General features: G+C 38.3%; 54 protein-coding genes (1 of these 54 running past the window's edge). 14 read left to right on the forward strand and 40 right to left on the reverse strand.

The genetic code is table 11. The features are described 5' to 3' along the window. Window positions 1-221: 221 nt before the first annotated feature. The 7 genes from AC3E9F_RS05075 to rexB all read right to left on the reverse strand — a co-directional run bounded on the left by AC3E9F_RS05075 (window position 222) and on the right by rexB (window position 12,748). Window positions 222-2,483, reverse strand: a complete 2,262-nt coding sequence (locus AC3E9F_RS05075) for a glucosaminidase domain-containing protein (protein WP_490672876.1) — start codon at window positions 2,481-2,483, stop codon at window positions 222-224. A 215-nt stretch (window positions 2,484-2,698) separates the two neighbouring features. Next, window positions 2,699-3,124: a hypothetical protein gene (locus AC3E9F_RS05080; protein WP_263393562.1), complete on the reverse strand. Its 426-nt coding sequence runs from the start codon at window positions 3,122-3,124 to the stop codon at window positions 2,699-2,701. Then, complete coding sequence (locus tag AC3E9F_RS05085; protein WP_263393561.1) at window positions 3,099-4,010, reverse strand: phosphodiester glycosidase family protein; 912 nt, start codon at window positions 4,008-4,010, stop codon at window positions 3,099-3,101. The genes AC3E9F_RS05080 and AC3E9F_RS05085 overlap by 26 nt, the downstream gene beginning before the upstream one ends. Beyond that, window positions 4,007-5,056 (reverse strand): bifunctional glycosyltransferase family 2/GtrA family protein, encoded by a 1,050-nt coding sequence (locus AC3E9F_RS05090; RefSeq protein ID WP_263394529.1) that lies wholly within the window; start codon window positions 5,054-5,056, stop codon window positions 4,007-4,009. The genes AC3E9F_RS05085 and AC3E9F_RS05090 overlap by 4 nt, the downstream gene beginning before the upstream one ends. Before the next feature lie 205 nt (window positions 5,057-5,261). After that, window positions 5,262-5,759, reverse strand: coding sequence for a YkgJ family cysteine cluster protein (locus AC3E9F_RS05095; protein ID WP_263393560.1), 498 nt, complete (start codon window positions 5,757-5,759; stop codon window positions 5,262-5,264). 90 nt (window positions 5,760-5,849) lie between these two features. Beyond that, entirely contained in the window at window positions 5,850-9,500 is a 3,651-nt protein-coding gene (gene addA, locus AC3E9F_RS05100; RefSeq protein WP_490672877.1) for a helicase-exonuclease AddAB subunit AddA, read from the reverse strand. Continuing rightward, the gene (gene rexB, locus AC3E9F_RS05105) at window positions 9,497-12,748 is read right to left on the reverse strand and encodes an ATP-dependent nuclease subunit B (protein WP_263393558.1); all 3,252 of its coding nucleotides are present in this window, start codon (window positions 12,746-12,748) and stop codon (window positions 9,497-9,499) included. The genes addA and rexB overlap by 4 nt, the downstream gene beginning before the upstream one ends. A gap of 116 nt (window positions 12,749-12,864) precedes the next feature. Between rexB and AC3E9F_RS05110 the strand changes: the two genes are divergently transcribed. Beyond that, a complete protein-coding gene (locus AC3E9F_RS05110) occupies window positions 12,865-13,674 on the forward strand; it encodes a Cof-type HAD-IIB family hydrolase (RefSeq protein WP_263393557.1) in 810 nt (269 codons plus the stop codon). Window positions 13,675-13,721: 47 nt separating this feature from the next. On the opposite strand, the gene AC3E9F_RS05115 is transcribed toward AC3E9F_RS05110, so the two are convergent. The 6 genes from AC3E9F_RS05115 to glmU form a co-directional block, all read right to left on the reverse strand. After that, window positions 13,722-13,982 (reverse strand): SWEET family sugar transporter, encoded by a 261-nt coding sequence (locus AC3E9F_RS05115; RefSeq protein WP_263393556.1) that lies wholly within the window; start codon window positions 13,980-13,982, stop codon window positions 13,722-13,724. 163 nt (window positions 13,983-14,145) lie between these two features. Further along, a complete protein-coding gene (pcrA, locus tag AC3E9F_RS05120) occupies window positions 14,146-16,434 on the reverse strand; it encodes a DNA helicase PcrA (protein ID WP_263393555.1) in 2,289 nt (762 codons plus the stop codon). Window positions 16,435-16,556: 122 nt separating this feature from the next. Further along, window positions 16,557-17,252: a 5'-methylthioadenosine/adenosylhomocysteine nucleosidase gene (locus tag AC3E9F_RS05125; RefSeq protein ID WP_263393554.1), complete on the reverse strand. Its 696-nt coding sequence runs from the start codon at window positions 17,250-17,252 to the stop codon at window positions 16,557-16,559. A 10-nt stretch (window positions 17,253-17,262) separates the two neighbouring features. Continuing rightward, complete coding sequence (gene macP / locus AC3E9F_RS05130) at window positions 17,263-17,574, reverse strand: cell wall synthase accessory phosphoprotein MacP (RefSeq protein ID WP_263393553.1); 312 nt, start codon at window positions 17,572-17,574, stop codon at window positions 17,263-17,265. 11 nt (window positions 17,575-17,585) lie between these two features. Beyond that, window positions 17,586-18,131, reverse strand: a complete 546-nt coding sequence (locus tag AC3E9F_RS05135; protein WP_490672878.1) for an NUDIX hydrolase — start codon at window positions 18,129-18,131, stop codon at window positions 17,586-17,588. A 9-nt stretch (window positions 18,132-18,140) separates the two neighbouring features. After that, window positions 18,141-19,520: a bifunctional UDP-N-acetylglucosamine diphosphorylase/glucosamine-1-phosphate N-acetyltransferase GlmU gene (gene glmU, locus AC3E9F_RS05140; RefSeq protein ID WP_490672879.1), complete on the reverse strand. Its 1,380-nt coding sequence runs from the start codon at window positions 19,518-19,520 to the stop codon at window positions 18,141-18,143. A 156-nt stretch (window positions 19,521-19,676) separates the two neighbouring features. Between glmU and AC3E9F_RS05145 the strand changes: the two genes are divergently transcribed. The 5 genes from AC3E9F_RS05145 (at window position 19,677) to lysS (ending at window position 24,157) form a co-directional block, all read left to right on the forward strand. Further along, entirely contained in the window at window positions 19,677-20,477 is an 801-nt protein-coding gene (locus AC3E9F_RS05145) for a glycoside hydrolase family 25 protein (RefSeq protein WP_490672880.1), read from the forward strand. Between the two features lie 106 nt (window positions 20,478-20,583). Beyond that, on the forward strand, window positions 20,584-21,426 hold the full coding sequence (locus AC3E9F_RS05150; RefSeq protein ID WP_214261884.1) for a DUF368 domain-containing protein: 843 nt from the start codon (window positions 20,584-20,586) through the stop codon (window positions 21,424-21,426). Then, window positions 21,426-21,911, forward strand: a complete 486-nt coding sequence (locus tag AC3E9F_RS05155) for an aminoacyl-tRNA deacylase (protein ID WP_263393549.1) — start codon at window positions 21,426-21,428, stop codon at window positions 21,909-21,911. Before AC3E9F_RS05150 ends, AC3E9F_RS05155 begins: the two co-directional genes overlap by 1 nt. Next, entirely contained in the window at window positions 21,908-22,534 is a 627-nt protein-coding gene (locus tag AC3E9F_RS05160; RefSeq protein ID WP_263393548.1) for a histidine phosphatase family protein, read from the forward strand. The genes AC3E9F_RS05155 and AC3E9F_RS05160 overlap by 4 nt, the downstream gene beginning before the upstream one ends. Window positions 22,535-22,666: 132 nt before the next feature. Beyond that, window positions 22,667-24,157, forward strand: coding sequence for a lysine--tRNA ligase (lysS, locus tag AC3E9F_RS05165; RefSeq protein ID WP_263393547.1), 1,491 nt, complete (start codon window positions 22,667-22,669; stop codon window positions 24,155-24,157). A gap of 83 nt (window positions 24,158-24,240) precedes the next feature. Here lysS and AC3E9F_RS05170 read toward each other — a convergent pair whose 3' ends face one another. Beyond that, window positions 24,241-25,911, reverse strand: coding sequence for a formate--tetrahydrofolate ligase (locus tag AC3E9F_RS05170; protein ID WP_263393546.1), 1,671 nt, complete (start codon window positions 25,909-25,911; stop codon window positions 24,241-24,243). Between the two features lie 231 nt (window positions 25,912-26,142). On the opposite strand from AC3E9F_RS05170, the gene coaB reads away from it, so the two are divergent. From coaB to AC3E9F_RS05185, 3 genes are read left to right on the forward strand one after another with little or no spacing between them, the layout of a single operon-like run. Continuing rightward, the gene (gene coaB, locus AC3E9F_RS05175; protein ID WP_263393545.1) at window positions 26,143-26,832 is read left to right on the forward strand and encodes a phosphopantothenate--cysteine ligase; all 690 of its coding nucleotides are present in this window, start codon (window positions 26,143-26,145) and stop codon (window positions 26,830-26,832) included. 11 nt (window positions 26,833-26,843) lie between these two features. Next, window positions 26,844-27,395, forward strand: coding sequence for a phosphopantothenoylcysteine decarboxylase (gene coaC, locus AC3E9F_RS05180; RefSeq protein ID WP_263393544.1), 552 nt, complete (start codon window positions 26,844-26,846; stop codon window positions 27,393-27,395). Continuing rightward, window positions 27,379-27,942, forward strand: a complete 564-nt coding sequence (locus tag AC3E9F_RS05185) for an ECF transporter S component (protein ID WP_263393543.1) — start codon at window positions 27,379-27,381, stop codon at window positions 27,940-27,942. Before coaC ends, AC3E9F_RS05185 begins: the two co-directional genes overlap by 17 nt. A 32-nt stretch (window positions 27,943-27,974) precedes the next feature. Here AC3E9F_RS05185 and udk read toward each other — a convergent pair whose 3' ends face one another. The 3 genes from udk to AC3E9F_RS05200 all read right to left on the reverse strand — a co-directional run bounded on the left by udk (window position 27,975) and on the right by AC3E9F_RS05200 (window position 30,735). After that, window positions 27,975-28,613, reverse strand: a complete 639-nt coding sequence (gene udk, locus AC3E9F_RS05190) for a uridine kinase (protein ID WP_007555045.1) — start codon at window positions 28,611-28,613, stop codon at window positions 27,975-27,977. Window positions 28,614-28,733: 120 nt separating this feature from the next. Continuing rightward, window positions 28,734-30,467: a phosphoenolpyruvate--protein phosphotransferase gene (ptsP, locus tag AC3E9F_RS05195; RefSeq protein WP_263393542.1), complete on the reverse strand. Its 1,734-nt coding sequence runs from the start codon at window positions 30,465-30,467 to the stop codon at window positions 28,734-28,736. 4 nt (window positions 30,468-30,471) lie between these two features. Continuing rightward, entirely contained in the window at window positions 30,472-30,735 is a 264-nt protein-coding gene (locus tag AC3E9F_RS05200) for a phosphocarrier protein HPr (RefSeq protein WP_214261872.1), read from the reverse strand. Between the two features lie 360 nt (window positions 30,736-31,095). Here AC3E9F_RS05200 and nrdH point away from each other — a divergent pair, with 360 nt between their 5' ends. The 4 genes from nrdH to AC3E9F_RS05220 all read left to right on the forward strand — a co-directional run bounded on the left by nrdH (window position 31,096) and on the right by AC3E9F_RS05220 (window position 35,548). Next, on the forward strand, window positions 31,096-31,314 hold the full coding sequence (nrdH, locus tag AC3E9F_RS05205; protein ID WP_006145603.1) for a glutaredoxin-like protein NrdH: 219 nt from the start codon (window positions 31,096-31,098) through the stop codon (window positions 31,312-31,314). A 69-nt stretch (window positions 31,315-31,383) separates the two neighbouring features. Next, window positions 31,384-33,543 carry a class 1b ribonucleoside-diphosphate reductase subunit alpha gene (gene nrdE / locus AC3E9F_RS05210; RefSeq protein WP_263393540.1) on the forward strand — a complete coding sequence of 720 codons (2,160 nt, stop codon included), beginning with the start codon at window positions 31,384-31,386 and terminating at the stop codon, window positions 33,541-33,543. A 141-nt stretch (window positions 33,544-33,684) separates the two neighbouring features. Continuing rightward, window positions 33,685-34,647 (forward strand): class 1b ribonucleoside-diphosphate reductase subunit beta, encoded by a 963-nt coding sequence (gene nrdF, locus AC3E9F_RS05215; RefSeq protein ID WP_263393539.1) that lies wholly within the window; start codon window positions 33,685-33,687, stop codon window positions 34,645-34,647. Window positions 34,648-34,780: 133 nt separating this feature from the next. Continuing rightward, the gene (locus tag AC3E9F_RS05220; protein ID WP_263393538.1) at window positions 34,781-35,548 is read left to right on the forward strand and encodes a DeoR/GlpR family DNA-binding transcription regulator; all 768 of its coding nucleotides are present in this window, start codon (window positions 34,781-34,783) and stop codon (window positions 35,546-35,548) included. Window positions 35,549-35,604: 56 nt separating this feature from the next. Here the strand turns inward: AC3E9F_RS05220 and lacD are convergent, their stop codons facing one another. From lacD to eno, 18 genes are all read right to left on the reverse strand, one after another. Beyond that, complete coding sequence (gene lacD / locus AC3E9F_RS05225) at window positions 35,605-36,585, reverse strand: tagatose-bisphosphate aldolase (protein WP_490230687.1); 981 nt, start codon at window positions 36,583-36,585, stop codon at window positions 35,605-35,607. Window position 36,586: 1 nt separating this feature from the next. Next, the gene (locus AC3E9F_RS05230; RefSeq protein WP_490672881.1) at window positions 36,587-37,516 is read right to left on the reverse strand and encodes a tagatose-6-phosphate kinase; all 930 of its coding nucleotides are present in this window, start codon (window positions 37,514-37,516) and stop codon (window positions 36,587-36,589) included. A gap of 10 nt (window positions 37,517-37,526) precedes the next feature. Further along, complete coding sequence (gene lacB / locus AC3E9F_RS05235; RefSeq protein WP_001216925.1) at window positions 37,527-38,042, reverse strand: galactose-6-phosphate isomerase subunit LacB; 516 nt, start codon at window positions 38,040-38,042, stop codon at window positions 37,527-37,529. A 20-nt stretch (window positions 38,043-38,062) separates the two neighbouring features. Then, entirely contained in the window at window positions 38,063-38,488 is a 426-nt protein-coding gene (lacA, locus tag AC3E9F_RS05240; protein ID WP_490672882.1) for a galactose-6-phosphate isomerase subunit LacA, read from the reverse strand. Between the two features lie 261 nt (window positions 38,489-38,749). After that, window positions 38,750-39,643 (reverse strand): aldose 1-epimerase family protein, encoded by an 894-nt coding sequence (locus AC3E9F_RS05245; RefSeq protein WP_490672883.1) that lies wholly within the window; start codon window positions 39,641-39,643, stop codon window positions 38,750-38,752. Window positions 39,644-39,737: 94 nt separating this feature from the next. Beyond that, window positions 39,738-41,213: a PTS galactitol transporter subunit IIC gene (locus tag AC3E9F_RS05250; protein ID WP_214261864.1), complete on the reverse strand. Its 1,476-nt coding sequence runs from the start codon at window positions 41,211-41,213 to the stop codon at window positions 39,738-39,740. 49 nt (window positions 41,214-41,262) lie between these two features. Further along, the gene (locus AC3E9F_RS05255) at window positions 41,263-41,568 is read right to left on the reverse strand and encodes a PTS sugar transporter subunit IIB (protein WP_006151856.1); all 306 of its coding nucleotides are present in this window, start codon (window positions 41,566-41,568) and stop codon (window positions 41,263-41,265) included. A 41-nt stretch (window positions 41,569-41,609) separates the two neighbouring features. Next, a complete protein-coding gene (locus AC3E9F_RS05260; RefSeq protein WP_490672884.1) occupies window positions 41,610-42,086 on the reverse strand; it encodes a PTS sugar transporter subunit IIA in 477 nt (158 codons plus the stop codon). A gap of 185 nt (window positions 42,087-42,271) precedes the next feature. Further along, window positions 42,272-42,883 (reverse strand): hypothetical protein, encoded by a 612-nt coding sequence (locus AC3E9F_RS05265; protein ID WP_490672885.1) that lies wholly within the window; start codon window positions 42,881-42,883, stop codon window positions 42,272-42,274. A 90-nt stretch (window positions 42,884-42,973) separates the two neighbouring features. After that, window positions 42,974-44,797, reverse strand: coding sequence for a translation elongation factor 4 (lepA, locus tag AC3E9F_RS05270; protein ID WP_490672886.1), 1,824 nt, complete (start codon window positions 44,795-44,797; stop codon window positions 42,974-42,976). A gap of 78 nt (window positions 44,798-44,875) precedes the next feature. Continuing rightward, a complete protein-coding gene (locus AC3E9F_RS05275) occupies window positions 44,876-45,604 on the reverse strand; it encodes a metallophosphoesterase family protein (protein WP_490672887.1) in 729 nt (242 codons plus the stop codon). Next, window positions 45,605-47,272: a DNA repair protein RecN gene (gene recN, locus AC3E9F_RS05280; RefSeq protein ID WP_490672888.1), complete on the reverse strand. Its 1,668-nt coding sequence runs from the start codon at window positions 47,270-47,272 to the stop codon at window positions 45,605-45,607. It lies immediately after the preceding gene. 6 nt (window positions 47,273-47,278) lie between these two features. Beyond that, window positions 47,279-47,710, reverse strand: a complete 432-nt coding sequence (locus AC3E9F_RS05285; protein WP_006148593.1) for an arginine repressor — start codon at window positions 47,708-47,710, stop codon at window positions 47,279-47,281. Then, entirely contained in the window at window positions 47,703-48,518 is an 816-nt protein-coding gene (locus tag AC3E9F_RS05290; RefSeq protein WP_490672889.1) for a TlyA family RNA methyltransferase, read from the reverse strand. The genes AC3E9F_RS05285 and AC3E9F_RS05290 overlap by 8 nt, the downstream gene beginning before the upstream one ends. Continuing rightward, window positions 48,511-49,386 carry a polyprenyl synthetase family protein gene (locus tag AC3E9F_RS05295; RefSeq protein ID WP_490672890.1) on the reverse strand — a complete coding sequence of 292 codons (876 nt, stop codon included), beginning with the start codon at window positions 49,384-49,386 and terminating at the stop codon, window positions 48,511-48,513. Before AC3E9F_RS05295 ends, AC3E9F_RS05290 begins: the two co-directional genes overlap by 8 nt. Continuing rightward, on the reverse strand, window positions 49,383-49,595 hold the full coding sequence (locus AC3E9F_RS05300; protein WP_414259035.1) for an exodeoxyribonuclease VII small subunit: 213 nt from the start codon (window positions 49,593-49,595) through the stop codon (window positions 49,383-49,385). Before AC3E9F_RS05300 ends, AC3E9F_RS05295 begins: the two co-directional genes overlap by 4 nt. Next, window positions 49,573-50,913 (reverse strand): exodeoxyribonuclease VII large subunit, encoded by a 1,341-nt coding sequence (gene xseA, locus AC3E9F_RS05305; RefSeq protein ID WP_414259034.1) that lies wholly within the window; start codon window positions 50,911-50,913, stop codon window positions 49,573-49,575. Before xseA ends, AC3E9F_RS05300 begins: the two co-directional genes overlap by 23 nt. Window positions 50,914-51,089: 176 nt before the next feature. Continuing rightward, complete coding sequence (eno, locus tag AC3E9F_RS05310; protein ID WP_490672891.1) at window positions 51,090-52,394, reverse strand: surface-displayed alpha-enolase; 1,305 nt, start codon at window positions 52,392-52,394, stop codon at window positions 51,090-51,092. A 162-nt stretch (window positions 52,395-52,556) separates the two neighbouring features. On the opposite strand from eno, the gene AC3E9F_RS05315 reads away from it, so the two are divergent. Then, the gene (locus AC3E9F_RS05315; protein ID WP_490672892.1) at window positions 52,557-53,000 is read left to right on the forward strand and encodes a DUF1694 domain-containing protein; all 444 of its coding nucleotides are present in this window, start codon (window positions 52,557-52,559) and stop codon (window positions 52,998-53,000) included. Here AC3E9F_RS05315 and AC3E9F_RS05320 read toward each other — a convergent pair. The 5 genes from AC3E9F_RS05320 to AC3E9F_RS05340 form a co-directional block, all read right to left on the reverse strand. After that, complete coding sequence (locus tag AC3E9F_RS05320; protein ID WP_490672893.1) at window positions 52,997-54,112, reverse strand: glycerate kinase; 1,116 nt, start codon at window positions 54,110-54,112, stop codon at window positions 52,997-52,999. The genes AC3E9F_RS05315 and AC3E9F_RS05320 overlap by 4 nt on opposite strands. A gap of 18 nt (window positions 54,113-54,130) precedes the next feature. Beyond that, window positions 54,131-54,772 (reverse strand): phosphoserine phosphatase SerB, encoded by a 642-nt coding sequence (gene serB, locus AC3E9F_RS05325; RefSeq protein ID WP_263393523.1) that lies wholly within the window; start codon window positions 54,770-54,772, stop codon window positions 54,131-54,133. A gap of 61 nt (window positions 54,773-54,833) precedes the next feature. Then, window positions 54,834-56,267: a glycogen synthase GlgA gene (gene glgA / locus AC3E9F_RS05330; protein WP_263393522.1), complete on the reverse strand. Its 1,434-nt coding sequence runs from the start codon at window positions 56,265-56,267 to the stop codon at window positions 54,834-54,836. After that, window positions 56,264-57,403 carry a glucose-1-phosphate adenylyltransferase subunit GlgD gene (gene glgD, locus AC3E9F_RS05335; protein WP_049496439.1) on the reverse strand — a complete coding sequence of 380 codons (1,140 nt, stop codon included), beginning with the start codon at window positions 57,401-57,403 and terminating at the stop codon, window positions 56,264-56,266. Before glgD ends, glgA begins: the two co-directional genes overlap by 4 nt. Beyond that, a protein-coding gene (locus AC3E9F_RS05340; protein WP_049496442.1) for a glucose-1-phosphate adenylyltransferase crosses the window boundary here: on the reverse strand, window positions 57,393-57,671 show its end. Its footprint extends 864 nt past the window's final position; 279 of the gene's 1,143 nt are visible here — the last part of the coding sequence; its start codon lies beyond the right edge, outside the window; it ends in the stop codon at window positions 57,393-57,395. The genes glgD and AC3E9F_RS05340 overlap by 11 nt, the downstream gene beginning before the upstream one ends.

Consider the following 57,671-nt stretch of genomic DNA (forward strand, 5'->3'; position numbering starts at 1 on the left):
ACTCTTATCCTTGTTTCATCAATTCTAGTTGTTAGAAATTCACTTAAATCTAAAAGCAACTAATTTTAATTAACATAATTTAATTGGTCTATTTTTAGATAATTTAAGTTTATAATCAAAAAAAGGGTTTACTAAAAATGTAAATCCTTTTTGTTTCATCAACATTATAGATATATAAAAATCGATAACCATTTTATAGTCATCGATTTTTAAAAAATAATTTAGTCCTTCTCACCAAGTTTGCTATTGATGGTCATCATGATACTTGCTATTTTCTCACCCCAGTATGGATCAGAAGCGTATAAAACGTTCATCCCTGATGATTTATTACCAAGATAAGTTCTACCTTCATCAATATAATTCTCTCGGATCCATTTTGCTGCCCCTAAGATTCCTTTGTCGACATTGTCGAAACTCTTTGCAGAATCATATGGAGTAGTATCATAGGCAGCAATACCAAAGAAGTTATTCTTATCTTTTGCAATCTGACTACGTCCCCATGCACTTTCTAGAGCACTGTGCGCCATTAGATAAAGTGCATTCACCTGATAACGTTTTTCCGCTTCCTTAAAGACAGCTCCTTTACCCGCAAGACGACTTCCCTTAATATTCATGAGAGAATAAACTTTATCAAGTTCAGCCGCTGTATAATTGGTTGGCTTTCTTAAGTCTCTATAGAGGAATGGATTCTCCACTTTAAAGTTATTAAAGTTAACTCCATCTGCTGAATAGTATTTTGTACCAATAGCCATCGATGAACTATGAGGTGCTACACGAATACTTGTATAAGGTGATAACTCATGATAAACGTAACGACCATCGCTTGTGTAATGAGGGATAAACTCATTATTAGTGTTAACAGCTACAAGGTCACCCTTATTCATAAAGCCTGAAAGTCCAGAAATTTGGACTGGGAGTCTGTCACCTTGAGACTCTGTGTCAGAAACAGCAACTATAGTACCTTGAGAAATATAGCTAAGTCTATCTCCAGAAGCACTATAAACATAGGCTGTTATTGGTTTTACTTTATAATAACTAGATGGATTAGAGATCCACTTCCCGTTATTTTCAAAGCTATAATTTTTACCATTGATTTTGAGTGTTCCAGTTGCATATAGTCCATCATCTTTTAGATAATACCAAGCATTATAATATTTATCAAAAATCCACTCACTCTTGGCCATATAGCCATATGATTTGAGATAGTAGGACCCTTGCCATTGGTTTTCAGCATAAGAACCATCTGATTTTAAGTAGAACCAACTATTGTATTTTTTATCAAAGAACCATTCGTTTTGAGCCATGGCGCCACTATCTTTTAGGTAGTATTTGTCTTTCCATTGACTACTCAACATGACCCCGTCTTTGTCAAAAAAGTACCAAGAACTATTAATCTGTTCCCGTTTATTGCGTATGATTTTTCCTGAATCAGTAGCATAGTACCACTTTTCATCCATTTTCACCCAATCTTTTTCAGCCATAGCTCCGCTAGATTTTAGAAGGTAGTCATTATAAATAGTTTTGCTTAACATGGCACCCGTTTCATCGAAACGATACCAAGAACCGTTGATCTTTTCCCATTTATTACGGATAATCTTTCCTGAGTCAGTTGCATAGTACCACTTCTCATCCATTTTGACCCAACCCTTTTCATGCATAGCTCCGCTAGTCTGAAGAAGGTAGTCATTATAAATGGTTTTGCTTAACATGGCTCCAGTTTCATCAAAACGATACCAAAAACCGTTTATTTTTTCCCACTTATTGCGGATAATCTTTCCTGAGTCAGTTGCATAGTACCACTTCTCATCCATTTTTACCCAACCATTTTCGTGCATAGCTCCACTAGTCTCAAGAAGGTAGTCATTATAAATAGTTTTGGTTAACATGGCACCAGTTTCGTCGAAACGATACCAAAAACCGTTGATTTTTTCCCATTTGTTGCGGATAATCTTTCCTGATTCTGTGACATAAAACCACTTCTCATCTATTTTTACCCAAGAAGTTTCAACCATAGCGCCGCTTTTATTAAAGAGATAGTCATCATAAACTGTATTGCTAAGCATGATACCATCCTGGTTAAAATAATACCAGTGGCCAGCTATTTTTTTCCAATTAGTGACGACCTTTTTATGTTCATAATAACGCCATTGTCCATTCTCTTTTTGCCAACCTTCTTTGTTGACCTCTTCAGTAATTTCTTCTGTTGAAGAGTTATCCTTGGTAAGGGCTGTTTCTTGTTTCTGTGTGGTTTGAGAAGATTCTTTCTCAGGATTCTGTTGATTTGAGTTTTGATTCTGCTTATCGTTCTGCTCTTGACCTTGAGCTTGCTTTTTCTCTTTAGCTTCCTTAATCGTTCCATTTGCTACAGTTTTTTCTGAACTTTGTACTTTGTTTGTAGCTTGGTTTTCCTCTGCTAATACAGTTGTTTTAGAAATTCCGGCTATGGAAAGAACAACAGTACTTGCTAGTAATATCTTTTTCATTTTTAACCTTTCAATTTTATATTCCCTATATTTTATACTTCTTACTTATCGTTTTAAAGACGACATTTATCCACTTTATTATACAATATAATTTTAATTATAAAAGTAAGGTCTTTAAGAAGAAAGAAAGTTGTAATATTGTTAAAACAATTTAGAAATAAAAGTCAACAAAAAGTAGTCGAACAATATCTGAACGACTACTTTTTATCATTTATCTAAACTTCAGTTGTTCTGAAATTCTTCTTCAATCGAATAGGATTTATAGATATTGATAAAAGAGCTAGAACGACAAACCCGATACCTACATACCAGTATGGTGCATCAAGTGTGGTTGAACGACCAGAAAGATTGACAATCCCGCGGAAAAGTGTACCCGCTGTAATAATCGCTACTGCCGAATTCCATAGATTAAAACTAATACGAGAAAATTGAGGAAGAGCTTTGAGCAAGATTGCTAGTAGAATTCCTCCAATAAGAGGTACTGCAAATAAATAGTGCATATGAACAGATGTCTCTCCAAAACTAAATGCTTCATAAATTCTAGAAAAAGCAAAGAAGAAAATCGTAATTAGTGTATAAGAGATGGCAGTTTTTTTAAACCGTTTTTTGTTAGGATTAATAACCGATGTAGACAATATCACTCACCGCCCTTTCTGAAATTTTGTTTCCTCCAGTCGTTGGTTTATTGATAACCTGACCGTTGAAGTAAAGTGTAGAGGATCCCCCACCATCAAGATTGTAGGCAGTTTTTGCACCATAGGATTTCATAACTTCAGCTAGCTGGTACAAAGAGAGACCTTCACTTTCAGAAGTACGTCCGTCAGAAACTACAATAATGTAGTGGTTTTCGTCGATAATACCAATAGCTGTACGTGGATTCGAAGCCATAGCTTGTCCAACTTCTTGGTTTTTTCCTACTGCTATTTCACCATTTTCGACCAAGGCAGGGCCAAAAGCTAAGAGATTAATAACTCCGTCTTTGACTAGTTGCTCAGCTGAAATCTGATCCTCGTAAATAATCTTGAAAGAACCATCTTTATAAATGGCTAAATCACCATTATTAGAATTTTCACGGACAGTATCACGATAGACAACTCCATTACGGATAACATAACCCGAAGAGTTTGCACCGTAGTAGTCGCCATTTACTGCTAAAATTGCATCATTATCTGCAGCAGTGACAGATGTTTTAGCTGTTACGTTTGTTCCAAACGAGTTTTGAGCAAAGGCAGTTTTCAGATAATCTGATGAACTTACTGTAACATCTGCAACATACACTTGGGTATGATTAACCGTCGTTTCAGTCAAATTGATAGAGATATTCTCGTCCTTATAACTTGAGTTAGTTACTGTTGCTGTTTTAGCTGCTTGACTAGCTTGAGCTGTATTGGAACTTGTATTAGTTGTTGCTACTGTCGAAATAGTCTCAGCGAGTACAAAAGTTTTCAACATTGAGTAACTAAAGGATCCTATCAAGAGTAAACCAAGAACCGAGGCATAAGCATATGGTTTCTTTAAAAATTTCATAGTAAAGTAGATGTCCTTTCTTTAAAGATGAATTTCTTCTGAACAGTCCATGAGACCACAAAGAGAAGAATACCGACAATAATCTTAGAAATTAGAAGATTAATACCAAATACAGTAAAGAATAGACGAATAAGCAGAGTATCTAACATAAAGAGTCCAACTGCTAAACCAAAGTATCCTATTCCTGTCTTGGCAAGGCTATCGTCGTTTTTAAAGACTAGTTTTTTATTTGTAGAGTAGTTAAAAACAGAGCTGGTCACACGGGCTAGACCGTTAGCTAGGAAAATTCGGAAACTTGTTGGCGCTGTTGGTAAAAACAAGATTGCAATAGCGTAAACAAGGTAGTCTACAACAAAACTACTGAGAGATGACAAGGCAAATTTAAAAATATTTTTATAAATCATTAATCCATCTCTGATTGGACGGAAGTGTGAACCCTCATTATCATTGATATAAACTGTCTCAATAGGAACTTCTAAAATTTGATATTCTTTACTTGCTTCAAGAAGCATATTCATTTCATATTCATAACGTTGTCCTTCAATTTTTAACATAAAAGGAATGAGATTTGTTGTAAAAGCACGAAGTCCTGTTTGTGTATCTGTTACTCCAACTCCTGTTTGTAATTTAAAGAGTGCTTTTGTCAAGCTATTACCAAAACGGCTACGGAGTGGAACCTTACCTGTGAAGGCACGCACACCCAAGATTAGCTTGTTAGGATTTTCAGAAGCTTTGTTAGCCGCACGGAAAATATCCCAAATTTTGTGTTGCCCATCCGCATCTGCCGTTACGACAGTTCCATAAATGTTTTGTTCTTTGATATAAGAAAAGGCTGTTTTAAGCGCTTGACCTTTACCTTGATTCACTTGGTGACGGAGCACCGTAGCATATTGTTCTGCTTTATCAAAGATATCTTGACACTTTGATGAACTACCGTCGTCGATAACTAGAATATGAAAATCACTCTTTTTGTGGATTTTTTCGATAAGTTTGATAAGTTTATTATCTGGTTGATAAGCTGGAATGACTATATAGTTCATATCGATACCTCTTTCTTTGATATTGGAATAACTATACAGAATATCGCTTAAAGATACCTTATATCAGTTTTCTTTAAGATAAATTTAAAGAAACTTTAAGATAAGGACAAGATTTCTCTAGCCAGCAAAAATAATCAAGGTTAATAAATATACAAAAAATCCTCAACTAGCAAGTCTACTTGAGGATAAAATTTATTATAAAAGAGGAGATTTACTCTATTTTTTCTCTTAATTTCTCGACAAAGAGATAGGCTGCGGGACAAGTTAAAGTATTTTTGATAGTCAGATTATTGATTTGATAAATCTTTTTACGGTCGGTATGTGGAAATTCTCTACAAGCCTTGGGACGGACATCATAGATGGAACAGAGATTATCGCCACCTAAGAAGGGACAAGGCATTGACTTAAAGACCTTATCACCGTCTTCATCAACTTGGAGAAACTCGGCTTCAAAAGCAGGTAATTTCATTTTAAAGTATTTGGCAATGCGTGTGATATCTTCTTCTTTAAAGTCTGGTCCAAGGCTCTTGCAACAGTTTGCACAGGCTGTACAATCAATTTCTTCAAAAACTTCCTGGTGAATCTCCAGCGCAATCTTATCTAGGTTTTTTGGAGCTTTCTTTTTCAGATTTCCAAGAAATTTACGATGCTCTTTTTGCTTTTGTAAAGCTAATTGGTGATAGTATTCGATATCGATTTCTTTTGGCATAGATTCTTTTACATCCTTTTCTGAAACTAGTATACCATAACTGAAAATAAATAAAAACTACTGCCAAGGAAGGCAATAGTTTATACAAGATTAGTTAACTTCTACTATTTCAACCATATCTTTGCCTAGCAAAATCAGATATTTTTCAATCTTATCTATCTCATAAGAACGGGATAAGGCTTCTGCATAGAGTTCTAATTGTCCTCTATATCGTTCAACGAGCTGACCAGCATGCTCATAATGGTCCGTCTTGTAGTCAAAGAGAATAATCTTATCTTCATAGAGCAGATAACCATCTAAGATTCCACGGACGACAAAGTCTTCCTGACTCTTATCATCTCGTTTTAACATTGAGAAAGGTTGTTCTCGATAAAGTTTATCTTGGTTTGCAAGAATCACTTGGCCAAGATCTGTATCAAAGAAAGACAAGATTTTTTCTAGATTTACTTTTTCTTTAACCGCTGAGCTCGCTTGCACCTGTTCTAAGGCTTCTGCTAGAGTTTCTAAACTTGGCTTCTGAGAAAGGTTGATTCGTTGCATGAGTTCATGGGTGGCACTACCGATTTCAGCTCCAGTGACTTTTTCTGTCTTGGAGAAGTCTGGAAGTTCAAACTGAATCATAGTTTTTTTTGGTTTAGATTGACCAGCTACTACTACACCTTCCATATCCATGACTGGTTCATAAAACTTCTTAATCTGGCTTGGGGTCTGAACACTCGGAAGATTAATCGCAGCTCTGTGGATTTCATTGTACACTTCCACTTCTTTCAGCATTTGTAAAGCTTCCTTAATGGTATCAGACTGACGGTTGCTTGCCTGAGAAAGATCTTGGAGCTGGCTTTTAGTTTCCAATTTACCGATAGCTTCTTCTGTTAGTTGTTCTTCACCCTCGAAACGAACACTAAAGTGTAAGTTCTCTTTAGAAAAGGCTTGATAGATGGCCCAAATCCAGTCCTGGAAATTTTGAGCATCTAACCTGGTTTGACGAGTTAGGAGACCTTGCCCATTTGTCGGATATTCTTTAGACTCCAACTTTTCTCGAGATCCCTTTCCGACTAGATAGAGCTTTTTCTCAGCGCGCGTCATGGCTACATAAAGTAAACGCATGAGTTCAGAATAGCTTGCTAATTGGAGCTCCTCCTCATTTTGACTATAAGTCAAGCTTGGGATGGATAACTTAATAGTAGATGGAAGATATTCCTCTTTTGCATTTGTAGCGACTCTAGCTACGTACTTAAGACCAAGGCCGTTTTTTCGACTTAGGATCACTTCAGACATAGAATCTTGCTTGTTAAATTGCTGATCAATATTGAGAATAAAGACATAAGGGAACTCAAGCCCCTTACTCTTATGAATACTCATCAGCTCAACAGCATCCTTAGGTGGAGCTACAGCGACACTAGCAAGGTCATGCTTAGCCTCTAAGACTTGATCAATCATAGCAATGAAACGAGATAAACCTTTAAAATTACTCTTTTCAAACTGGTCAGCTCGTAGAGCTAGAGCGTAGAGGTTGGCCTGTCTAGCCTGACCATTTGGCAAAGCACCAACATAATCATAGTAGAAACGTTCGCTATAAATTTTCCAAATAAGGTCATAAAGTGAATGTGTTTTGGAATATAAACGCCAAGAATTAACAGTTTCCATGAAAAGCTTGAGTTTTTTATGGAGTTCAGATGTTATCAAATCCTTTTGAGGACTAGTTTGGGCTTGAGCATTGACTATTTTTTCATAAAAGTTCTCTTGAACCTTATCCTCAGAATTTTGAAGAGCTAGACGAGCCAATTCATCTTCATCAAAGCTAAACATAGGAGACTTCATGAGAGCTACTAAAGCAAAGTCTTGCAGAGGATTATGGATGACACGAAGAGTATCCAACATAACCTGCACTTCTAAAGATTGCAAATAATTGTTTAGAGCGTCATCCGTTTTAACTGGTATCCCATATTCTGACAAGGCAAGTAAAACTTGATCATTGCGGCTTCTGCTAGCAGTTAATAGAGCAATGTCATTGAAAGGGACACCTTTATCATGATGAAGATGCAATATCTCCTTAATGACCATTCGCATTTCACCAGTCAGTTTGTTAGTCGAAAACTCTTCCTCTTCCGTAGAATCACCATCAACATCCTTATCATACAAGAGGACTTCTGCCTTGTTTTCAGGATCTGGGTGTAAATCAGTATTTCCGAAAACAAGTTGATGCATGCCGTCATAAGAAATCTCTCCAACTTCTTCATCCATGAGATGCATAAAGACATCATTAGTGGCATCTAAAACTTCTGAACTACTACGGAAGTTTTCCTTAAGCAGTATTAATTGACCTTCTTTGCTATCTTGAGCAAAGCTGTGGAATTTTTCGTTGAAGATTTGTGGATCTGCTTGTCTGAAACGATAAATAGACTGCTTAATATCGCCCACCATAAAACGATTGTAGCCGTTTGAGAGGAGTTCCAACATTCTTTCCTGGATATGGTTGGTATCTTGGTACTCATCGACCATGACTTCGTGGAAGCGTTCCTGATACTCTTGTCGCACCTGAGGGAAGTTTTCCAATATCTCAATGGTATAGTGGCTAATATCAGCAAATTCGAAGGCATTTTCTTCACGTTTACGCTTTCGATAAGCTGAAACAAAATCACTCATGAAGACTTGGAAAGTCTTTGCCAAGTCCCAAGACTCTTGATGATAATCTTCCTGGAATTTCAATAAAGTCATTTGGTCATTTAGTGCAATTAACTTTTCAAATTTAACTTTTCTCTCTTGGTTGTATGCTTCTTTTAGAGCTTGGACTTCAGCCTTACGACTAGCATTTGTAAGAGCACGGCCACCCTTATCCTTAGAAATACCCACAACTCGCTCTAAAACCTCTTGGTATTGTTTAAAAGTTGATTCAGGCGTTAAAGCTCCAATTTCACCAAGAACTTGTTGGACAGATTCTAGGTAGGCTGCTTTCCCAAATTCCTTGGCATCATTCTCTAAATGATAACGGAAGAAACTTTCCAAATCCCAAAGTCTTTGCTGAATGTCTTGAGCCAGATTTTCTTTAGAACTTGTAAAATCGGCCTTTTCGAATCCTTTTAAGAAAGATTCCTGTAGCCAAGCCTGAGGATTACTTGTAGATTGCAAAATGTCATAAATCATATAGACCTGTTTACGCAATCCACGTGCATCCTTACTTTTACCCGCAAAGTTCTTGACCAACTGACTAAACTGTTCTTGTTCCTTACCTTGGTAGTGAGTTTCGAAAACTTGTCGAAACACATCATTCTTTAAGAGGAGTTGCTCACTTTCATTCTCAAGAATCCGAAAGTTTGGGGCGAGGTCAATCAGATAACCATGTTTAGCCAGGAACTTCTGAGTAAAAGAGTCCATAGTTCCAATAGCAGCATTTGGTAAATCAGCTAATTGTCTTCCAAGATGCTTTTTTAGCTCCATATCTTGAGTCTCTTGGATTTGTTGGCTGATTTTCTTTTCCAAGCGTTCTTTTAACTCGGTTGCTGCCTTTACCGTAAAGGTTGAGATAAAGAGTTGGCGAATTTCTACACCACGCGCTAGTTGATCAAGAATTCGTTCAGCCATGACAAAGGTTTTTCCTGAGCCAGCTGATGCTGAAACCAGAATGTTTTGACCAGAACTGTAAATAGCTTGAATTTGCTCGGCAGTTTTCTTAGGCTTCTTATCAGAATTCGCTTCTGCTACTTGCAACTTTTCAATCTCTTCTTGGGATAAAAATTTCATCGCTCCAACTCCTCTCTAATTTTATTAAACCATGCTTCCTTATCATTGCTCTTAGCCACCTTATCTAGCAATCTAGCTTGCCCTAGATGGTAATTGGCTTCAAAACCTGTAATGGCTTGATATTGTTGAACATATGGGGCAATACTTCTGCCGTCTTCTGTGTAAGGATTGATAGCAAAACTACCAGATAAAATCTTCTCTGCCGCCTTCTTATAGATAAGGGCGTTATAGTCCAGCAATAACTGGAATTCCTCATCAGACAACTGATAGGTCTTGTTTTTATTATATAGTTCCCCAAGGTTCTTTATCTCTTTTTCAAGAAATAACCCTTGATACTTCATAGTCTTAGTTGTTTCTGCTAAAGCCTTTGAAAGAGTTTTAACAGCTTGTAAAGACTGAACTGGCTCCGCCATCTCTAAATACATAGCACCAAAAAAGTCTCTATTTCCTTCTTTTTTAAGCGCTGCTAGGTAGGTCGGTAATTGCGAGTTCAGGCCGTTATAAAAAAGAGGGAAGTTAAACTGAGTTAGAGATGATTTGTAATCGACAACACCTATAGCATCACTGGTCTTCAAGCGGTCGATGCGGTCAACTTTACCACGGACATAGACATTTCTGCCATTATCTAACTGAACAAAAGCTTGTTCCTTGCCACCAAAGACTGCTTCTTCCTGAATGGTTTCAATTTCAGAATTGTGACGCAAAATGTGTCCTGTAGCGCGTGCAACATCCAAGAGGACTTCCTTGCTTAATTGGGCTTCCAAACTTTCCTGATAAATAGCTTGAAACTCGCGCTCTTGGCTGGTTTCAGAGATTGCTTGTTCTAAGCGACGATCAAAAGATGTATCGGCAGGAAGTTTCATGGCTCGTTCAAAAATACGATGCAAGAAATTCCCGTGACTTCGAGCATCAGGTCGCAGACGTAATTCCTCCTGCAATCCTAAGACATAACGAAGGTAATAACTGTATTCGTTTCGATAAAACTCTGTTAATCCTGAAGTCGATAGATAAAAATCTTGATCTTGAGGATACAAGGCTTCTAAAGTTTCCGCAGCTAAGGTCTTACTTTTGGGACTTGTCGGTAGAACAGGATTATCAAGACCTTGATCTTCTAATTTTCTTCCCATAACACGAGCTAAAACCTTGATAAAGGTTAAGTCTTGCTCACTTGTATCCGTCTCACCTTGCTGGTGATAAGCAACAAGACTAGACAACAGACTGTGATAAGAACCAATATCATCCTTTAATAGGTTTCTTCGATCGATTCTCTTTTCAATCTTGCTAAAACCAAAATCCTGCAATTCTTTTAGATATACTGACTCTTTACTCTCGTTTTCATTAAGTAAAGTTGGCGCTGATAAGACCAATTGCTTCTTAGCAGAGTTTAGCAAAGAAAGCATAGTATAGCGATTCTTCTTAAGATTTTCATGGCTAGCAATCAATAATTGAGAGCCATCTTCAGTATCTTGGTTTAAAACTTCTCTTTCTTCATCACTTAAAAGACTAGTATTTTGAGTAATTTTAGGTAAGTTGTCTTGAGTTAAGCCAAGAGCATAGATGTAATCAGAAGTCAAGGGCGCAATCAAATCATAACTTTGCACCAGAACAGTATCTACTGTTGCTGGGATTGTTCGATAATTTGATAAGGACATCCCTGAATGAAGGAGAGCCAAGAAATCATCTAAAGCAACCTGAAAACCTTCAAATACGGTAGCAAATTGCTCCATTACATGGCAAAAGGCTTTCCAGACCTCCTCTTGTCTTTCTTGCTCTGCCACTTCCATCGTTTCAGATAAGGATTGTAATTGCTTGGTCACAGATGCATCCTTCAAAAAGTTATTCCATTTTGTAAGGATATTTTCAGACTTTTGCTTACGACTAGATAATAAGGTTTCTAGTGGATTTAGAACACGGACACGAAGCTCGTTTAATTTTTCTAAATCAAATTTCCCATGATGGTTTTTTGTAAATTCTTGTTTAAAGTTCGAAAGACCATCAATGCCTAGATAGCGGATATATTGTTCAAAGCTGTCGATTTCTTCTTGTGTAATGTCAGTATATAAGCCAGTTCGTAAGAGATTTATCAAATCTTCCTGACGGAAATAGTATCGTTTGAGACGTCCCACGGATTCAACAAATTGAGTCAAAGGATGATGAGACATTGACTCACTCCTACCCAGATAGAAAGGAATCTGATATTGATTAAAAATAGTCTGCAAGGACAGTTTATAAGACTCAACGTCTCCTAGTAAGATACGAAAATTTTTGTAGCTTAGTTCAGCTTCTTGGTGCAATTTCTGGCGAATACTACGAGCAACGAGCTCTAGCTCTTCTTTTTGTGTCAGACAAGACCAGATTTGCAAGTCTTTTCTATCCTTATCATCCACATCAATGCTAACTTCAGAATAATCATAAGCACTTTCGAGAAGTCTTGAAGCTTTGGCAAAAGCATCCAGCTTTTCATGTTCCTGACATGCATCTTCTGCCTTGGTCTGATATTTAAAAGCTAAATAACGTAGAAACTCAACACTGGCTTGATAGAGATTGCCTTCACTAAAGGGGCTAGTATAGGCTTTCTTAGTCGCATATACGCCAATAATAATCTCTACACCCTTACGATGAAGCAAATCCACTAGGTGTTCCTCTTCTGCAGAAAAACGAGTAAAACCATCAATAACTAGAGCAATTTTGCTAAAATCACTAGTTACCTTGTTTTCTAAAATAGCATCAATCAGATAGGACAATGAACTCCCTTGTGAAACTTGACCTTGATTTAAATACGCTGTGATCTTTTCAAAAATCAAGAGTAAATCAGAGCGTTTATCAGGATCTATCAAGCTTTCCAAGTCCAAAAAACTCATCTTTGCTGTTGTCATTTCTTGATAAATCTCAATCAGTTGCTGGATGAATTGCGGATCTTGCTTAATAGCCCCGTAAACACGTAAATCCTTAGGGTCAATCTCGGACAGACATTTATAGAAAGCCATACCTAGACCAATATCATCAAGACTAGATCTCTCAGAAATATCATTTAAGACCAGATAACGAGCCATTTGAGCGAAGCGCGTGACTGTGATAGAAAAAGAAGCCTGCTGACTCAAGTACTCCAGCACAGCGCGTTCCTTTTCAAAAGAAAGAGAGTTAGGGGCAATGTAAAAGACTCGTTTGCCTTGGGCGACAAGCCCTTGAGCCTCCTTGGTTAGGATATCTGTCAAAGAAGTCCGAATATCTGTATAAAGTAGTTTCATCTCTGCCTCGTTTGTTTATTCATTACCTTTTATTATACCATGATTTAACAGAAGATTCTGTCTCTGATAGCCAAAATGTGCTATAATATAGGCAAAACACATGAAAAGGAATTACCATGATAAAACTACTTGCACTGGATATGGATGGTACTCTTCTCAACGAAGCCAAGGAAATCCCTCAGGCTCATATTGATGCCATTCATAAGGCTATCGAAAAAGGTGTCAAACTGGTTCTTTGTACTGGCCGTCCTCTCTTTGGAGTCCTACCCTACTATAAGAAGCTTGGTCTTGATTTAGAAAACGAATACGTCATCGTCAACAACGGTTGTTCTACCCATCAAACCAGTGACTGGAGCCTTGTTGACTGGCGGGAACTTAGCAAATCTGACATCGAATACCTGAATGACCTTGCTGAAAAGAGTGAGGTTCAGTTGACTCTCTTTGATGAGGAACACTACTTCGTTCTCGGAGGTAAACCAAATCCTATCGTTCAATATGATGCCACACTTGTTTTTGCTGACCTGACTGAAATCTCACTGGAAGAGGCTACTAGTGGTAAATATCGCATGTTCCAGGGTATGTTCTTAGGTACAAAAGAGCAAACGGACGACTTTGAACAACGATTTGCTGATGAACTTTGTCAGAGATTTAGCGGTGTTCGTTCACAACCAGTGATCTATGAAGCAATGCCACTCGGTACAACTAAAGCTTCTGCTCTTTCTCGTTTGGCTGAGATTTTGGATATCCAACCTTCTGAAATCATGGCTATGGGTGATGCCAATAACGACATTGAGATGTTAGAGTTTGCAGGGCTGGGGATCGCCATGGGAAATGCCAGTGACTACGTCAAATCTCTCGCTGATGCCGTAACTGCTAGCAATGAAGAAGATGGTGTTGCACGCGCTATTGAGAAATATATTTTGTAAATAAATAAAAGCAACTAGCAGAACATTCTGCTAATTGCTTTTTATTTTTAGAACAAGGCTGTCAAAGCGGTAATAATCCCAAAAACAATCCCTGGTGCATTAGCCGCTGCCAAAGGAATATCACGTTCTTTTTTAAAGAGACCGTAGTATACCCAAAGACTGCAGTTAATAGCAGCTACTGCCGGTTGGATAAAATTCCCTTTTTGACCAGCAAGGTTATTCATAATTTGAGGAATATAGGATACATACATCATTACAGACATAAAGGTTGCAATCCAACCTAAAGTTTTCATTTGTTTTTCAGTCATTTTTTCTCCTTTCAAAAACAGTTTCAATTATACACTATTTTTTTAGATAGTGAAGTTTAAAAAGCTTTTTGTTAAATACTTGTAAACTATCACAATCTTGTGATAAGAGAATCAAAAAAATACCCTCTTTCTATTTTAAGAAGGTATTTTATTCGTTTAAAACTTACTTTTTCTCAATCGGTGCTACACTAGCCAAAAGTTTTTTCAGACCGACTTCTGGGAAGTTGATTTTTAGTTCTTGGGTAGCTCCACTACCTGATACTTCAAGAACAGTTCCTTCACCCCATTTTTTATGAAGGGCAATATCACCAATTGACCAATTTGTCTCACTCGAAGAAGATTTACTAGTAGATGCAAATTGTCCAAATGGTAAACCACTTGATTGGATCGATGTAGGCGCAGCATTTCGTTTTCGTTCTTGAAGCGCCTGAGCCAAACTCATTCCTTTACCAAATGCTATTCCTCCACAAGTATAAGAAGCTTTAAAACTCGTATTAGCCGGACGTGCTAAACCTTGATAAGTCAACAAATCTGAACTAATCTCATTGATAAAGCGTGTGGGACGATTGTAACTAGTACGTCCGAATAACAAGCGTGAGTTTGCATTGGTCAGATAAAGAATTTTCTCTGCGCGCGTGATTCCTACGTAGGCCAAACGACGTTCTTCTTCTAATTCATCTGGATCTTCAGTAGCGCGACTGAGTGGGAAGACATTTTCCTCCATACCAATGATAAAGACAACAGGAAACTCAAGCCCTTTGGCCGCGTGAAGAGTCATCAAGGTTACTTCAGATGTCTCTTGGCTACCAGAGTCCGTATCTGCTATCAAAGCCAAGTCGTTCAGGAATCGACTAAGTTTATCTAGTCCTGTTTCCTCTTCTTCACTTTCAGGATTATCATCGAAATTTTTCGTAACAGAGAGGAACTCCTCAATATTTTCAACCCGAGCCTTACTTTCCAAGGTTGCTTGGGCCTTAAGTAAATCAACGTAACCTGTTTTTTCTAATACTGCTTCTACCAACTCCGTGATTGTCAATCGGTCCAGTTGTTCACGCAAATCGAGAATCATATTAGCGAAGTCCCAAATAGATTGAGCTGCTTTTCCTTTGATTCCTGATAACATGATATTTGCCGAAGCATCCAGCATAGACATTTCTTGCATGTTCGCAAAATCACGAATCTTCTCAACAGTACCTGGACCAATTCCACGCTTGGGTTCATTGATGATACGCTCAAAACTGATATTATCACTTAGGTTGGCAATGAGATTGAGATAAGCAATGATATCACGAATTTCCTTACGGCTGTAGAATTTCGTTCCACCAACCATGGTATAAGGAATATTAGACTTGAGCAGAGCTTCCTCAATCGTACGTGACTGGGCATTGGTACGATAAAGAACTGCGAAGTCTTTATGAAGGAAGTTGTGGCTACGGCCAAGTTCATCAATCGTTTTAGCTACAAAGACAGCCTCGTCCTGTTCATCATTAGCACGATAGTAAATGATTTGTTCCCCATCAGCATTTTGGGTCCAGAGATTTTTCGGACGACGATTTTTATTGTTTTTAATAACATCATTAGCCGCTTGGAGGATGGTTTTGGTAGAACGGTAATTTTCCTCCAGCAAAACAACCTTGGCATCTGGATAATCTTTTTCAAAATCTAGGATATTCTGCATATCAGCACCACGCCACCCGTAGATAGACTGGTCAGCATCCCCAACCACACAGATATTTTTGAAGCGTGAAGCCAAAAGTTTGACTAGTTGATACTGGGCATGGTTGGTATCTTGGTACTCATCGACATGGATATATTGGAACTTTTGCTGGTAATAGGTCAAGACATCAGGATTTTGATCAAAGAGACGCAAGGTCAGCATAATCAAATCATCAAAGTCAACCGATTCTGACTGACGAAGTTCTTTCTGATAGGCCGTATAACACTTAGCTACAATATCTGTATACAAGTCTCCTGCTTGAGAAGCGTAAGCCTCATCATCAATCAAATCATTCTTAGCATTAGAAATGGTCCCCAAAATAGAGCGTTCATTCCACTTTTTAGGATCCAAGTTTAACTGCTTGAGAATGCGTTTCATGAGCGTTCGCTGCTCACCTGGATCGATGATAGTAAAATTACGATTGTAGCCAATATGGTCTGCATCACGACGTAAAATACGAACACACATAGAGTGAAAGGTCGCAATCAAACAATCCTGAGTAGCTGGATTTAAACCATAGGCACGCTCCTTCATCTCGCGTGCTGCTTTATTAGTAAAGGTAATAGCTAAAATATTCCATGGATTGACCATCTTTTCATCAATCAAGTAAGCAATACGGTGAGTCAAAACTCGTGTCTTACCAGAACCAGCCCCTGCCATGATTAGCAGTGGACCTTCTGTAGTCTGTACCGCTTCTGCTTGGCGGTCATTCATACCGTTTAATAAAGGGTTCATTTTCTCTTCCTTATTCTTCAAATCAATGTTTCTATTATATCAAAAAAGACCAAAAATAACCGGAATTGGAATAATCTACTTATTTTCAAAAAAAAAGAACACTAACAAGTGTTCTTTTTATTTTAATCATGAATAGATTGTAAAAGTGTCAACAAGGCTTGAGCCGATCTGCGTCCAGCTTCTACGATAAATTCATCAAATGAAATAGAAGCTTCATGATTCGCATTATCACTCATGGCACGGACAACTAAGAAAGGTAGATTAAGCGCGTGAGCTGCTTGAGCGATAGCCGCTCCTTCCATCTCAACCGCAAGCACCTGAGGAAAATGTTCTTTTATAGCTTTAATCTTATCTTCACCCGCAATAAAACTATCACCGGTCGCAATCAAACCTAAATGCCATTTTTGGTTAAGTTTAGACAAAGTTTCTTTAATCAAGCTAACAAACTTTTTATCTGTTTCAAAGTAGAGTGGTTGTTGAGCCATTTGACCGTATTCATACCCAAAAGCAGTCACATCAACATCATGATAAGCTAGCTTATCAGCAATCACGACATCTCCTACTTCAATACCTGCTGCCAAAGCGCCAGCAGAACCGGTGTTAATAACAGCATCTGCTTTAAAGTGGTCGGCTAGAATCGCTACACTCATGGCAGACATAACTTTACCGATTCCACTCTCTACCAAGACAAGCTCAACTGACCCAATATTCCCTGTATGATAGCTATTTCCTAATACCGTCTCTTCTTTAGCATTTTCCAAATGTTGAATCAGATAAACTAGCTCTTCTGGCATAGCTGCAATAATTCCAATTTTCATGATAGTCCCCTTAAATAAAGCGCATTGCTAAGATCAGTAAAATCAAAAGAAGAATGACTGAAAAAAGAATCTTATTCAACTTACAGTTAAAGACATTTCTCTTAGTATTTTCAATTCGACGGCTCTTATGAATTGAAGGTTCGACTTCAATTGTTAAAGTTTCCTGGCTAAAGCCATGAACTCTTGAGCGAGAATTTCCATAATGTTGAGATGAAGTTGATAATATCTTGGTTTCTTCATTGTCTACTAACGTAGGACCTGAGATTTTTTCACCACGATTCGCACGCTCAATAATTTCGTCTGTTAATAAAGGTTTTCCCATGGGTTCCTCCTCTATTTTTCTTGTAATTCCCAGTACTGGACTGCCATGATAGTCTTAGCATCACAGATATCACCAGACTGGATAAGTGCTTTGGCTTCTTCTAGACTAACTTCTAGTAACTCCAAGGTCTCATCTTCGTCTTGAGGACGTGGATTTTCAACTTTGGATAGGTTGCTTGCCAAGTACAGTTTCAATCTTTCATTACAAAATCCAATAGCTGAATAGAAATCATATAAAAGAGTCAAATCCCCTGTGTAGGCTGCTTCTTCTTCTAATTCACGAAGAGCTGCTGCTTCTGGATCTGCATTTTCACCCACTTCAAGCTTTCCTGCCGGAATTTCGTAAGAAACTTTTTCAATCGCCTTACGATATTGCTTGACTAGAACAATCTTATTAGCCTGATTAATAGCAAGGACACATACCGCACCATTATGGAAAATCAAATCACGTTGAGCTGTCCCTTTTCCATTAGGAAGTTCAACCTGATCTTGTACCAATTGGAAAATAGGACCTTTATAGATTTCTCTACGGCTGAGTGTTTTCTCTTCAAATTCCATGGTTAGCTCCTATTTGTTTTTAGGATGGTGAGGAAGACGAGTTGCGTATTCATCCTTATTAACTTGACGACCTCGCCCAATCGCAATTGCATCAGCAGGCACGTCTTTAGTAATGGTTGAACCTGCGCCAACAAGAGAGTTGTCTCCTAGTTTAACAGGAGCAATGATGGTTGAATTAGAACCAACAAAGACATTGTTGCCGATGACTGTCTTGAATTTATTTTTCCCATCATAGTTCACTGTTATAGTACCAGCACCAAAGTTGACGTCACTGCCAACTTCACAGTTACCAATGTATGTCAAATGGCCAGCTTTTGTATTTTCTCCAATGCTAGAACCTTTCACCTCAACAAAGTTTCCGATATGAACATCTTTTGCCAAACTTGAACCAGGACGAATATGAGCGAAAGGTCCGACTGTAACACCATCAGCAACTGTGCTCTCCTCAATCATAGAGTTGGTAATCACTGCACCTGAACCGATAGTACTATCGACAATATAAGTTCCATTCGTCAAAATAGTCTCAGCACCAATCTTACTAGAACCTTTGAGGGTTACATTAGCTTCAATTTGTACATCTGGAGCAATTTCAACATCAATATCAATATAAGTCGCTTCTGGATTTACAAAACTAACGCCATTAACCATGTGAGCTTGGTTAATACGACGACGCATTACAGCTTCTGCTGTAGCAAGTGCGACACGGTCATTTACACCGAGACTTTCATCAAAGTCTTTCAGAGTATAAGCTCCTACCTTCTCACCAGCTTCACGGAAAATACCAATCACATCTGTGATATAGTATTCACCTTGAGCGTTGTTGGTATTTATATTCTTAAGAGCCTCAAAAAGACGAGCGTTATCAAAAACATAAGTTCCTGTATTGATTTCTTTGATTTGTTTCTCAAAGTCAGTCGCGTCTTTTTGTTCAACAATTCTTAGCACTTCAGCATTATCATTACGAACAATACGTCCATAACCAAATGGGTCGTCAGCTTCGGCAGTTAAGATTGTTGCTACATTCTTGTGGTTTACATGGAAATCAATCAAGTTCTTTAGACTTTCACCAGTGATTAAAGGTGTATCTCCAGCGATAACCAATGTTTGTCCAGAAAGACCTTCAAGAATTGGCTCAGCCATCATTACTGCATGACCAGTTCCCAATTGCTCAGACTGTCTCACAAAATCAGTTTGTCCGGCTAAAACTTGTTCAACTAGCTCTGCCTTATGCCCAACAACTGTAACAGTTTTTTCAGGGTTAATTGCACCTACACTACGAAAAACATGCTCAAGCATTGAAATTCCCGCAACCTTGTGCATAACCTTCGGTAAATCTGATTTCATACGGGTACCCTTACCCGCTGCTAAAATAATTGCATAATTTGCCATATTTTCTCTTTTCTATAGAATTTCTTTATTATTATACCACATTTTAGTTCATGGTACACAAATTTGATGAACTCAATACCACTCAAAAGACTGTCATTACTCAATTTTGAGTAAATATTTTGATTTTTTTCATTATTTACGATAAACTATAGAGGTATGAGAAAAAAAATTCATCCAGCTTTTATAGTTACTATATTTGCTGTTTTTATAGGACTCTTATTTCTCAACCGGCCTCGGTTTGAAGAACACCCTGTAAAAACTAAACAAAATCCAGTACAAATAGAAACACAAGCTCTACATAACTTGGATAAGCCTATCATCGATATCTCTGGTTGGCAGAGACCATCAGAGATCAACTATGATGTTTTATCTCAAAATATATCTGGTGTCATTGTTCGAGTCCACGGAGGAAATCAGATTACCACTGAGAACGATGCATCTTATACAAACGGTATTGATAAAGCTTATAAAAGTCATATCGCTGAGTTTCAAAAGAGAAATGTTCCAGTTGCTGTATATGCCTATGTATCTGGAAAAAGTGTAGAGGAAATGGAAAAGGCTGCTGAATCTTTCTATAATTCAGCTTCGCCCTACAACCCAAGTTACTATTGGTTAGACGTTGAGGAAAAAACAATGTCAGATATGAACCAAGGAGTTGAGGCATTCCGTGCTAAGTTAGAATCACTTGGTGCAAAAAATATTGGTATCTACATTGGTGTTTACTTCATGGAAGAACATAGCATCAGTACAGATAAGTTTTCAGCCATTTGGATTCCATCTTATGGACTTGACTCAGGTTACTTTGAAAGTTCACCAAATACAGACCTTGACTATGATCTTCATCAATATACATCAAAAGGGAAACTGGTTGGTTTTGAACACCATCTAGACTTAAATCTTATTTCTTTATCAAAAGATAAGGAAGAAACCTTTAGAAAGCTATTCTTAAAACCTTAATTTCATTCAGCAAGCAAGATTTTCCTTCGGCTTGCTTTTTTTATTTCTCTTACTTTGTGATATAATACTAGAAGAGAATTTTAGAGAATAGATACGGAGAGAGTTTATGTTATCATGGATTTCAAAAATCATTAAAGGGATTGTTATCGCGCTTGGTTTTATTTTACCAGGTATTTCTGGTGGTGTTTTAGCGGCTATTTTAGGGATCTACGAAAGAATGATTCGTTTCCTTGCTCACCCATTTAAAAATCTAAAAGAGGATATCCTTTATTTCTTACCTGTTGCTATTGGTATGTTGCTGGGAATTGGACTTTTTTCTTATCCAATTGAGTACCTCCTTGAGCATTATCAGGTTTATGTTTTATGGAGTTTTGCTGGTGCCATTATTGGAACAGTTCCTAGTCTTGTAAAGGAAGCAACTCAAGATTCGGAAAGAGATAAAATCGATCTTATCTGGTTTTGGGTAACCTTTATTGTATCTGGATTTGGGCTTTACGCTTTAAACTTTGTTGTTGGTACACTCAGCGCAAGCTTTACTAGTTTCATCTTGGCTGGTGCTTTACTGGCTTTAGGTGTCTTAGTTCCAGGTTTAAGTCCCTCAAATCTACTTTTGATTTTGGGTCTTTATACTCCTATGTTAACTGGATTTAAGACTTTTGATTTATTTGGAACCTTCCTTCCTATAGGAATAGGAGCGCTTGCTACTCTTGTCATTTTTTCTAAATTTATGGATTACGCTCTTCGAGTTTACCACTCTCGAGTTTATCACTTCATCATTGCAATCGTCCTTTCAAGTACTCTCTTGATATTGATTCCTAATGCAGGCAGCGCTGAAAGTATCAACTACAGTGGTTTATCTCTTGTGTCTTATGTCATCATTGCCTTCTTCTTTGCCCTTGGCATTTGGCTAGGTATTTGGATGAGTCAGTTGGAGGATAAATACAAATAATGGCTAAGAAAGTTAAAGTAAAAAAAACCTTAGTTGAACAAATTTTGACTAAGGCAGGTATTGAACATCAAGGTATTCAAATCAATGCTTTAGAGGAAGAACTTCCTTCTGATTACGAGAGGAATCATATCTTTAAAACCTTAGCTCTTTTAGGAGATAAGACCGGTCCAGTTATAGGAATTGTTCCCATTACTGAGCATCTTTCTGAAAAGAAATTAGCAAAAATTTCTGGGAATAAAAAAGTTTCCATGATCCCACAAAAGGATTTGGAAAAAACAACTGGATATATCCACGGTGCTAATAATCCTGTTGGCATTCGTCAAAAACATAACTATCCTATCTATATCGATGAAACTGCTTTAGAATTAGAAAAAATGATTGTCTCAGCTGGTGAAGTCGGGCACAGTATTGTCATCTCTCCAAAAGATTTGGCAAATTTTGTAAAAGCGAGCTTTGTAGATATCTTGGAGGAAAATAACTCATGAAACTTTACTTTGTCCGCCATGGTCGAACAGTCTGGAATCTAGAAGGTCGTTTTCAAGGGGCTGGCGGAGATTCACCACTTCTTCCTGAGTCCATTGATACCTTAAAGGAACTCGGCCAATATCTGAAAGATATTCCATTTGACAAAATCTATTCAAGTGATTTACCAAGAGCTGTAAAATCGGCCGAAATCATCCAAAGTCAACTGATACATCCTTGTCCTTTAGAAAGTGTTCCTGAACTCAGAGAATGGCATCTAGGCAAGTTAGAAGGCTTAAAAATTGCCACTTTAAAAGCTATCTATCCCCAACAAATTCAAGCTTTTAAAACTAATTTAGCCAAGTTTGATACTAGTATGTTTGAAGCTGAATCACTCTACAGCACAACTCAACGTACGATTCAATTTATCAAATCTTTAAAAAATTCTAAATCGGAACATATTTTACTTGTCGGTCACGGAGCCAACCTCACTGCAAGTCTTCGCACATTGATTGGCTATAAGGAAGCTCTGCTTCGTAAAGATGGAGGCTTAGCCAATGCTAGTCTGACGATTATAGAAACAGATGACTTTGAAACATTTACTCTAAAGACTTGGAATGATACTTCTTATCAGAAAAATAATTGAACTTGATATAAATAGTCAAGTTCTTTTTAGTTTTTATAGAATATCCGTGAATTTCTTGACTATTTATGATAAAATGGAGTATCGTGAAAAATTGATTTATTATTTCAAAATTGATTAAATTAGGAGGAACTCATGTCAACAGAACATATGGAAGAATTGAATGACCAGCAGATCGTTCGCCGCGAAAAAATGGCAGCTCTTCGTGAACAAGGAATTGATCCTTTCGGGAAACGTTTTGAACGTACTGCTAACTCTCAAGAACTAAAAGATAAATTTGCTGACCTTGATAAAGAACAGCTGCACGAACTAAACCAAACTGCTACTATTGCAGGTCGTCTTGTTACCAAACGTGGTAAAGGTAAGGTTGGATTTGCCCACCTTCAAGACCGCGAAGGTCAAATCCAAATCTACGTTCGTAAAGATGCTGTCGGTGAAGAAAACTACGAAATCTTTAAAAAGGCTGACTTAGGAGACTTCCTTGGTGTCGAAGGCGAAGTTATGCGTACAGATATGGGAGAACTCTCTATCAAGGCTACACATATTACTCACTTGTCCAAAGCCCTTCGTCCGCTTCCAGAGAAATTCCACGGTTTAACAGACGTTGAAACTATTTACCGTAAACGTTACCTTGATCTGATTTCAAACCGTGAAAGCTTTGAACGCTTTGTTACTCGTTCAAAAATCATCTCTGAAATCCGTCGTTATCTTGATCAAAAAGGCTTCCTTGAAGTGGAAACACCTGTTCTTCATAACGAAGCTGGTGGTGCTGCTGCTCGTCCATTCATCACTCACCACAATGCTCAAAACATTGACATGGTGCTTCGTATCGCCACTGAACTTCACTTGAAACGTCTTATCGTCGGTGGTATGGAACGTGTTTATGAGATTGGCCGTATCTTCCGTAACGAAGGAATGGATGCTACCCACAACCCTGAGTTCACTTCTATCGAAGTTTACCAAGCTTATGCAGACTTCCAAGACATTATGGACTTAACTGAAGGCATTATCCAACACGCTGCTAAATCAGTTAAAGGTGATGGTCCAGTCAACTATCAAGGAACTGAGATCAAGATCAATGAACCATTTAAACGTGTACACATGGTTGATGCTATCAAAGAAATTACAGGTGTTGATTTCTGGCAAGATATGACTTTCGAAGAAGCTAAAGCTATCGCTGCTGACAAGAAAGTTCCAGTTGAAAAACATTACACAGAAGTTGGTCATATCATCAATGCTTTCTTTGAAGAATTTGTTGAAGAAACTTTGATTCAACCTACCTTTGTCTATGGTCATCCAGTAGCTGTATCTCCACTTGCTAAGAAGAATCCTGAAGATGAGCGCTTTACCGACCGTTTTGAACTCTTCATCATGACTAAAGAATACGGAAATGCCTTTACTGAGTTGAACGACCCAATCGACCAGCTTAGCCGTTTTGAAGCTCAAGCTAAAGCCAAAGAACTTGGTGACGATGAAGCGACAGGCATTGACTACGACTACATCGAAGCCCTTGAATACGGTATGCCGCCAACAGGTGGTTTGGGAATCGGTATCGACCGTCTCTGCATGCTCCTCACTGATACTACTACTATCCGTGATGTATTGCTCTTCCCAACTATGAAATAAAAACTAAACTCCTAGATGATTTCTAGGGGTTTTTTGTAGTTAAAAAGACAACCTTATCAAAGAGGTTGTCTTTTGTGTTTGAATTAGAATAGACCTAAAACAGTTCCATCACTTTCAACATCCATGTTGAGAGCTGCTGGTCGTTTTGGAAGTCCTGGCATGGTCATGACATCACCAGTTAAGGCAACGATGAAGCCTGCACCAAGTTTTGGTACTAATTCACGAATAGTAATTTCAAAGTTTTCAGGTGCACCAAGAGCGTTAGGATTATCTGAGAAGCTGTACTGAGTCTTAGCCATACAGATTGGCAGTTTATCCCAACCATTTTGAACGATTTGAGCGATTTGAGTTTGGGCTTTCTTCTCAAAGTTGACTTTGCTACCACGGTAGATTTCAGTAACAATTTTTTCAATTTTTTCCTGAACAGAAAGATTGTTATCGTAAAGACGAGTATAGTTAGCCGGATTTTCAGCAATCGTTTTGACTACAGTTTCAGCAAGTGCTACTCCACCATCTGCACCATTAGCCCATACGCTAGCCAATTCAACTGGAACATCAATTGAAGCACAGAGTTCTTTCAAGGCTACAATTTCAGCTTCTGTATCAGATACAAATTCGTTGATAGCAACTACTGCTGGAATACCGAACTTACGGATATTTTCTACGTGGCGTTTCAAGTTAGCAAATCCTGCACGAACTGCTTCTACATTTTCTTCTGTCAGAGCATCCTTAGCAACTCCACCATTCATCTTAAGAGCACGCAGGGTTGCAACAATAACTACTGCATCTGGTGAAGTTGGCAAGTTTGGAGTTTTAATATCAAGGAATTTCTCAGCTCCAAGATCGGCACCAAAACCAGCTTCTGTTACTGTATAATCTGCTAGACGTAGAGCAGTTTTAGTTGCTAAAACTGAGTTACATCCGTGAGCAATATTGGCAAATGGACCACCATGTACAAAGGCAGGTGTTCCATAGATTGTTTGCACCAAGTTTGGTTTGATAGCATCTTTCAAAATCAATGCCAAGGCACCTTCAACCTGTAAATCACCAACCGAAACAGGTGTGCGATCATAACGGTAGCCAATGACGATATTCGCTAAACGACGTTTCAAATCTTCAATATCAGTTGCCAAGCAAAGGATAGCCATAATCTCTGAAGCAACAGTGATGTCAAATCCATCTTCACGTGGGATACCATTAAGTGGACCACCAAGACCAACAGTTACGTGACGAAGAGCACGGTCGTTCAAGTCAACAACACGTTTCCAGAGAATACGACGTTGATCGATTCCTAGCTCATTTCCTTGGTGTAAGTGATTGTCAATCAAGGCAGAGAGAGCATTGTTGGCAGTTGTGATTGCGTGCATATCACCAGTAAAGTGAAGGTTGATATCTTCCATTGGTAACACTTGAGCATAACCACCACCAGCTGCACCTCCTTTGATCCCCATTACAGGACCAAGAGAAGGTTCGCGAATAGCAATCATTGTTTTCTTACCAATCTTATTCAAAGCATCGGCAAGACCAATTGTAATAGTTGACTTCCCTTCACCTGCTGGCGTTGGGTTGATGGCTGTCACCAAAATCAACTTACCAACTGGATTACTTTCAACTTCATGAATCTTATCAAAACTGAGTTTAGCCTTGTATTTTCCGAATAATTCCAAATCATCGTAAGAAATACCTAGTTTTTCTACAATATCAACGATTGGTTTCAATTCGATACTTTGTGCAATTTCAATATCTGTTTTCATAACAAACTCCTCTACCTCAAATGTGTTATCTCATTATAACATAAAACAAGATTTTTAACAGTCATTATGATTGCTAACGTTCGTAAATATCGCTAAATAACAGACTTTCTTGGTCGCTATTTAAATTTTTATATGCCTATATAGGTTTTAACTATGGATTAATGTGCTTTTTTCCTCTATATTATATCGCTTTCATTTTACTTACAGCTCATTTTTTTGTACAATAGTTCTATGAAAATTTTAGTTACTTCTGGTGGTACTAGTGAAGCAATTGATAGCGTTCGTTCTATTACCAATCACTCTTCTGGTCGACTAGGTAAACTTATCACTGAAACCCTGCTAGAGGCTGGACACCAGGTTTGTTTAATTACAACCTCCCAAGCGGTTAAACCAAGCCCTCATCAAAGCTTAACCATCATTGAAATAAAAAATACAGCTGATTTGCTACAAACTATGAAAGACAAAATAATGGACTATCAGATTTTAATTCATTCCATGGCTGTATCCGACTACACTCCTATATATATGGCTGGTTTTGACAAGGTTCAGGCTAGTCAAGATCTAACAGAGTTTTTAGATAGGAAGAATCAGGAAACAAAAATCTCATCCAAAGATGACGTACAGGTGCTTTTTCTCAAGAAAAATCCTAAGATTATATCTCTTGTGAAAGAATGGAATCCCAACATTCATCTAATTGGTTTTAAATTATTAGTTGATGTCAGTCGGGAACATCTGATACAAATTGCTCGTGAAAGTCTTGAAAAGAACCAAGCCGATTTGATTGTCGCTAACGATCTTACTCAGATTAACGGTGAGCAACATAAGGCTTACTTAGTTGAGAAAAATAGTTTTCAAACTGCTACTGGTAAACAGGAAATTGCTGATTTACTCCTCGATAGAATCCTGAAATTGAATACTTAGAAAGGAATCATATGGCTAATATTACAATCGCTATTACTGGATCTATTGCCGCATATAAGGCTGCTGATTTAGTTAGCAACTTGAAGAAACAGGGACATTCTGTGACTGTTCTCATGACTCAGGCTGCGACAGCATTTATTCAGCCCTTGACCCTTCAAGTCTTATCTCAAAATATCGTGCATCTAGATGTTATGCAGGAACCTTATCCTGACAAAGTCAATCATATCGAACTTGGCAAAGAAACAGATTTATTTATCGTAGTTCCTGCAACGGCTAATACAATCGCTAAATTAGCTCACGGTTTTGCTGACAATATGGTGACTGCTACTGCTCTTGCTTTGCCACACTTTGTACCTAAACTATTGGCTCCAGCTATGAATACAAAGATGTATGACCACCCTGCGACCCAAGCTAATCTTAAAACTTTAGAAGATTATGGTTATACAATTATTTCTCCTAAAGATTCGCTACTGGCCTGTGGTGATATCGGTCGTGGCGCTCTCGCTGATCTTGAAACTATTTTACAACAAATAAAGGATAAACTTCATGAACAAACGCTCTAATATTGCTCCAATCGCTATCTTTTTTGCCAGTATGATTGTCATTCATTTACTGAGTTCAATCCTATTTAACGTACTGCCCTTTCCTATTAAACCAACTATCGTCCACATTCCAGTAATAATTGCAAGTATTATCTATGGACCAAGAATTGGCGCGACCTTAGGTTTCTTAATGGGAATGATTAGCTTGACGGTTAATACACTTACAATTTTACCAACCAGCTATCTCTTCTCACCTTTTGTACCTAATGGTAACCTATATTCAGTTGTGATTGCAATTGTCCCACGTATCTTGATCGGTTTGACACCTTATTTCGTTTATAAACTGCTAAAGGGAAAAGCCGGACTCATCTTCGCAGGTGCACTTGGCTCACTGACTAATACAGTATTTGTTTTAGGAGGAATCTTCTTACTTTTTGGTAATGTTTATGATGGAAATATCCAACTGCTACTCGCGTCTGTAATTTCGACAAATTCAATCGCAGAATTAATTATCTCAGCTATTTTAACTCTCGCTATTGTTCCAAGACTTGAAAAAATTAAACAATAAAAACTGTATCAAGAGATACAGTTCTTTTTTTATCACTGAGCTAAACGGGCTTCTTCTAAAATCTTTTCAATTTTTGTTGTCAGTAAATCAATTGCTACAGTATTGGTGACACCTTCAGGGATCACAATGTCAGCATAGCGTTTAGTAGGCTCGATAAACTGATGATACATAGGTTTTACGACTCCGAGGTACTGATCAATAACGCTATCCAAACTACGACCACGTTCTTCCATATCGCGTTTAATACGACGGATGATACGAACATCATCATCAGTATCAACGAAAATCTTGATATCCATTAAATCACGAAGACGTTTGTCTTCCAAAACCAAGATTCCTTCTACAATAAAGACGTCTTGAGGTTCTTGACGATAGGTTTTCGAGCTTCTTGTATGGGCAGCATAATCATAGGTAGGAATATCAACAGGACGCCCCGCCAACAATTCCTTAATTTGCTCAATCATCAAGTCAGTATCAAAAGCAAAAGGATGGTCATAATTAGTTTTGATTCGTTCTTCAAAGGTTAAATGTGATTGATCTTTATAGTAGGAATCATGCTCAATCATAGAGATTTTCTCATTTGGAAAATGTGACAAGATAGCCTTCGAAACACTGGTTTTTCCTCCACCAGATCCCCCTGTTACTCCGATAATGATTGGTCTGTTTTGCATAGTTGCCTCCGTATTTTTCCTTTGTCTATTTTACCATATTTTTAGAAAATTTTACAGGATGACTTTTCAAATTAGAGTACAAAAAACCTTGTAGTTTAGTTCTACAAGGTTTTAATGTTTTTAATCAAAGTTAACGTATTCTTTAGAAAGTTCAAGAACTTCTTCCATTGTTGAACATTCAGTAAGAGCACGGTTAGCGTATTCTTGCATCTTAGCTGTGTCAAGTTTCTTCATCAAGCTACGTGTACGAAGTACTGAAGTAGCTGACATTGAGAACTCGTCCAATCCCATTCCGACAAGAAGTGGAACAGCAGTTTGGTCACCAGCCATCTCACCACACATACCAGCCCATTTACCTTCAGCGTGAGCTGCTTTGATAACATTATTAATCAAACGAAGAATCGATGGGTTATATGGTTGGTAAAGGTATGAAACTTGTTCGTTCATACGGTCAGCAGCCATTGTGTATTGGATAAGGTCATTTGTACCAATTGAGAAGAAATCAACTTCTTTAGCAAATTGGTCTGCAAGCATCGCAGCAGCTGGGATTTCAATCATGATACCAACTTGGATATCATCCGCAACAGAAACACCTTCAGCAACCAATTTTGCTTTTTCTTCTTCAAGAATAGCTTTCGCAGTACGAAATTCTTTCAACAAAGCAACCATTGGGAACATGATACGCAATTTACCGTGAACAGATGCACGAAGCAAAGCACGCAATTGAGTACGGAACATTTGGTTACCAGTTTCAGAGATTGAGATACGCAAAGCACGGTAACCCAAGAATGGGTTCATTTCTTTAGGAAGATCAAAGTAAGGAAGTTCTTTGTCCCCACCGATATCCATTGTACGAACGACAACAGGTTTACCGTTCATACCTTCAAGAACTGCTTTGTAAGCTTCATATTGGTCGTCTTCAGTTGGGAAGTCTTGAGAATCCATGTACAAGAATTCAGTACGGTAGAGACCAACTGCTTCTGCACCGTTTTCGTTCACACCTTCAACATCTTTAGGGGTACCAATGTTAGCAGCCAACTCGAAGTGTTTGCCATCTGCAGTAACTGTTTTAGCATCTTTCAAAAGAGCCCATTCAGCTTTTTGTTTTGCATAAGCTTCACCAGCTGCTTTGAATTCTGCAATTTGTTCTTCACTTGGATTGATGATTACTTCACCAGTGATTCCAGATACAGCCAAAACATCACCATCTTTTACAAGCTCAGTAATGTTGTTTGTACCCAAAACAGCAGCAATTTCAAGTGTACGAGCCATGATTGCAGAGTGACTAGTACGACCACCGATGTTCGTTACAAAAGCTTTTACAAAGTTTTTGTCTAATTGAGCAGTGTCAGATGGAGTCAAGTCGTGTGCAATGACAATTACTTCTTCATTAATAGAAGCTGGATTTGGCAATTTCTTGCCAAGAAGATTTGCCAACACACGTTTGGTTACGTCGCGGATATCCGCTGCACGTTCCTGCATGTATGGATTATCTTCCATCCCCTCAAAGATCGTAATAAACATGTCTGTTACTTCTTTAAGACCTGCCTCTGCATTTACTTTTTTAGCACGAATTGTTTCTTTAATCTGACCAATCAATTCAGGGTCAGCAAGAACCATCAAGTGAGCGTCAAATACTTGTGCCGCTTCTTCACCAAGCGTACCTACAGCCTTCTCGCGGATAAGAGAAAGCTCGTTTTGAGAAGCTTCAAGAGCAACATCCAAACGAGCCTCTTCTGCATTTGTATCTTCGACTGTAATAGTCTCGAATGATAAATCCGGTTGAACGAGTAGATATGCTTTAGCAACTGCAACACCATCAGATGCTGCGATTCCTTTAAGCATTTCTGTCATATTCTTATGCCAATCCTTCTTTTTCCATTGTTTCTGAGATAGCAGCGATAGCATCGTCAGCGTCTGCACCTTCAGCAGTGATTGTAACATCAGCACCTTGACCTACACCAAGGCTCATAACACCCATGATAGATTTAAGGTTAACTGATTTACCTTTGTACTCAAGAGTAACATCTGAAGCAAATTTGCTAGCAGTTTGTACCAACAATGTTGCTGGACGTGCGTGAATACCTGTTTCTGCCACTACGTGGAAATCTTTAGAAGCCATAATTTGACTCTCCTTTAATTGTTTTCTTTTTGAGTTATATCTGATAACCCTTACAATTTGGTATTATATCACCTTCTGGGATTTTTTTCAAGTATTTTATGGGATTTCTTCTTTTTCCTTTCAGATAACTTGCTGAAAATCTTCTATTTTATGTATCAAAATACATCATGTAGTTTTTTATATTTTTATCATTTTGAAAACGCTGTTATTTATGGGTTTTATTTTTTGCAATCACTATATATTGTGTTCGGTCGTCACTCATCTAAAAAAAATCTACAATATTTAGTTTTTCTTCGTTGACAAAGATTTTTTTTCTGATATACTTAAGAAGTGATTAAATTTTGAAAGAGGAGTTAACGAATGGTAACCGTTTATTCTAAAAATAATTGTGTTCAATGTAAAATGACCAAACGATTCTTAGACAGTAACAACATCGCGTATCGCGAAATCAATCTTGACGAACAACCTGAATTTATTGAACAAGTTAAAGAGCTCGGCTTTAGTGCTGCTCCTATCATTCAAACACCAACTGAAGTTTTCTCTGGCTTCCAACCAGCAAAACTCAAAAAACTTGCTTAACAATCAGGACTCAAAGCTTCTATGTCAATCTTAGAAGCCTTTCTTTTGTAATGAATTAAAGGAAATTTTATGGGATTAAAACAACTTGAGGATGTAACTTACTTCCGTCTAAACAATGAAATTAACCGTCCAGTTAACGGTCAAATTATGCTTCATAAAGATAAAGAAGCCTTGGATGCTTTCTTTAAAGAAAACGTTGTGCCTAACTCAATGGTATTTGATTCTATCATAGATAAAATTGATTACCTCATCAAACAAAACTATATCGAAACAGCGTTTATCAAAAAATATCGTCCAGAATTCTTAGAAGAGCTTTATCAATTTATTAAAGATCAAAACTTCCAATTCAAGTCTTTCATGGCAGCATACAAGTTTTACAATCAATATGCCTTGAAAACGAATGATGGCGAATACTATCTTGAAAGCATGGAAGACCGTGTCTTCTTTAACGCTCTTTACTTTGCCGATGGAGATGAAGCTATCGCGATTGATATCGCAAATGAAATCATCCACCAACGCTACCAACCTGCTACACCATCTTTCCTAAATGCAGGTCGTGCACGTCGTGGTGAATTGGTGTCCTGTTTCTTGATTCAAGTAACAGATGATATGAACTCTATCGGACGTTCTATCAACTCAGCTCTTCAACTTTCACGTATCGGTGGTGGTGTCGGGATTTCTCTCAGCAACCTTCGTGAAGCTGGAGCCCCTATCAAAGGATATGAAGGTGCTGCTTCTGGTGTCGTTCCAGTTATGAAGCTTTTCGAAGATAGCTTCTCTTACTCTAACCAATTGGGTCAACGTCAAGGTGCTGGGGTTGTTTACCTCAACGTCTTCCACCCAGACATTATCGCCTTCCTTTCAACTAAGAAAGAAAATGCCGATGAAAAAGTTCGTGTGAAGACTCTCTCACTTGGTGTTGTGGTACCAGATAAATTCTACGAATTAGCACGTAAAAATGAAGAAATGTATCTCTTCAGTCCTTATTCTGTTGAAAAAGAGTATGGCGTACCTTTCAACTATATTGATATCACTGAAAAATACGATGAATTGGTTGCAAATCCAAACATCCGTAAGACAAAAATCAAGGCTCGTGATTTGGAAACTGAAATTTCTAAATTGCAACAAGAATCTGGCTATCCGTATGTAGTCAATATCGATACTGCTAACCGCGCAAATCCTGTTGATGGAAAGATCATCATGAGTAACTTGTGTTCAGAGATTCTCCAAGTCCAAGAACCAAGTCTTATCAACGATGCGCAAGAATTTGTTCAAATGGGTACTGACGTTTCATGTAACCTTGGTTCAACAAACGTGGTCAACATGATGACTTCACCTGACTTTGGTCGCTCAATCCGTGCTATGGTGCGTGCTTTGACCTTCGTTACTGATAGTTCTCACATCGTAGCTGTTCCTACTATCGACCACGGAAACAGCCAAGCTCATACATTCGGACTTGGAGCTATGGGACTTCACAGCTACCTTGCCCAACAATTGATTGAATACGGATCACCTGAGTCTGTTGAGTTCACTAGCATCTACTTCATGCTCATGAACTACTGGACCCTCGTAGAATCAAACAACATCGCGCGTGAACGTGGCGTTACCTTCCACAACTTTGAAAAATCAGACTATGCCAACGGCACTTACTTTGATAAGTATGTGACTGGAGAGTTTGTTCCAACATCAGAGCGTGTCAAAGAACTCTTTAAAGACATCTTCATCCCTAGTGCAGAAGATTGGGCTGAACTTCGTGATAAAGTACAAGCAGATGGTCTTTACCACCAAAACCGTCTTGCTGTGGCACCAAATGGTTCTATCAGCTACATCAATGACGTATCTGCTTCTATCCACCCAATTACTCAACGTATTGAAGAACGCCAAGAGAAAAAAATCGGTAAGATTTACTATCCTGCTGCAGGATTGTCAACTGAAACCATCCCTTACTACACTTCTGCCTACGATATGGATATGCGTAAGGTGATCGATGTCTATGCTGCTGCTACTGAGCACGTAGACCAAGGGCTTTCACTGACTCTTTTCATGCGTAGTGATATCCCAACAGGTCTTTACGAATGGAAGAAAGAAAACAAACAAACAACACGTGACTTATCTATCCTTCGTAACTACGCCTTTAACAAGGGCATCAAGTCGATCTACTACGTTCGTACCTATACAGATGACGGCGGTGAAGTTGGTGCTAACCAATGTGAAAGCTGTGTGATTTAAGGACTAACTTATAACATCTATACTAAGATTAGGTAACAACAAAAAGTCGGAGTACCGACTTTTTGTGCGGTAGCTCAATCTTAAAGTGATACACTATTCATCCTTATTTTAATTATTAAGATCAAAAGAAAGAGATTTGTAATGGAAACTTACTACAAAGCCATTAACTGGAATGCCATCGAAGATGTCATTGATAAATCAACATGGGAAAAACTAACAGAGCAATTTTGGTTGGATACACGTATTCCCTTATCTAATGACTTAGATGACTGGAGAAAGTTATCAAATAAAGAAAAAGACTTAGTAGGAAAAGTCTTTGGTGGTTTGACACTTTTGGATACCATGCAGTCTGAAACTGGGGTAAATGCTCTCCGTGCAGATATTCGTACTCCTCACGAAGAAGCTGTTTTTAACAACATTCAATTTATGGAATCTGTCCATGCTAAATCTTATTCTTCTATTTTCTCAACCTTGAACACCAAGTCTGAGATTGAAGAAATCTTTGAATGGACTGATACAAACCCATATCTTCAGAAAAAGGCACAAATCATCAATGAGATTTACCTTAACGGAACACCACTTGAAAAGAAAGTAGCTAGTGTATTCCTTGAAACCTTCCTCTTCTACTCTGGTTTCTTTACTCCACTCTACTATCTAGGAAATAACAAGTTGGCTAACGTTGCTGAAATCATCAAACTCATCATTCGTGACGAGTCAGTTCACGGAACCTACATTGGTTATAAATTCCAACTTGGATTCAATGAATTGCCTGAAGAAGAACAAGAAAAATTAAAAGACTGGATGTACGATCTTCTTTACACACTTTATGAAAACGAAGAAGGTTATACAGAAAGCCTTTATGATGGTGTTGGATGGACTGAAGAAGTGAAAACTTTCCTTCGCTACAATGCCAATAAAGCTCTTATGAATCTAGGACAAGATCCTCTCTTCCCTGACTCAGCTGATGATGTAAACCCAATTGTTATGAATGGAATTTCAACTGGTACATCCAACCACGACTTCTTCTCTCAAGTTGGTAATGGATATCTACTTGGTGAAGTTGAAGCGATGCAGGACGACGATTACAACTACGGATTAGACTAAATAAAAAAACAAAAAACATCTGCGTTAAAAACAAACACAGATGTTTTTGTTTTTGTTTTTGTTTATTTTTGTTCTTTATGTTGATTAGATGTTTAAAATATGATAAAATAATATTAGATATGGGGGTGATTCAATGCTAAAACAAGAAAAACTTGATATGATTTTAGATATTGTCAATACCAAAGGTACAATTACTGTTAAAGAGATAATGAATCGTTTAGATATCTCAGATATGACTGCTCGACGTTATCTTCAAGAACTTGCTGACAAGGATCTACTTGTTCGAGTTCATGGAGGTGCCGAAAAGCTTCGTTCTGGTTCTTTTTTGGCAAATGAACGCTCTAACGTCGAAAAACAAGGTTTACAAATCGCCGAGAAACAAGAAATTGCTCGCTTTGCTGGCCATTTAGTTGAAGAAAGAGAAACCATCTTTATCGGTCCTGGGACTACTCTCGAATTCTTTGCTCGCGAACTTCCAATTGATAATATTCGCGTCGTAACAAATAGTCTTCCAGTTTTCATTATCTTGAATGAACGAAAATTGACTGATTTAATTTTAATTGGTGGGAATTATCGAGAAATCACCGGAGCCTTTGTCGGAACCTTAACGCTCCAGGATATTGATAGTCTTCAATTTTCTAAAGCTTTTGTTAGTTGTAATGGAATAAAAGATCATGCTATTGCTACTTTTAGCGAAGATGAAGGCGAAGTTCAAAAACTAGCATTAAAAAATGCCAACAAAAAAATTCTCTTAGCTGACCATAGTAAGTTTGATAAGTTCGATTTTTTCACTTTCTATAACATTGCTGATATTGATACGATTATTTCAGATTCCAAACTGAGTCAAGAAACCCTAAAAGCTTTGTCCAAACAAACAAATATTATTCAATCGACACCTTAAAAAGTCTCACCAATGGTGAGACTTTTTTTATTTTTGTAATGATATCAAAGTGGAGTTTACACACGTTCGGTCCATGAAGTTGCTGTTTTTTGAAGTACTTTATTAAGTTCATCGATGTTTTCAAAACCAGTTGTACGAAGCCATTCGCGTGCCGCTGCTTCACCATCTTTTATGTAAGCCTCAACTGATCCAGCCCATGTTGCACGCCCACAAAGAACACCATTGAAGTTTGCACCTGATTCATGGGCAAATACAAGTGTTTCTTGGAAGAGTTTAGCTGATACACCTGCACTTAAATAGATGTAAGGAAGATTTGTTGCTTCGTCTTGTGCTTTGAAGAATGCTGCTGCTTCTTCACGAGTGTGAACAACCTCTCCTTCAGCAAATCCTTCAACGTATTTAACGTTAACTGGAACTTCCACTTTCAAAACATCAATGTTAAAGCGTGGGTCTGAGAAGACTTTCATAGCACCAATAACTTTGTGTGGTTTTACTTTAGCGTATTCAGCAGAACCTGCATCAGCAATCTTTTCATCGTAAGCCAAGATTTCAAGGAAGAATGGAATATCTTCAGCTACACACTCAGAACCAATACGTTCAATGTAGGCCTGTTTTTGTTGGTTGAGTTCGTCAGAGCTATCTACGTCATAGTAAAGCAAGAACTTAACAGCATCTGCACCTTGTTCTTTGATACGTTTTGCAGACCAAATGTCCAAGCAGTCTGGCAAGCGTTTTGTACTTGTTGTATCGTATCCTGTTTTTTCATAAGCAAGGAGAAGACCAGCATTTGGATCAAGAGCTTTTGTAGCTGGAAGTCCGTACTCAGGGTCAAGTAGCATAGATGAAGCATATTTAGTCAATTCATCTGCTACTAATACTTTAAGTTCTTCCATTTGAGCAACTGTTGGCTCTTCTGTTTGGTATTGAGCCATGAGACGTTTCAAAGCACCACGTTGGTCAAAAGCAAGAGCTGAGATGATACCATTTTCATCAGAGAGTTTTTGCATACAAGCGCGTTTATTTTCTGTTAAAACCATTTTATACCTCTTTTACAATTAATTGGTCATAGAGACCTTGATAGTTAGCCATATTGACATGACCGGTCATTTTTTCTTGAGCATTTAGCATACCAAGGACATTCGCCTTAGTCAGCAATTCTTGATCCGTTTCTTTATGGAAAAGACCTGATGCAATACCTGCAACGGTTGAATCACCTGACCCAACTGGATTTACAACTTGAATTTTTGGAATATCCACTTTATAGAAAGTGTTCCCGTGTTTTGCAAAGGCACCATTAGCACCTAAGGAAACGATAATCCACTCAATTCCTTCAAATAGGGGCTCTTGAAGAACCTCTTTTAATTCATCCAAGTCTTTAGAAATTTCTCTACCCAAAAGTTGAGACAATTCTTCATTATTTGGTTTGATAACCGTTGGTTTATGTGGAGATTCAAGAACCGCCTGAAGTGCAGCTCCTGAACAGTCCAAGACAACAGGTTTACCAGCTTGGTTAGCAAGTTCAACTAGACTAGCATAATAGTCAACAGGAAGTCCTGCTGGTAGACTACCTGAAATGGCTACTACCTCTACAGTTTCTAAAAGTTCCTTGAAATGAGCCAAGAAATCTTGTCCTTCTTTTTCTTGAACTTCAGGACCTTTTTCTAGGATTTCTGTTTGATTTTCTCCATGTAGAATTGCGATACAGTTACGGGTTTCTCCTTGGATAGAAAAGAAACGTTTCGAAACTTTATCATCAATATTTTCTACTAGAAAATCACCTAGTTTACCACCAACAAGTCCAGTTGCGACTACAGAATCACCAAATTCTGATAGAACTCTTGTAACATTGAGACCTTTACCACCCGCTGTTTTCGTAACATCGACAACACGGTTGACAGTGTCAATTTTCAATTCATCCAAAGGATAGGAAATATCAATGGATGGGTTCATTGTGACTGTTAAAATCATAAGTCACCTCTTAGTCGTGGTATTCACCGCGATCCCATTTTTCAAGGAACTCTGTAAAGAAGTTGGCATCAGTTTGATGATCGTTATGAGTTTCAACGTGTTGGATTTTAGCAATCAATTTTTTGTTTTCTTCTGATGGTTTGTATTCAGCGTTGATGAAAGCTTCAATGATATCACACATGAGCAATTCACCAGTGATTTTACCACCAAATCCGATTACGTTGGCATTCAATTGTTCTTTTGCATATAGAGCTGTTGTCATATCGCGAACCAAAGCAGAACGAACACCTGGAACTTTGTTAACAGCGTTATTGATACCTACACCTGTACCACAAATACATACACCAAGGTCAGCTTGGCCGCTGACTACTGCTTCACCAACTTTTTTACCAAAAATAGGATAGTGTGTACGAGCGTGGTCATAAGTACCAAAGTCGATGACTTCATGTCCTTTTGATTTCAAAAATTCTGAAACCGCCATTTTTTCATTTGTTACGATGTGGTCACATCCAATTGCAATTCTCATTTTATCTTACCTTTCATTCATTAGCACATTTTGTTCAACATGTCGACACGGATTTGGTGACGACCTCCGTCGTACTTACCATTTACAAAGCCTTTAGCAATGTTTTTAGCCAATTCGTCCCCAACAAGTTGAGCTCCCATCGTAATCATACGTGAGTTGTTGTGACCTCGAGTCATGTAAGCTGAACGTTCGTCAGAAACTTCTGCAGCAACCATTCCTTTAATCTTAGTCGCTACCATAAACGGACCTGCACCATAAGCATCAATGACGATACCAAGGTTTTGTTCTTCTTTCTTAACTTCTTCTGCAACAGCAAGAGTTACATCAACGAAGTCTTGACCTTCTGCTGAAACATCCACTACGTGGAAGTTTTCTTTTTCCAAGAAGTCTTTTACAACTTCTTTCAATCTTAAACCTGCAGCATCTGCACCAATAACAATAGCCATATTGTATACTCCTTTTTAATAATAGACCAGTAAAACTTTCTGATTCTAGCCTAAAAGAGACCTTTCTCAAATAGTTACTAGTAGTTTGTTGACAATAATTTAAATTAAGAACAAATATCTTATTCGTTTCTTAATAAGCTTTCTTCAGAGAAAAGCCAGAACAGTAATCTTGTTAAAATAAACACAAATTGTTCTTTATAAACATAATATACTACTATTAGTTGAAAAAGTCAACAATTTATGTTTGTTTTTGTTTATTTTTTATAAAATCTCGATATCGAATCCAACCTGATCAAAATCGCTAGGTTTCAAAACTTTAACATCTTTCTTATCTTCCAGTCTATCTCCTTCATCGAGCGAAGTAGACAAACCTGACCATGGTTCCAAGGCGATGAAAGGGCCTTTATTAAGAGTTGACCATACGATTAAATTTGGAAACTCTTTAAAATGTAGTTTCAAACCTTTATCATGTTTTCGTGAACGCAAAGCTACTGTGCGAGATTCCAACTCATCTAATGTCACAGCATCGTAGCTAAAGAAGTCATAATTCAAGTCTATTTCTTTTTGATTATTTAACCAAGAACTTCTATCTTTGAAATCCAACATTCCTGTTTCTGGGAAAGGTTTTGGAACTGTACATGTTTCTGGCTTTTCAAATTCCAGATAGTAATCTTCATATGCCTCGTCATTTAGTAATGGACAGTTAAAACCAGGATGTCCACCGATAAAGTATGGCATGCTCTTTTCAGATTCTTTATTATAGATCTTATAGTGTGTTCGTATGGTTTTACCTGACACTGTGTAAGTAATTTCTAAGCGAAAATGATAAGGGTAATTTGCATACATTTCCTCATCATCCTCAATAGCGAATGTAACAGAATTCTCTGTTTGGTTCACTAATTCAAATTCTTTTTTTCGAACCAATCCATGACGTGGAATTTTACCTTTTACTTGACTACCATCTTCTTGATCATATAGGACAGTATCATTTCTAACCGAGCCACAAATTGGGAATAATACAGGAGCTTGTCCACTCCAATAAGTTGGATCTCCCTGCCACAAATACTCTACACCATCTTTATCTTTTATAGAAGATAGCGCCCCTCCTAGAGACTGAAACTCTACTTGTAAATAATCTGATTTTAATGCAATCACTGCTTATACCTCCATTTTTCAAAAAAACTAGGCTGACTGCTCCATAGTGGAAACTGACAACCTAGTTTTTACAATTTACATTTTTAGGAGCAAATTATTTTGCGTTTGCTGCGTATTCTTCATTACGTTTGATCATTTGTTTTCTGTACCATGCAAAGATACCAACGTAGAATACAAGGAATACTAATGCGCCAAGGATAGCTTTGATATCACCAGTTGTAGCGTTACCAATTGCCCAACCAAGAAGTTTTTCGATTGGTCCTTCAAGAGTTGAGTGAGTAATGAGTTGAGTTTGGCTCACACCTTCTGGGAAGGCACCTACACCTTTAGCAAGTTCTGTTGCGAATGGTGCGATAAGTGTACCTGAAAGAAGGAAGAGTGGCAACAAGAGTGTTCCGAAGATAATCATACGGAGCAATTTACCACGAGTAACTACCAAGAGAGCTGGAGTCACACCCATAGCGATGATACCAGCAAGTGGCAAGATACCATTTCCGACATTTGAAAGAAGCACTGCTTCAACCAACATGATTGGTGCAAGTACGTTGGCACAAGCCCAGATTTCTGCACGACCAGCGATAAATGGCCAGTCAAGACCGATGTTGAATTTACGTCCTTGAAGACGTTTAGTAGCAACGTTTGTAATACCTTGTGAAAGTGGTTCTACGGCTGCGATAAACCATGAACCGATGAGTGAGAATAGCTCCAAGCAGACACCGGCAATCAAACCAAGTGACAACCAACCTTTAATAACAAGTTCCCATTTTTCCGCACCTTCTACACCTGCAACTGGATGTGGAGTACCCATGATACCGATAACGATACCAAGGATGAAACCGATGAAGAATTTAGAACCCCAGAAACCGATTCTCTTATTCAATTTAGCAGCGTCAAAGTCATATTTATCAAGACCTGGGAAGAACTTATCAAAAATCTTATCCAAAACCATGATAACTGGGTTCATCATGTAGTTCATGTGAGTTGAAGTCATTGGTGATGAACTTGGTGCGTTCAAAAGGTCGTCGAATGTTGGTTTCATCAAGTCAGAGTTGATGATTTTAAGTACCCCTACAAGCACAACTGCTGCAGTCGCAATAAAGAGTGAAACTCCTTGGCTAACTCCATTGTTGTCAGCGTACCATTTGATCAAAAGACCTGTGATAGACAAGTGCCAGATATCGAAGATATCAACGTCAAGTGTATCAGTTTTCTTCATTGCAAGCATCACAGCGTTGACGATCAACATGATGAGCAAGAAGTAAAGAGTCCAGGCAGAACCCCAAGTGATTGTAGCAAGCGGTGCCCAACCAACGTCAGTGATGGTCAATTGAATACCAGTATTTTCAACGAATTTTGCAAGAGAAGCTGAGAAAGCTCCGTTAAGCATTCCGATGATAGCACCGATACCAGTAAGGGCGATGGCAAGTTTAATACCACCTTCAAGTGCTTTGGAGAATTTCACTCCAAATAGTAAAGCCAATACTGTCAAAATGATCAGCATGATGATTGGGCCACCCATATCCAAGATTGGCTTGAATACTTTATTGGCCAACTCAATAATGAAATCCATAATTTTTCCTCCCTTTATGATGTGTTATGGAATATTAACAAAATTATAATTAACTTAATCCGTGTTCTTTGATTGCTGCTTCAATATTGTCATAGACTGGAGCGCTCATCGCTGGAATACGGAATAAGATAGGTCCAGCTTCAACAACTGGAATACCAGGATCAAAACCTAAATCTGTCGCAGCGATTGGTGTGAAGATATCATAACCTTTAATCAAGTCTTCGTTGACATCTTTAACCATAACTGCGTCACACTGTACGTCGTATCCACGGCTAGATAGCTCTTCTTCTAGAGCGCTTTTGATTTGGTGGCTTGAGTTAACACCTGCACCACATGCAGCAAGAATTTTAATCATTTGGATTTCCTCCATTTTTTAGTTTATAGTTATTTATAAAGTTAAGCAGTTGCTTCTGAGATATATTGGAACAAAGCTTCAGGCTCTGTAATCTTAGAGAGTGCTTCAAGATGACCATCACCTGTAAAGAAGTCCATCAATTGAGCAAGAATATTTGTTTGACTTGAACTTGAATTATTGATGATAAAGAAGAGTAATGATACTTCTACTTCCTTGCCAGGAGCAATCATATTGTGGAATGTTACTGGTTTCGATAAGCGAACCACAACAACGTTTTCAGTTAAATTATGAATCGTGTCTGTGTGAGGGATTGCTACATTCGGCAAGTCCTTCCCAAGAAAATCCATATCTAAACCGGTTGGGAACATTTTTTCACGTTCAATCAATGCCGATCGATAGGTATCCGTAACAACTTTCTTTTCTTCTAATAGGGTTGCAACTTGATCAAATAGTTGCTCTTGATTATCTGCTTCTAGACAAAAGACTAAGTCTTTGCTGAAGAAATGATCTAATCCCATGACTTTCTCCTTTCATATCTAACCTTTATGATACAAGTATATCACTATATGAAACCGTTGTCAATATTTTTTGTTGTATTTTGTTTGATTTTTATTTTTTTTGTTTGATTTTAAACAACAAACCGTTACACATAGATTTAAGGAAAGGTAAATAAAAAAACAGGATATAAATCCTGTTTTTTTATTTAATCTTTTTTCGCAGTCCAACTTTGTTCAATCAAAGGAAGCATGTCTTTTAATACGTCAGGTGTTCCTTCTAAAGAAACGTATCTAAACTTACCGTCATCTGACTTAAAGATCCAGATGACTAGATATTTCCCATTTTTAGCAATACAGTTCACAACATAGGCATCATAACCGCCAATTTTTGATTTAGATCCCCATACTTTAGAGAAATCCTTACTTTGTTGTTTGGTTTGATAAACACTAGTAGAGACTTGAACAGCATCAAGAGCAGCATATTCACTTTCACTAACGCCTAGGTGCTCGGGTTTAAAGGTGTTTAAGGTAACAATATTGACGTCGGTACCATCACAGTACTGAATATCATCACCACCCTCAACTTCTGTAAAATGAATCCATGATTTTGGAACCTTTACATAACCATAGGCATCTGACCCAATCACCTGTGTATCTTTTATCGTTGATTCGGCTACAGTTGTTGTATCTTGTGTTGTGGTAATTTCTTGAACTGTTGTTGTTTCTGAAGCTACTTCTTTTTTGGTTTTTGAACTATTACAAGCAGCGAGGCAAAGGCAACACACTAAAAGTGTAGATAAGCTGATGATTTTTTTCATAATCATTCTCCTTTCACTTTTATTCTAATGAAAGAAAAGATAGGTGTCAAAAGAAAACTGTATTCTATGAAACCTGAGTCATAGACAAAATTATTCTTCATCCATACTCAAAACGCTGAGGAAGGCTTCCTGAGGTACTTCTACAGAACCGATAGCTTTCATGCGCTTTTTACCAGCTTTTTGTTTTTCAAGCAGTTTACGCTTACGAGAAACATCACCACCGTAGCACTTGGCAAGCACATTCTTACGAAGGGCTTTGATATCAGTACGAGCCACAATCTTGTGTCCAATTGCAGCTTGAATTGGAACTTCAAACTGTTGACGAGGAATGATTTTCTTAAGTTTATCAACAATGAGTTTTCCACGTTCATAAGCAAAGTCCTTGTGAACGATAAAGCTGAGGGCATCGACCTTGTCTCCATTGAGAAGGATATCCATTTTCACCAGCTTAGATGGACGATACTCAGACAATTCATAGTCAAAGCTTGCATAGCCACGTGTTGAAGATTTGAGCTTGTCAAAGAAATCAAAGACAATTTCAGCAAGTGGAATTTGATAGATCACATTAACACGATTGTCATCGATATAGTCCATCGTCACAAAGTCCCCACGTTTGCGCTGAGCAAGTTCCATAACCGCCCCTACAAATTCCTGTGGTACCATGATTTGTGCTTTAACATAAGGTTCTTCAATGGTCGCAATCTTAGTAGGATCTGGAAACTCTGATGGATTCGATACATCCATAGACTCACCATCAGTCTGATTGACCTTGTAGATAACGGACGGTGCAGTCATAATCAAATCAATATTAAATTCACGCTCCAAACGCTCTTGGATAACATCCATATGAAGAAGTCCAAGGAATCCACAACGGAAACCAAAACCGAGTGCTTGCGATGTTTCAGGCTCAAACTGTAAACTAGCATCATTGAGTTGCAATTTTTCTAGAGCTTCACGAAGGTCATTGTACTTATTTGACTCGATTGGATAAAGACCTGCAAAAACCATCGGATTCATTTGTTTGTATCCAGAAAGTGGTTCAGTTGCTGGATTTGTCGCCAAAGTTACGGTATCACCGACACGAGTATCTTGAACAGTCTTGATAGAGGCTGCAATATAACCAACGTCACCAGTTGCTAGAAAATCACGTCCTACCGCTTTAGGTGTGAAGATTCCGACTTCTGTAACATCAAAGGTTTTACCGTTGCTCATGAGTTGAATCTTATCGCCTGGCTTAACCACCCCATCCATGACACGAACTTGGAGGATAACCCCACGATAGGCATCATAAACTGAGTCGAAAATCAAAGCCTTCAGTGGTGCTGATACATCACCTGTTGGTGCTGGAACTTTTTCGACAATTTGCTCCAAAATGTCTTCGATACCGATACCAGCTTTTGCTGAAGCTAATACAGCCTCACTCGCATCCAGACCAATGACATCTTCAATTTCTGTACGCACGCGCTCTGGATCTGCTGCTGGCAGGTCAATCTTGTTAATAACTGGAAGGATTTCCAAATCATTGTCCAAAGCAAGATAAACATTGGCCAACGTTTGAGCCTCAATCCCTTGGGCAGCATCAACGACCAAAATGGCGCCTTCACAGGCAGCAAGAGAACGTGACACCTCATAAGTAAAGTCAACGTGTCCTGGTGTATCAATCAAGTGGAAAATATAGGTATCACCGTCTTTAGCTGTGTAGTTAAGTTCGATAGCGTTCAGCTTTATGGTAATTCCACGCTCCCGTTCTAAGTCCATACTATCTAATAGTTGGGCTTGCATTTCCCGACTAGAAACCGTCTCTGTCGCCTCCAAAATACGGTCTGCCAAGGTTGATTTTCCATGGTCAATGTGAGCGATAATCGAGAAGTTACGTATCTTCTCCTGTCGTTTTTTTAGTTCTTCTACGTTCATGATTCTCTTCCTTTCAGGGTATCTATTAATTATAAATTGTTTTTAATATTTTGACAAGACCATACCCTGCTAGGAGTACTAATCTTCGGCAACAAAGCCGTCGTTTTCAATGAAATAATGGTCAGCCATGCCTTGTTCGGTAAAGACGATTCCATGAAGGACACCGCCATAGACTGCTCCTCCATCCATTCCAATCTTCCCATCTTCTGTAATCCAAAGTTCTGGAGTACCTGGTTTTTGATCTAATAAACCGTAGACTGGTGTATGACCAAAGACGATCGTTTTTCCTGTGTGATTCGGTGCCTCGTGGAATGGTTTTCTGAGCCAGACTTTCTTGTAGTCTGTTGTTTCATGCCAGTCATCCAATGTAAGGTCAATTCCAGCATGAACAAAGATATAGTGGTCTGTTTCAATCACAAAAGGCATTTGGCGAATAAAAGCAACCAAGTCTGCTGCCTCCGTCTCAACACGCTTTGCATCTTCTACACCATCTACTGGTGCATCTAGCGGACGACCTAAAATAGAATTAATGGTTGTATCTCCACCATTCCTACGGTAATGATCATAACTTTCTTCAGGATTATTCAACCAGGTTAAAAACATATACTCGTGATTTCCTGAAATGCAAATCGCTCCTTGATTTTCTACCAAGTCCTTAACCATCTCAAGAACACGACGACTGTCTTCTCCTCTATCGATTAAATCACCAAGAAAAAGTAATTGGGTTTTGCCATCCCATGTTTTAAGAAGGTCTTCAAGCATTCCTGCTTTTCCGTGAACATCACCAATTACATAATAATCTGTCATTTATTTCTCCTTACTTTGCAATAATTCTCTAGCTTGTGTAAGAGCTGCAGCTGTTACATTCTCCCCTGCCAACATCTTGGCAACTTCTTCTACGCGTTCTTCCAAAGTCAAGAGACGAACAGTCGACACAGTTGAATGCTCATCACTAATTTTTTCAATAAAGAACTGATAATCTGCGATAGCAATGACTTGTGGTAGATGGGAAATCGCTAATACTTGGCCATGTTGACCAATTTTATGAATTTTTTGCGCAATAGCTTGAGCCACACGTCCTGAAACTCCTGTATCTACTTCATCAAATACAATGCTGGTCTTGCCTTCCTTGCGTGAAAAAGCAGACTTGATAGCCAACATGAGACGAGACAATTCACCACCAGACGCTACTTTAACTAATGGTTTAAAGTCTTCACCAGGGTTGGTTGAAATATAAAACTCAACACTCTCATTACCCTCACGACTAAATTTAGCATTTGTAAACTGAACCTGAAACTGAGCTTTCTCCATATAAAGGTCTTTCAGTTCTTGCTGAATCTCAATTTCTAATTGTTGCGCTAAGTTATGTCGAGCAGATGCAAGCTTACTTGCTAAGTTAACTAGACTTACTTCTAATTGTTTGAGTTCAGCTTCCATATCATCTGAAGATAAATGATTGCCAGTTAGAAGGTTGTATTCTTCTGTGATTTTAGCAAAGTACATCAAGACATCGTCAACATTCCCACCGTACTTACGTGTAATGGCGTGAATGAAATCTAAACGACTTTCAATCTGCATCAGACGATTACCGTCGAAATCAAGACTTTCAATAATATCCTCTAAACGTTTAGTAACATCTTCTAGAACATAATAAGATTCAGATAAGGAAGTAGAAATTTCACGATATTCTACATCATACTCTTCTATGCTTTCCATATCATTCATAGCTGAACGCACGTTAGCTAGACTTGAAAATTCTTCATTATCTAACATTGTATAAGCATTAGTCAACGTATCAGCAATATTTTTATGATTTAAAAGTTTATCTCGTTCTTTGTTAAGTTTGAGGTCTTCACCTGGCTGTAAGGACGCAGACTCAATTTCAGCCATCTGAAATTCCAACATTTCAATACGAGCCTTGTGCTCTTCTTGATTTTTCTTAATCTCAAGAAGTTGCTTGCGCATTTTACGATAAGCATCAAAGTTTGTCTGATAGGCTTGCTTCAGTTCCAGAAAATCTGCATCACCAAACCCATCAAGCATCTGAATGTGCAATTGGGGACGCATTAACTCTTCTTGATCATGTTGGCCATGGATATCAACAAGATACTGTCCAATTGAGCGAAGAACAGATAGATTAACCATCTGTCCATTGACACGACTAACACTACGCCCGTTTTGTAAAATTTCACGACGGATGATGATTTCATCACCTAACTCTATTCCTTGCTCATCAAAAATCATTTGCAAAGCATGACTGTTTTCAACCGAGAAAAGACCTTCGATTTCAGCCTTAGGAGCACCATGACGAATAACGTCCGTTGTAGCTCTTGCTCCCAGCATCATATTCATAGCATCGATGATGATAGACTTCCCAGCACCGGTTTCCCCCGTCAGAACTGTCATTCCCTTCTCAAAATTAAGTGAAATACCCTCAATGATGGCAAAGTTTTTAATTGAAATTTCAAGTAACATAAGGTCCTACCACTTTTTAACTTGCTCAACAATCTCTATAGCTGCTTCTTCAGTTCGCGCCACAATTAAAATTGAGTTATCATCTGCTAAACAGCTAAAAATCATATCCGAAAATGTTTGAGTCAATTGACTTTTAACAAAAATTGTATTCCCAGGAATGACATCTAAGTTGATGAGATTACCCATTCTTTCGAAGCTTTCGATATTGTTCTCAGCTAACTGTAAACTTTTAACTACTGACTTTGGTAATTCATAGACATATGTATTGTCTTTCAAAGGAATTTTTACAATCCCTAATTCTTTGATATCACGTGAAACAGTTGCTTGAGTGGCAGAGATGCCTGCTTCTCTCAAGTGTTCAACGATCTCTTCTTGTGTGCCGATTTGATAGTCAGTCACAAATCTTCTAATCTTTTCAAGTCTTTCTTTTTTATTCATCTTTAAACTCTCTATGTGCTTTTTCTACTACTTTTTCTATTTCAGAAACTACTTGGTTGCTTGCATGTTCTTCTTTACGTAAATAAGCAAGAAACTCAATATTACCATGTCCACCTTGAATAGGAGAAAAGTCCAATCCTAAGATTGAGAATCCTTCATCAACTGCCATTTTAGTAACTGATTCTAAAACATTTTGGTGAACTTTGGCATCTCTGATAATTCCATTTTTACCAATCTGTTCTCGGCCTGCTTCAAACTGTGGTTTTATGAGTGCAACAACTTCCCCTTGGTCGACCAATATTCTATGTAGAGCCGGTAAAATGAGACTCAAAGAAATAAAACTCACATCGATACTTGCGAAACTTGGCAATTCTTCAAAGTCATTTTTTTCAGCATAACGAAAGTTAAATTGCTCCATGCTGATAACACGTGAATCCTGACGCAATTTCCAGGCAAGCTGATTGGTCCCAACATCAACGGCATAAACCAGTTTTGCACCATTTTGAAGCATGACATCCGTAAAGCCTCCTGTTGAAGCGCCAATATCAATGGTCGTTTTGCCTTCAACCGATATATCAAATTTTTCTAAAGCTTTCTCAAGTTTCAAGCCGCCTCGGCTCACATACTTGAGTTTCTCACCCTTGAGTTTTAATTCAGTATCATCAGGAATTTTTTCTCCTGGTTTATCAAAACGCTCACCATTAAGGACTGCAATCACTAATCCAGCCATTACGCCCCGCTTAGCCTGTTCTCTTGTTTCAAATAAACCTTGTTTGTAGGCAAGTACATCTACTCTTTCCTTAGGCATTGATTCTCAAACTTTCTACTATTTTTACAATTGGTTCTTTATCAAAGTCGACTAATTGGCTAATCACATCTAATTTTTCATTAGCCTGATCCAAAGTTCGGTTGCAAAAAACTTTTGCCTCATCCAATCCTAACAAAGCAGGATAGGTTGATTTCTCAGCTTGCAAATCTTTTTGTGGTGTTTTACCAATTTCCTCAAAACTAGCCGTAACATCAAGGACATCGTCTCTAATTTGAAAAGCAAGCCCAATCAGTTCTCCAACTGTTTCTAGTTGTGTTTGAAGGTTTTTATCCAATCCTGCAATGATTCCAGCTGCTTGAAATGGAAAAGCCAAGAGCTTTCCAGTCTTGTTAGCATGGATGGTCTGAAGTTCTTCTAAGTTTAAGTGTTTGCCTTCACCTTCCATATCTAAAACTTGACCGGCTACCATCCCCATACTTCCGGAAGCAAGTGATAAGTTTGCTATCAAATCTACCTTAGTTTGGTTAGGCAAATCTGCTTGCGCTATCAAGGCATAGGGATCCAGAAAAAGCGCATCTCCTGCTAAAATAGCTAGGGCTTCTCCATAGACTTTGTGATTGGTCAAACGTCCCCGTCGAAAATCATCATTATCCATAGCAGGTAAATCATCATGAATCAAACTACCTGTGTGAATCATCTCAAGCGCTGCAGCAACCTTAGCATGGGCTGGTGCGATAGACACTTGCAAAGATTCCAAAACTTCTAGAAGTAGATAGGGGCGAATTCTTTTACCACCAGCATGTATGGAATAAAGAACGGCTTCTCTTAAGTTTGTTGCAAATTGCTGGTCGCCATAGAACTCTTCTAGTGCTGACTCGACCAAAGCTAATTTTTCCCGCTTGTTCATAGGAGTTCGCTTTCTGTTCCATCTTCTTGCATAACTTTAACCAAGGTCTTTTCTGCTTTATCAAGTGTTGCTTGCAATTCTTTTGAAAGAACCATTCCTTTTTGAAATGCAGCAATGGCATCTTCTAAAGCAATTTCACCATTTTCTAAACTCTGAACAATAGTCTCAAGCTCTGCTAAATTTTCCTCAAATTTCTTCTGTTTTGACATCTCTAACCTCTAATTCTACATGACCATCTCGCATCATCAATATCACCTGGTCATTTTTTTTCAAATCTTTTGCCGAAGATACCACGGTATCCTCTTTTTTCACAATCGCATAACCCCTTGCTACGATACGACTCGTATCTAACATGAGTAGAGCTTCTGACAAGCGTTTCACCTCAGCAACCTTGGCATCATAAACTACCGCCATTTGACTACGAAGTAACTTTTCCAGTTGTAGCAGGCGGTCCTGATAACGATGAACCTTATTGATTGGTGATAACTGTTCAAGACGATGAACTTGTTCTATGACTTTTTGTTGTTGTCTGACAAGTTCTGTATTAATACTTTGTTTGAGACGTAATTGCAACTGATCTACGCGTTGCAGATATCCATCATATAAACGCTCTGGTTGCCTGAAGATGACTGATTGACTAAGCGTTCTCAAGGCTTCTTTTTTCTTTGATAAAGTATTTTGTACAGCAGTAGCCATTCGTTTCTCTTGATTTTTAAGGTAGGTCAGAAGATCTAACTTGGTCACAGGTGTAGCTAACTCTGCTGCAGCAGTTGGTGTTGCTGCCCTCTTGTCGGCAACAAAATCAGCCAAGGTTACATCTGTTTCGTGGCCCACACTTGAAATAATCGGTAAATGCGATTCAAAAATAGCACGCACTACAATCTCTTCGTTAAAAGCCCAGAGATCCTCTATCGAGCCACCACCACGACCAATGATAAGTACATCTAAGTCATCACGTTCATTAGCTTTAGCAATGTTACGGGCAATCTCCTCTGCTGCTCCTTCGCCTTGAACCTTGGTAGGATATAAAATAATCTCTACCCCTGGAAAACGTCTGCTAACAGTAGTAATGATATCCTGGATAACAGCACCACTACGACTAGTCACAACCCCGATGCGTTTTGCAAACTGAGGTATTGCTTGTTTAAAGCGATCTTGAAAAAGGCCTTCTTCTGATAATTTCTTTTTTAATTGTTCGAACTGAAGGGCAAGTGCACCGACACCATCAGGCTCTGCCTTTTCAATAATGATAGAGTAGCTCCCACTTGGTTCATAGACTTGGACACGACCGATGACATTGATCTTCATCCCTTCTTCCAAATCAAAACCTAGTTTCTGATAAATACCTGACCAAATGGTCGCTTGGATAACAGCACGATCATCTTTAAGAGAAAAATATTGGTGAGTTGGACGTTTACGAAAGTTCGAAACCTGACCAGTTAAATAGACCCGTTCCAAGTAAGGGTCTTTATCGAATTTCATTTTTAAATACTTAGTCAAAGTTGTAACCGATAAATACTTTTCCATCTCAACCTCCTTTTTCTCTAGTTTTCCTGGGTATTATTATACCAAAAATACGTTTAAAAATCTCTTTTTTCACCTCTAGAATACGAAAACTAGACAGCATTTCTTTGAGCTTGTCTAATAATATACAAAAGCCCTCGGAAAAAATCCAAGGGCTTTAATTAGTTCACTGAACTATTTTATTTTTTCAAGTTGTAGAATGATTCCAATCCACGGTATTCAGCTACTTCACCAAGTTGATCTTCGATACGAAGCAATTGGTTGTATTTAGCGATACGGTCAGTACGTGAAAGTGAACCAGTCTTAATTTGTCCTGCGTTTGTTGCAACTGCGATGTCAGCGATTGTTGAATCTTCAGTTTCACCTGAACGGTGTGATACAACGGCAGTGTAACCAGCTTCTTTCGCCATTTCGATAGCGTCGAATGTTTCAGTAAGAGTACCGATTTGGTTAACTTTGATAAGGATTGAGTTAGCACATCCTTCTTTGATACCACGTGAAAGGTAGTCAGTGTTTGTTACGAAGAAGTCGTCACCAACCAATTGAACTTTACCACCAAGACGTTCAGTAAGAGCTTTCCATCCGTCCCAGTCGTTTTCGTCCATACCATCTTCGATAGTGATGATTGGGTATTTGTTTACCAATTCTTCAAGGTAGTCGATTTGTTCTGCAGCAGTACGTACAGCAGCTCCTTCACCTTCGAATTTAGTGTAGTCGTATACTTGACGTTCTTTATCGTAAAATTCTGATGAAGCACAGTCAAATCCGATAAATACGTCTTTACCTGGTACATATCCAGCAGCTTCAATCGCAGCGATGATAGTTTCTACACCATCTTCAGTTCCTTCAAAACGAGGAGCGAATCCACCTTCGTCACCTACGGCTGTTTCAAGACCACGAGATTTAAGGATTTTCTTAAGAGCGTGGAAGATTTCAGCACCCCAACGAAGAGCTTCTTTGAATGTAGGTGCACCAGCAGGTACGATCATGAATTCTTGGAAAGCGATTGGAGCGTCTGAGTGAGAACCACCGTTGATGATGTTCATCATTGGAGTTGGAAGAACTTTAGTGTTGAATCCACCAAGGTAGCTGTAAAGTGGGATTTCAAGGTAGTCAGCAGCAGCGCGAGCTACAGCGATAGACACACCAAGGATTGCGTTTGCACCCAATTTACCTTTGTTAGGAGTACCGTCAAGAGCGATCATAGCACGGTCGATAGCTTGTTGGTCACGTACATCGTAGCCGATAATTGCTTCAGCAATGATGTTGTTTACGTTGTCAACAGCTTTTTGTGTACCAAGACCACCGTAACGAGATTTGTCACCGTCGCGAAGTTCAACTGCTTCGTGTTCACCAGTAGAAGCTCCTGATGGAACCATACCACGTCCGAAAGCACCTGACTCAGTATAAACTTCTACTTCAAGTGTTGGGTTACCGCGTGAGTCTAGGACTTCGCGAGCGTAAACATCAGTAATAATTGACATTTTATACTCTCCTTTGAGTTAAATTATTTTACACCTCTATGATACATCAAAAAGATACCTTTTTCAAGAAAAAACGTTATCTTTGTGCAAATTTTCCTTAAGTTTATAAAGTAATCGCTTTCTTTTTCTCTTGTTTTACCAGTTTTGTGATATACTATTTTTATGACAGACGTATCTAAACAACTATTAGAAAAAGCTCATGGCGGGCTTAAACTAAATCCAGACGAACAAAGGCGTTTTCTTGGCACTTTTGAGGAACGTGTACTTGGTTATGCAAGTCTTGAAACTGCAAATGATGACAAATTCCAAAAAGGTTTTTTGACTATTTTAGAGTGCTTAAAAAAAGAGACTGAACCTCTTTTTGTCAAAATTTCTCCTCAGGTTGAGTTTGAAAAGCAGGTTTATTATTTAAAAAATGCCAAAGCTTCTGATTGCCAAGCAACCATTGTTTCTGAAGATCATGATTCTTCTCCTTTTGGACTAGTTATCCATAGCGATAATCCTGTCCAAGCAAGTGAAAAAGACCTCAGAAAGGCCTTTTCAGATTTGTGGCAAGAAAAGGAAACTAAAGCTCCAACCTCTCTCTGGAAAAAATGGTTTGGTTAATTCTTTTTTAAAGACAGTATTTGAGCAATACTTGCCGCGGTATGTTCTAAATAGGTGGCTGCATTTTTTAGACTATTTTCCAATGGCTCGCTTTTTTCAAGTATCGAAAAAGCGGCAATGATATTCTCAAATGGTAGGGAGGGTAAATCCTGATCTAAACTGCCACAAATAGCAATGACCGGAACACCCTTAGGTGTTCTTTTTGCTACTCCGATTGGAGCCTTGCCAGCTAAACTTTGAGAATCTAATCTACCTTCACCAACAATTATGAGATCAGCATCTGCTACCTTTTCATCGAAATTAATCAAGTCCAAACAAGTTTGAATGCCTGATACGATTTCTGCTCCAGCAAATACACACAAACCAGCAGCAATGCCACCACCAGCTCCTGCGCCCTCTAACATGAATACATCTGGGTCAATATTCTCATAAAATTCCCTAATCGCCTCGTCAACCTCTTCAAATTCATAAGGCTTTAAGCCTTTTTGCTTCCCAAATGTATAGGTGGCGCCACGGGGTCCACAAAGAGGATTAGTCACATCTGCTAGGATTCTTATATGAACGTCTGCAGGAATTTCAATGACTCTCTCCTTGGAAATTTTCCTGATAGCAGACAGAGATTGGCCACATGCCTGAAGTTCATTCCCATTTTCATCGTAAAACTGATAACCGATTCCGGCAGCAATACCAATACCACCATCGTTACTAGCCGTACCACCGACACCGATGTAGATATCTTTTACCCCTCGGTCTATGAAATGGAGAATAAGTTGACCAATCCCCTTTGTTTGAATCTCTAGTGGATATCGTTTTTCATTAGGAATTTTTTCAAGACCGATTAAATCTACAACTTCAAACAGGGCTAATTCCCCTTTTTCATAATAGCGTATTTGAACCTCATCACCAAAAGGTCCGGTTACCTGGACTGTTTTTTCTTCCAGATCTAGTGAACTTTTAATAGCATTTACAGTCCCTTCACCTCCATCACCGACAGGTAAAAGCAGATATTCAGCATCTGGGATCACCCTTTTAAATCCTCTTTTTATAGCTTCTGCTACTTGGTTTGCGGGAAGACTCTCTTTGAAAGAGTCCGGTGCGATGACAATTTTCATGTTCATTCCTCTTTCTAACTAAAGGAGATTTATTTTTTCTAAAACTTTTGCAAAATCTCTTTCATCTACCTGAAGATTTATTTCCTTTTTCACAATATCCTTAGCGCAGAAAGCTATAGCAAATCCTGATCGTTTAAGCATGGCCAAATCATTAGCGCCATCACCAATCGCAATCGTTCTCTCAAACGGCACTTGTAATTCTTGAGCCCATCTCACGAGGGTTGCTTCTTTTACTTCTCTGCTTATAACCGGACCAATAAGATTGCCAGTTAAATGTCCATCTTTTATTTCCAGTTGATTAGCAGTACATAATGAAATCCCCAAATCTTTTGCTAATCTTTCCACGATGGTCGTAAATCCACCCGATACCAAACCGACTTCTATCTGATTTTCTTGAAGAGTTTTGACAAATTGCGTAGCATTTTTACTAAGGTGTAGTTCACGATAAATCTTATCAAAGACATCGATAGAAAGCTCTTTTAGAAGGGAAACACGTTTTTTTAAACTTTCTTCAAAGTCTAATTTTCCACTCATAGCCTGAGCAGTTAGCTGAGCTACTTCCTTTTCGCAATCTGCCTCTTTCCCCAATAAATCAATGACCTCTTCTTCTATCAGAGTGCCATCTACATCGAGCACACAGAGACCCTTGATTGTTTGCATATATACTCCTTACTTTATCATCTCAAAAAATCGTATGAAATTTTCATACGATTTTACATACTTAATTTACTAAGCTGTGATATAAATCAACATAGGACTGACAAGCTGTATCCCAAGAGAAATCACATTCCATAGCTTGCACTTGAAGTTTCTTCCAAACGTCAGGATGGTTATAATAAACATCCAAAGCAGTTTGAAGAGCCCAGTTAAGCCAGTATGGAGTCAAGTTGTCAAAACTAAATCCAGTACCAGTTCCTTCAATCGGATTGAATGGCTGAACAGTATCTCTCAAACCACCTACCTCATGGACAAGAGGTAAAGTACCATAGCGCATAGCCATCATTTGAGAAAGTCCACATGGTTCAAAGCGACTTGGCATGAGGAAAATATCACACGCAGCATAAATCTCTTGTGCCAACTTCACATCAAAGGTAATATTAGCGGATAATTTATCTGGGAATACTTGGCCAAACCATGAAAAGGCTTGTTCAAAGCCAGGATCACCTGTACCCAAGAGAACGATTTGAACATCATCTTGAAGCATGCGATGCAAACCTTCAACGACGACATCAAAACCTTTCTGTCTTGTCAAACGCGACACAATACCAATCATTGGAACATCGGGACGAACCGGAAGACCAACTTTTTCTTGAAGTTTAGCTTTATTCTGAGCTTTTCCTGATAGGTCTGATTTATTAAAATGATAATCCAACAAAGGATCCGTTTCTGGATTATAAAGATCCGTATCTATTCCGTTTACGATACCAGACACCTTACCGGACTCCATTCGAAGAATCTGATCCAAACCACATCCAAACTCTGTTGTCATGATTTCATAAGCATAGCTTGGCGATACAGTAGATACACGATCTGCATAGAGGATACCAGCTTTCATCCAGTTAAGACAGTCATTCCAGCGAACTGTACCATCCGCATAGCGTTCAAATCCAACTCGGAACAAATCCCAAAGCATACCTTCAGAAAATTGACCTTGGAATTCCAGGTTGTGGATTGTTAAGACAGTCTTAATGTTTTGGTAGGCCTGGATCCATCTGTATTTTTCCTTCAACAAGAAAGGAATCATAGCTGTATGATAATCATGAGCATGAAGAACATCTGGAATAAAACCAATACGCTCCATAGCTTCTAAGGCTGCAAGTTGGAAGAAGGCAAAGCGTTCACCATCATCGAAATCACCATACACATGACCACGGAAGAAATAATACTGGTTGTCAATAAAGTAGAAGGTAACACCATTTAAAACAGTCTTCTTAATGCCACAAAATTGTCTACGCCAACCAACATATACTTCAAATTGAAGAACATCTTCAATTTGATCTCCAAACTTGGCTTCCACCATGTCATAGTATGGCAGGATAACAGCAACTTCATGTCCAGCTTTAACTAATGATTTTGGAAGAGCCCCGATAACATCTCCCAAGCCACCTGTTTTAGAAAAAGGGGCTCCTTCAGCTGCTACAAATAAAATTTTCATGAAAGAATGTCCTCTGTTACTTTTTCACCTTTTTTGATGACAACAGGATTTTCTGCTGTACCACGAATAACAACTCCATCAGCTACTTCAGCACCCTTATCAATAATTGCATACTCAACTTGAGCACCTTCACCAATGACAACACGAGGGAAAACAATAGATTCTTTAACTAAGCTATCTTTATGAATTTGAACATTACGCGAAACAACTGAACGAACAACCTTACCTTCGACAATACTACCAGAAGCAAACTGCGAAGTATTTACTTCACAACCAGGTGCATAATAAGTTGGTTCTTCGTTTTTCACCTTTGTGTGAATCTTTTGATTTGGAGAGAATAAAGAGTAGAATTTATGCTGATCAAGCATATCAATATTGGCTTGGTAGTATGTTTCTACAGAATGAATATTTGCTAAGTAACCAGTATACTCGTATGCAAAAGCGCCTGATTCCGCTGCCAAGTCACGTAGAACATAACGTAGTTTTTCTGGGTGTTCTTTCTGAGCTTCTTCTTCCAGACGTTCAATCAACCATTGAGTATCTACAACAAAGATATCCGTTGACATGTTGTAGTATTCTTGTTCAGCTTTTTTATCAAAGAGTTTGTGAGAGAGCACGTGATCAGTTTCATCAATATCTAGGATAGCATTTACTTCTGAAATATCCTTTTTAGGTAGTTTCTTATAAACAACCGTAATAGGAGATTTTGTAGTATTATGCAAATGGAAAACCTGAGTAAGATCAATATTTACCAAAACGTCACAGTTCAAAGAAACCGTTTGGTTAGATCCAGAACGTTTTAAATAAGTCAAGAGTTGTTGATAATACTCTTTACCGACTGTACTGCTTTCTACACGTGTATTGTAAATACCTAGATAGTAGTGACTAAGTAGTGTATTCAAGCCCCATTCACGTCCTGAACGAATGTGGTCAAATACAGAGCTGATGTTATCTTGTTGGAAGATTCCAAAGACACTTCGAACACCAGCATTTGCTAAACTTGAGAGTGGGAAGTCAATCAAACGATACTTTCCTCCAAATGGCAAACTTGCCACTGGACGGTTACTTGTCAAGGTTGACATATCATGAAAACCAACAGTGTTTCCTAAAATCGCTGAATATTTATCAATCTTCATCTGTTGCTACCCCCACTACTTCGTTATATCCGACTACTTGTACTTCTTCTGTACCATCAATTTCAACACCATCGGCAATAATTGCACCTTCACCGATGATTGCACGTGTAATTTTAGCACCTCTACCGATAACTGCTCCACTCATGATGACAGAATCAACAACTTCTGCTCCCTTACGAACTTGAGCAGCTGTAGAAAGAATGGAATGTTTTACAGTACCATTCACGTAACATCCATCTACTACTAGAGAGTCTTCTACTTGAGCAAA

The organism is Streptococcus sp. SCPM-O-B-15277 (M60), assembly GCF_058200335.1.

Bases quoted from the DNA above. Each gene is read 5' to 3' on its own strand.
- AC3E9F_RS05075 (WP_490672876.1), bottom strand. From the start codon at position 2,483: ATGAAAAAGATATTACTAGCAAGTACTGTTGTTCTTTCCATAGCCGGA.
- AC3E9F_RS05085 (WP_263393561.1), bottom strand. From the start codon at position 4,010: ATGAAATTTTTAAAGAAACCATATGCTTATGCCTCGGTTCTTGGTTTA.
- AC3E9F_RS05095 (WP_263393560.1), bottom strand. From the start codon at position 5,759: ATGCCAAAAGAAATCGATATCGAATACTATCACCAATTAGCTTTACAA.
- addA (WP_490672877.1), bottom strand. From the start codon at position 9,500: ATGAAATTTTTATCCCAAGAAGAGATTGAAAAGTTGCAAGTAGCAGAA.
- rexB (WP_263393558.1), bottom strand. From the start codon at position 12,748: ATGAAACTACTTTATACAGATATTCGGACTTCTTTGACAGATATCCTA.
- AC3E9F_RS05110 (WP_263393557.1), top strand. From the start codon at position 12,865: ATGATAAAACTACTTGCACTGGATATGGATGGTACTCTTCTCAACGAA.
- AC3E9F_RS05115 (WP_263393556.1), bottom strand. From the start codon at position 13,982: ATGACTGAAAAACAAATGAAAACTTTAGGTTGGATTGCAACCTTTATG.
- pcrA (WP_263393555.1), bottom strand. From the start codon at position 16,434: ATGAACCCTTTATTAAACGGTATGAATGACCGCCAAGCAGAAGCGGTA.
- AC3E9F_RS05125 (WP_263393554.1), bottom strand. From the start codon at position 17,252: ATGAAAATTGGAATTATTGCAGCTATGCCAGAAGAGCTAGTTTATCTG.
- macP (WP_263393553.1), bottom strand. From the start codon at position 17,574: ATGGGAAAACCTTTATTAACAGACGAAATTATTGAGCGTGCGAATCGT.
- AC3E9F_RS05135 (WP_490672878.1), bottom strand. From the start codon at position 18,131: ATGGAATTTGAAGAGAAAACACTCAGCCGTAGAGAAATCTATAAAGGT.
- glmU (WP_490672879.1), bottom strand. From the start codon at position 19,520: ATGGCAAATTATGCAATTATTTTAGCAGCGGGTAAGGGTACCCGTATG.
- AC3E9F_RS05145 (WP_490672880.1), top strand. From the start codon at position 19,677: ATGAGAAAAAAAATTCATCCAGCTTTTATAGTTACTATATTTGCTGTT.
- AC3E9F_RS05150 (WP_214261884.1), top strand. From the start codon at position 20,584: ATGTTATCATGGATTTCAAAAATCATTAAAGGGATTGTTATCGCGCTT.
- AC3E9F_RS05155 (WP_263393549.1), top strand. From the start codon at position 21,426: ATGGCTAAGAAAGTTAAAGTAAAAAAAACCTTAGTTGAACAAATTTTG.
- AC3E9F_RS05160 (WP_263393548.1), top strand. From the start codon at position 21,908: ATGAAACTTTACTTTGTCCGCCATGGTCGAACAGTCTGGAATCTAGAA.
- lysS (WP_263393547.1), top strand. From the start codon at position 22,667: ATGTCAACAGAACATATGGAAGAATTGAATGACCAGCAGATCGTTCGC.
- AC3E9F_RS05170 (WP_263393546.1), bottom strand. From the start codon at position 25,911: ATGAAAACAGATATTGAAATTGCACAAAGTATCGAATTGAAACCAATC.
- coaB (WP_263393545.1), top strand. From the start codon at position 26,143: ATGAAAATTTTAGTTACTTCTGGTGGTACTAGTGAAGCAATTGATAGC.
- coaC (WP_263393544.1), top strand. From the start codon at position 26,844: ATGGCTAATATTACAATCGCTATTACTGGATCTATTGCCGCATATAAG.
- AC3E9F_RS05185 (WP_263393543.1), top strand. From the start codon at position 27,379: ATGAACAAACGCTCTAATATTGCTCCAATCGCTATCTTTTTTGCCAGT.
- udk (WP_007555045.1), bottom strand. From the start codon at position 28,613: ATGCAAAACAGACCAATCATTATCGGAGTAACAGGGGGATCTGGTGGA.
- ptsP (WP_263393542.1), bottom strand. From the start codon at position 30,467: ATGACAGAAATGCTTAAAGGAATCGCAGCATCTGATGGTGTTGCAGTT.
- AC3E9F_RS05200 (WP_214261872.1), bottom strand. From the start codon at position 30,735: ATGGCTTCTAAAGATTTCCACGTAGTGGCAGAAACAGGTATTCACGCA.
- nrdH (WP_006145603.1), top strand. From the start codon at position 31,096: ATGGTAACCGTTTATTCTAAAAATAATTGTGTTCAATGTAAAATGACC.
- nrdE (WP_263393540.1), top strand. From the start codon at position 31,384: ATGGGATTAAAACAACTTGAGGATGTAACTTACTTCCGTCTAAACAAT.
- nrdF (WP_263393539.1), top strand. From the start codon at position 33,685: ATGGAAACTTACTACAAAGCCATTAACTGGAATGCCATCGAAGATGTC.
- AC3E9F_RS05220 (WP_263393538.1), top strand. From the start codon at position 34,781: ATGCTAAAACAAGAAAAACTTGATATGATTTTAGATATTGTCAATACC.
- lacD (WP_490230687.1), bottom strand. From the start codon at position 36,585: ATGGTTTTAACAGAAAATAAACGCGCTTGTATGCAAAAACTCTCTGAT.
- AC3E9F_RS05230 (WP_490672881.1), bottom strand. From the start codon at position 37,516: ATGATTTTAACAGTCACAATGAACCCATCCATTGATATTTCCTATCCT.
- lacB (WP_001216925.1), bottom strand. From the start codon at position 38,042: ATGAGAATTGCAATTGGATGTGACCACATCGTAACAAATGAAAAAATG.
- lacA (WP_490672882.1), bottom strand. From the start codon at position 38,488: ATGGCTATTGTTATTGGTGCAGATGCTGCAGGTTTAAGATTGAAAGAA.
- AC3E9F_RS05250 (WP_214261864.1), bottom strand. From the start codon at position 41,213: ATGGATTTCATTATTGAGTTGGCCAATAAAGTATTCAAGCCAATCTTG.
- AC3E9F_RS05255 (WP_006151856.1), bottom strand. From the start codon at position 41,568: ATGATTAAAATTCTTGCTGCATGTGGTGCAGGTGTTAACTCAAGCCAC.
- AC3E9F_RS05260 (WP_490672884.1), bottom strand. From the start codon at position 42,086: ATGGGATTAGATCATTTCTTCAGCAAAGACTTAGTCTTTTGTCTAGAA.
- AC3E9F_RS05265 (WP_490672885.1), bottom strand. From the start codon at position 42,883: ATGAAAAAAATCATCAGCTTATCTACACTTTTAGTGTGTTGCCTTTGC.
- lepA (WP_490672886.1), bottom strand. From the start codon at position 44,797: ATGAACGTAGAAGAACTAAAAAAACGACAGGAGAAGATACGTAACTTC.
- AC3E9F_RS05275 (WP_490672887.1), bottom strand. From the start codon at position 45,604: ATGACAGATTATTATGTAATTGGTGATGTTCACGGAAAAGCAGGAATG.
- recN (WP_490672888.1), bottom strand. From the start codon at position 47,272: ATGTTACTTGAAATTTCAATTAAAAACTTTGCCATCATTGAGGGTATT.
- AC3E9F_RS05285 (WP_006148593.1), bottom strand. From the start codon at position 47,710: ATGAATAAAAAAGAAAGACTTGAAAAGATTAGAAGATTTGTGACTGAC.
- AC3E9F_RS05290 (WP_490672889.1), bottom strand. From the start codon at position 48,518: ATGCCTAAGGAAAGAGTAGATGTACTTGCCTACAAACAAGGTTTATTT.
- AC3E9F_RS05295 (WP_490672890.1), bottom strand. From the start codon at position 49,386: ATGAACAAGCGGGAAAAATTAGCTTTGGTCGAGTCAGCACTAGAAGAG.
- AC3E9F_RS05300 (WP_414259035.1), bottom strand. From the start codon at position 49,595: ATGTCAAAACAGAAGAAATTTGAGGAAAATTTAGCAGAGCTTGAGACT.
- xseA (WP_414259034.1), bottom strand. From the start codon at position 50,913: ATGGAAAAGTATTTATCGGTTACAACTTTGACTAAGTATTTAAAAATG.
- eno (WP_490672891.1), bottom strand. From the start codon at position 52,394: ATGTCAATTATTACTGATGTTTACGCTCGCGAAGTCCTAGACTCACGC.
- AC3E9F_RS05315 (WP_490672892.1), top strand. From the start codon at position 52,557: ATGACAGACGTATCTAAACAACTATTAGAAAAAGCTCATGGCGGGCTT.
- AC3E9F_RS05320 (WP_490672893.1), bottom strand. From the start codon at position 54,112: ATGAAAATTGTCATCGCACCGGACTCTTTCAAAGAGAGTCTTCCCGCA.
- serB (WP_263393523.1), bottom strand. From the start codon at position 54,772: ATGCAAACAATCAAGGGTCTCTGTGTGCTCGATGTAGATGGCACTCTG.
- glgA (WP_263393522.1), bottom strand. From the start codon at position 56,267: ATGAAAATTTTATTTGTAGCAGCTGAAGGAGCCCCTTTTTCTAAAACA.
- glgD (WP_049496439.1), bottom strand. From the start codon at position 57,403: ATGAAGATTGATAAATATTCAGCGATTTTAGGAAACACTGTTGGTTTT.